Consider the following 56,632-nt stretch of genomic DNA (forward strand, 5'->3'; position numbering starts at 1 on the left):
ACAGGATTCGACCAACCAGTTGTTTCTGTTCGATTAACGTTGGGACACTAGTGACTGGGAATATAAAGTTATTTAGTTTTGCGGACTATATCTACAATCACTTAAATGAATAATCCAGCGGCATTTGGATGGTAAGAAAATTCGTTCTTGCATTTGACTCCACCCATATTGTTTGTCGTCAAGCTGTAACAATACTTTAGAGCATTTCAAATGTGGAACTAACAGTATCGTAAAGGAGATGGTGGAACAGACGAACCGCTCGATGGCATGAGAGCATCAGGGAGCGGGGGGTGGAACGCCACCAGGAGGAGGAGGCGGGGGCATGGAAGCACCGGCAGAAGGCGACGATAGAGAGCCGCTCGGCGGAGGTGGCGAAACATAATTGCTTTTCCTGACAGGCTGCCGCGAATAATCCAAGCGCCCCGATACTGGGACATGATGGCCTTTCGCATACATACACTGCTGATATCCAAAGTCGTAACGCTGCTGAAGGTTGAACCCCGAGCTTTCACCAGTGCCCATTCCTGCCATAGAACCAATGAGCAACCCAGAGCCAGCACCCACACCTACGCTATTATGACCACCAAACAATGCGCCCGCGGTGGCACCGATTGCAGTTCCGATCACCGCGCTTCGTACACCACTATCAGTCGCCGCTGCATTCGCCGTGCCGCCGCCTATCTGAGCGCTGGCATATTGCCTGCAATCGGCATCATCTAAGCGGAACTGATCAAAGTTCTTCCCCGTGCCCGGCAGTACAAGTACACCTGGGCCTGTCGGTACCGACGTACAAGCGCCGAGTACCAAAACTGCCGCCAGCACGGATGAGAGCCGCAATGTAAGCGTCATGAGGCAGGCGAATTATCTGATGCAGGCTGGTCATCTGAACTAGGTGCGGGTTGAGGTGCGACCCGCAGCCATCCTCCTGGGCATTGCTTGACATATGGATAATAGGCCTTGGCATCAACGCAGTAATACCACCAAGACCCCTGAGCATCTTGCGAAGAATCATTCGGTGCTTCCTGTGTTTCGACCTGTGGTTCGTCGCTTCGCTCTATGTAAGTCACCGGCGCGGGTTGCACCAGCGGGTAAGGGTAATAAACGGGCGCAGGAGGATAATAAGCAGGCGGATAAAAATAGGGCGCTCCATAGTACCGGGTCCCGTAGTATGAGTACGGATAATATCCATAGCGAAAACCAATCGGTGCACCCAAGTAGATGCCCACACTCGTACCTCGATTCCAGCCGCCGCCATGCCGGCTACCGCCTGCGTGCCCTCTACCGCTAAACCCAGGACCCGCGCGACCTCCGCCTGCGTATCCACCACCGCTAAACCCAGGACCCGCGCGACCTCCGCCTACCTGCCCACCACCGCTCCACCCAGTGCCCCCCGCGCGACCTCCGCCCGCCTGCCCTCCTCCGCCTACCTGCCCACCACCGCTCCACCCGCCTGCCGCAAACGTCGCCTCGCTCATCAATGCTCCAACCAACAGCATTGTGATTAAAGTTAAAGACAGGCTGATTTTTGATGTCTTCATTATCCCCATACCCCTATTATTCAGACTACGTAACAATCTAATTTGCAGAATTGCTATCTCAATACGCTTAAGAAGCAATTCCACTCTGGTCATAAAAAAATTTGACTAGCAATTGGAGACAAAAATCATTGTCCAGTTCCATGCCACTTCGCAATATCTCTAAAAGTTTTGAATATATTAGTAAAAACGCATATCTTCAAATGACCGTTGACAAGTGCGCAGATTTAATATTGCAAACCATTCTCAAAACAAGCCTAAGCCTCGCCCAACATGAAATGAGTCTTGAAGGGGCTACTACATGTCAAACCGTCTCATGACGCCTATTCTCAACAGGTCTCGATCGTTTTCAGACGTAAAGGTGGCGACTCGATTAAAGTTGACAAACCCCTTCCATTTTTTTCCAACGAATCGTTCGACTTGAAGCGAAATTAGGCCATGCAATTGAAGATCGCCCGATCCTCGTTTATTAGTCGCTACATAAGGCCCAACACCAGCGCTGACAGCCCAATTCTCATCCAGGGGTTGTACAAACCATCCTTGGGCAGCCACGCCGTGTCGATGCACCCGAACTTCGTCGTCACCTTCCATAATTCCTGAAATCGAAGCCCCCCATTGGTTACCGAAGTATTTTTTTGCTTCGGCCGAAAACCCTGGGGCTCCCTTTGATTCTCCATGATTGGTTTGGGCAATACCTGCGGTCACTCCAAGCCAAATCGGATTCACATAAGACTCTGACTGGATGCGTGCGGGAACATTGTCAAAATACTTCCCGACTCCAACAAGCAAGGCAATCGAGGAGTGTGTTTCTGGCATGGAGACATGGTTTAGTGCAAATCGCATATGCAACCCTGGAGAATATCTTTCAATATCAACCAAGGCCGCAATTGAAAGCAGAGCTCCCAATTTTGCATCGTTGATTTCAACTCCCTTGATGGTGGTTGTATTCATACTAAAGTAAGGACCGAGCCCAAATTCTAAATTTAGCTTTTGGTTCAAAGGCTTTCTGTAAACAATCTGACCAGCAAAGCCATCTCGGTGATTATTGTCAGGGTGTCCTTCATTGAAATGAATAAAGTCGACGCGAAATTTTTCATCAAGGAAAGCGGGGACACTTATTTCTTTGCCGAACCTGAATTCAAAGGTCCTCCCTTCCATGGATCTGTCGCCAACTACGCCTTCGCCATACGCGAATCCATTTCCTAAAATTGCCGACGCATAAGCATTATTATTTTCAATAAGATTCGAGTAGGATGCATCTTTCGGGAAATACAATTTTTCCTCTCTATTTTCATGGCCTTGACCGCAAGCCATGAAGGGAAAAATCAGCAAAATAAATAGGGGAACATATCGCATTTTTTAAGTGGCCAAATTCTGATTTCAGGGAATATTATTTGCACGTACATTCGTACTTAACAAACAATAATTGTATTTTTTAGTGAATCATGGCTAATTTGTAAATGTACCATGTCTTTTTGCACCTCACCACTTTTACTAAGATTTTAACTATTAACGAAATTAACAGAGATTTCTGTTGTTGCAGTTATATAAATGTCTTTGTGTACGCTAGCGTACTGACTGCATCTAATTATGCGACTAAGGTTTAAACGAATAAGGTGACCTTGGTTTTGATTCGCTGCATTGCAACCCGGACACTCGTTTTCTGCACGCGATTAGATATGTGTCAAGTCTCGATCAAAGGTTCACAAACTGCGAGGAGTCAGAATGCATTCCCAATCAGTAAAATGCCTACGCTAATTTTAGATGCCATTCACCGAGTCCATTATTCATAAATCTACACAGAGAATCAGGAGATAACATCATGAGGTATATAACTTTGAGTTACTTTGGGCAGTTTTTGGGAATACTTGTTACGACACTCTCGATCTTCGGTGTTAGCTACGCTGCCGAACCGGCAAAAACGAGCTCGAGCTATGCTCCCGTTGTGATTAAAGAGAGCTTTCCTGACCTGCTGGCTCGGATGAAAGCTGAGAAGCCTGAGGTGATGAATCGGCAGATGGATTTGCTGAATAAGCGCTACGACCTGAGCGACCGCTCCCCTAACCGCATCACAATGTCCCGTGGTAAGTTAGTTCAGGAAGGAGTACGGGTCAAGCTGCCGAAGGGGATGCGCTGGGAGAGCCTCGCGGCAATGAGTCCCGAAGAAATTCGTGAAAAAGATCTATTTCCGGCGGGTTTTTTCCCGCTTCCTCATCCAAATCACCCAGAAGGTGGCATGGTGTTTCCCAAGCCTCTAATCGACGAAATCAAGAAGCAAGAGGGACGCGATCTCACACGTTTCGATTTAGATTTTGATCTGCCGGATCGTTTTTTACCCGAGTTCCCTGCACCCATATACTTGACTACACGGCCGGACCTCGGTGATGTCTCGCAGGGCAAGCTAGTCACCATGGACAATTATTACGAATTGTTCAACGGAATATTAAATCCCAAGCAAATTGAAGGTTTAAGGTTGTTGCTGACTGCCTTTCCACAGCAACAGTTTAACCAGACGGAAGACCGGCGCTCCGTGCGTCCGAGCCGTGGGGTTGCCTGCTTCGATTGCCATGCCAACGGGCATACCATTGCTCCGACCCACTTGGCGGGGGACGTCCGTCCTCAGGAATTCCGCCATCGTATTGATACACCATCCTTGCGTGGCGTGAACATCCAGCGGTTATTTGGCTCGCAGCGGGCACTCAAATCTGTGGAAGACTTCACCGAGTTCGAGCAGCGCGCGGCTTATTTCGACGGTGATCCGGTAACCGCGACAAAAAAAGGCGTTAACATTCTCGAACGTGGCAGTCAGGTCCATTTTATGGCGGAATTTCAGGAGCTTCTGGATTTCCCGCCTGCTCCGAAGCTGGGAGTTAACGGCAAACTGAATCCAAATAAAGCCACTGAGTCTGAAATCCGAGGACAGGCACTATTCTTCGGCAAAGCTAATTGTGCCAGTTGCCATTCAGGGTCCTACTATACTGACAATCTCATGCATAACTTGAAAGTAGAACGTTTCTACAAGCCACGCATGATAAACGGACGCATGGCCAGTGCCGATGGCCCAATTAAAACCTTTCCGTTGCGCGGCATTAAAGACTCACCGCCATATTTACATGATGGAAGGCTGCTCACATTGGAAGATACTGTAGAGTTTTTCAATCTGGTGCTGGAGACCAATTTATCGGCTTCCGAAAAATCAGATTTGGTCGCATTTCTGCGGGCGCTTTAAGAATAGGTGATTAAGACACAACAGAATGCCGCTCGCTTAACTTGATTGATGTGCTGCTTTGACATGTGTGACGTCAAGTGAGCAGTAGTTCAAAAGGTGCGTGAGTGCGGTTGACTTGGTGCCAGACACTGTCAACCTTACCCAAGCACCTTCCTTTTGGATAATATTTATGAAATATAAAGACTATTACAGCATTCTTGGCCTCGAACGAACTGCCACTACAGAGAACATTAAGAAGGCTTACCGCAAACTCGCGCGCAAGTACCATCCAGACGTTTCCAAGGAAACTAATGCTGAGGAAAAATTCAAAGAAGTTTCCGAGGCTTATGAGACACTCAAGAACTCGGAAAAGCGTGCCGCTTACGATCAGCTGGGTAGTCATCAATCGGGGCAGGACTTTCGGCCGCCCCCGGATTGGGGGAAACAGTATGGTGGCACGCCCTTCTCATTTGACGATATCAATTTATCTGATCTCATTGCAGGGCTCACAGGGGGCAGACACAATACAAAACAGCGAGGCAGCAATATTCCGGTGCCAGGGCAGGATTATGAGGTTACGGCCCACATTACCTTAGAAGATGTCTATCAGGGCACGATAGTGAACCTGAATATTAACGTTCCCGAGTACGATGAAAATGGCCATCTGCATCGCGTGTCGCGAGCATTCAAAACACGGATTCCCAAAGGTGTTGGGGATGGGCAAAGGCTTCGTCTGCCGGACAAGGGCGGTAAAGGTTTCAACGGCGGGCGCAATGGAGATTTGTATCTCAATATCGCGCTGCACACGCATTCGCTATTCCGCGCCAGTGGTCATGATCTTTACCTGGATTTGCCAGTGACACCGTGGGAAGCAGTACTTGGCGCCGCCGTGGAAGTTCCGACACTGGGCGGACCAGTCCGCCTCAAAGTGCCGCCGGGTACCCATGCCGGTCAAAAACTGCGACTCCCCAAGCGGGGATTGCCCAAGCCTCACGATGGCGAAGGCGATCTTTTCGCGATCGTACAGATCGTAGTGCCTACCGTGCTAAGCGAGCGAGAACGGGCGATTTTCAAGGAGATGGCGGATATCTCAACGTTCAATCCGCGCGGACATTTTGAGCAGGAGACAAGCCATGAAAATTGAACTCACCGAAGTGCTCTGGATGGATCAATACCAAGAGTTGTCGCTAACAGATCTCGCCAGGCTGTCGGGTTTGTCAGAAGCGGAGCTTAGCGAACTAGTAGACTGCGGTGCCATTGTGCCGACCAATACGGATTCGGCAGAATGGATTTTTGATGTAGGCTGTCTTGCTGTGGCCAAAACCGCATGCCGCTTACGCAATGATTTCGAGCTTGATACGCAGGGACTGGCTGTGGCTCTGACTCTCCTCGCTCGGATTCACAATCTCGAAGCGCAGTTACACGATCTTCGCGCGCAGCTGCCAGGGCGGATTTTTTAGCATATTTGAAGCCTGTGAAAATGACACAGCAATCTTCCGTCAGCCAAGCTCAGGAAAGATTGCTGACAATCAATGACGGCTCGTTTATATAGAATTTGCGCATGAATGCAGCTCAAGGTCGCGTGATCTTGAAACACTTGGGTTGCGGAGCGAACATGGCCATTTTTTACCCCGGCAAAAGCATAACTCGATGTTCAATCATCTTATTAACTCTGAATCCGGTGAACGGGCTTTTCCGGAAAGCCCGTTGCAAATATAAACCGTTATAGACTGTAGTACATGTCGAATTCAACCGGATGCGTTGTCATGCGATAACGGGTCACTTCTTCCATTTTCAACTCAATGTAAGCATCAATGAAGTCATTAGAGAATACACCACCGCGGGTCAGAAACTCTCGATCTTTATCCAGCGCTTCCAGAGCTTGTTCAAGGCTGGAACACACGGTTGGGATTTTTGCATCCTCTTCTGGTGGCAAGTCATACAAATTTTTGTCCGCAGGATCGCCTGGGTGAACTTTATTTTGTATGCCATCCAAGCCAGCCATCATCATGGCGGTGAAAGCCAGATAAGAATTGGCGGTTGGGTCCGGGAAACGCACTTCAATACGGCGTGCCTTATCACTCTGCACGAAGGGGATGCGGATCGAGGCAGAGCGGTTTCGCGCCGAGTAAGCCAGCTTTACAGGGGCTTCGAACCCGGGAACCAAACGCTTGTAGGAGTTAGTGCCGGGGTTGGTGATGGCATTAAGCGCACGGGCATGCTTGATAATACCGCCAATATAATACAGGGCTAATTCGGACAGTCCGGCATACCCATTGCCTGCAAACAGATTTTTGCCGTCCTTCCAGATGGATTGATGGACATGCATGCCTGAGCCGTTATCACCGACAATCGGCTTGGGCATGAAGGTCGCAGTCTTGCCATATTGATGTGCGACGTTGTGCACCACATATTTAAGCTTCTGGGTTTGATCGGCACGATTCACCAAGCTGTCAAAGCGGGTGCCAATTTCACATTGGCCGGCGGTCGCCACTTCGTGGTGATGCACTTCGACAGGAACGCCGATTTCTTCCAATATTAAGCACATTGCAGAGCGCATGTCTTGTAGCGAATCGACAGGGGGTACAGGAAAGTAACCGCCCTTAACAGTGGGCCGATGGCCAGTATTGCCACTATCAAATTTTTCTGCTGAGGACCAGGCTGCTTCTTCGGAATTAACCTTGCAGAAGCAGCCAGACATATCTACTTGCCAGTTTACTGAATCAAAAATGAAAAACTCAGGTTCAGGGCCAAAGTAGCAGATATCGCCTAATCCGGTGGATTTCAAATAGGCTTCAGCACGCTTGGCGATAGAGCGTGGATCGCGGTCATAACCTTTGCCGTCGGATGGCTCCACAACGTCACAGGTCATCACCAATGTGGTTTCGTCCATAAAAGGATCGAGAAAAGCGGATGCAGGATCGGCTATCAGCAGCATGTCGGATGCTTGTATGCCTTTCCATCCAGCGATGGAAGAACCGTCAAAGGCGTGGCCGGATTCGAACCAGTCGTCACTATCTGACACCACATGTGCCGGAATCGAAACGTGCTGTTCTTTGCCACGGGTATCAGTGAAGCGTAGGTCAACGAATTTAACTTCGTTGTCTTTAAGTAACTTAAGAACATCAGCAACCGACTTCGACATAATAATTCTCTCCATAAACGTTAACGACTAAACTAAAAAATAAACTGGGAATTAAACAAACTTAAACTTGGGAATCAAGCACGAAGTGTTCCACCCCATATTCCACCTCTAAAATGAGCATTTTGCCATATCCATAAGGATAAATGGATTTAAATATGCGCTCTTTTTCGGGGCGCATGTTATATGCCTGCACCATTTCTGTGCATGACCATTGTTGTAGGTGCAAGAAACTGAGGTAAGCATATCATCGTAATAATCTCGCTGAACTTGCATTATAGAGTCTCGATCTTGGGTGTTTGTAGGGTACGAGCGGATAGGATTTTTTGCTGCATTGGGATAGTATGCAATCGTCCTCCGCGAGCAGTGCTTGCGGGTTATATATTGAACAATAGCGGAAAAATATCATGGGGAAAATCACAGAAATTTTGAACGCCGCGCAAAAACGCGCCAAAGAAATGAATTTACCCTATGAGGGTGCCCTCCTGCCGAATGAGGCTTACGAAATACTGCAAGCTGCGCCCGGCGCCAAGCTGGTTGATGTGCGCACACATGCCGAGCTGGACTGGGTGGGGCATATCCCCGATGCAGTGGAAATTGAATGGGCTGCATATCCCGGCATGAAACTCAATCCGCATTTCATAGCAGAGCTTGAGCAGCAGGTGGACAAGGAGGCATTGGTATTATTCATATGCCGCAGCGGTGCCCGATCTCATAATGCCGCCATAGCTGCGACTGAAGCCGGCTATGCCGAATCCTACAACGTGCTGGAAGGCTTTGAAGGTGACAAAGACGCCAGCAAGCACCGCAATGTGCTCGGTGGCTGGCGCGCACGTGAATTACCGTGGGAACAGAGCTAAGCCATAAAGGGCTATCGGTAGCTAATTGCTTTGAAAATTTACCATTCAACAACACCGCTGTATGCGGTAACTAGCACTATCAGGCCGAATACAATGCGATACCAAGCAAACCCCACAAAAGTATGATTAGAAATAAATTTAAGTAAGGCCGCTACTGCCAGATAGGCGCTGATGAACGCGGCAATAAAGCCTACTGCGAATACTGGCAGATCTGTGACTGACAGCAGATGCCAGTTCTTGTAAAGGTCGAGGACGGTTGCCCCGAACATGGTAGGAATAGCAAGAAAGAAAGAAAACTCGGTCGCAACCCGTCTATCAAGTCCAAAAATCATCCCGCCCATGATGGTTGCGCCGGAGCGGGAAACGCCAGGAAACATGGCTACCGACTGGGCAAATCCCACCTTGATTGCATCCTGCCAGCGCATATCTTCAATACTTTTGATGTGTGGGTGAAACGCTCGTTTTTCCACCCACAGAATCACCAACCCTCCCCCTATTAGCGCCATCGCCACCGTGTAAGGATTAAACAGATAGGTCTTGATCCAGTGGTGGAATATTAGCCCAAGCACGACTGCTGGCAGAAATGCCACCAACACGTTACTAGCAAAGCGCCAGGCAACAGGTTCGCGCACCACTAAACCACGCGTTACTGCCAATAGCTTGGCTCGGAATTCCCATACCACTGCCAAAATCGCACCCAGCTGAATTACGATCATGAATACTTTGCCCCTCTCATCATTAAAGTTGAGTAAGTCGCCAGCAATGATCAGGTGACCAGTACTTGAAATGGGCAGGAATTCGGTCAGGCCTTCAATAATGCCGAGAATGAAGGCCAGGATAAGCGGGGTGACATCCATAATAATTTAGGTGCGTATCATGTAGGTGCTGGCCACTCTGGCATGGTTTCCAATTCAGGATGGGTTAGTTTTAGCACCGCCATAGAGCCTCCTGGCATACTTGAGCCAGCAGGTACCAAAGCGCAAAACTCGACATTCAGTGTCCACGAGCCCCCGTCTTTAGCTATTACCTGCGCCTTCAGCACGCGTTCATCTGGCACGCCTTCAAGAGCCTGTCTTAGTTCACCGATTGTTTTCATAATTTTCCTCTTTATTGTAATAATTTAATTTAACGGTGAAAGAACGTACTACTGCACCCTTCTTTGTTGACGTTATGCATCAAACTTTTTTTTTGTAAACAGATTCACTTTTTCGCCAAACTGCTGCGCAAAATTTCGCATTGATTTCGCCGCTTCCGTTTCTCCGGTAGCACGTTCAAAAGTATCAGCCATTGATAAAAAGGTCTGGTGATAAAACTGACACATTTCATCAACCATCATGTCTTTGGTCCAGAAATCAATCCGCATTGTATTGTTTTCCTTAGCATCCCAAACTGAAATCATTACTCCTTTGCTCGTATTCTCTTTTGCATCAGAAGCGCTCCAGTCTATTTTTTCTGCCACCATGTTGTCGTCGAGAGTGACCGTAAATTTAATTTCAGATTTCGTCATTTTTAATTAATTCCTTAAAGAAAAGTTGGTTGAAAGGCTTTAAGCCATTGACTCCCCGGTACCATATGTTCCCATCAGGGCGATTTTGATGCGGTATTCTTGTCCTCTTGAAATCTGCACCAGCCCGCTATGCACAGTACAGACCGTTGAAATTGCGAGCATGGGTATAGCAGAAAAAAGTTTATAAGCTTAACTTAAAAAAAATGAAATAAAGAAAAATATTATGCATAAGAGAATTCAGGCGCAATATGTAACTGTCCCCGAAGCAATACTGCTGGGTTATTGTTGTGTTAGGGGTGGGATGGTAACTTTGATTGGTTTAATTATTTTTTAGAGCAACAAATTTATTTTCCATAACCAGATTCATTTTTTCACCCAGCGTTTGGGCAAAATTTCTCATCGCTTGCGAGGCTTCCACATCTCCGGTAGCGCGTTCAAAATTATCTGCCATGAATAAAAGACTTTGATGATAAAACTTTTTCATCTCCTCTTTCATCATGTTTTTGGTCCATAAATCAATACGCAGCGTATTCTTCTCCTTGGCATCCCACAGAGCAATCATTACTGCATTAGCTGTAGCTTGTTCCTGGATATCAGATGCGCTCCAGTCGATTTTTTCAGGCACCTTTTGGTCGTCGAGAGTTATGGTGAATTTAATTTCAGATTTTTTCATTTGGCATTGATTTTAAAGATGTCTTCGAAAGTCAGTGGGAAATTTTCAGATAATTAAAATATAGTCTGATTTGCAATGGTTCGCTGATTATGTATATAGGGCACCTCTATAAATCGCGACGAAGTTAGTTTTTCTGTGGATCCGTCTTGTGGATAACGCCGCGTACCCTTCTCGCCAATCTGGCTGGACCTTTGAGTTGTTCCCGGAACAGCCAGCCGTTTTGACGTCGGGTACCCGGTCTTCCAGTTGCAGCCTCAGAAAACGCATGAAGGAGAGCCGGTCGCAGACCTGGTATTCAACCCCTCCGTCGGCCAGATTATACAGGTGCTGAAGAACCAGCATTCTGAACATGAGCAATACATTGATGGGCTTTGCTCCAGCTTATCTCATCCTATCCTACTCATGCACCCGTGCCAGATAATTATGCTAAATAATCACCCCCAACCTGTGCTCGAACCCGGGACCTGCGGACTTACAGTCCATTATGTTTTCCTATTCTGACCGGGGCTTAGAGGGCAATTTTCTGTCCGTAAAAGCTGTTTTACATATCCCATTCAGCCCAAACTTTGCAATAGAGGCTTGTTTTTGCGGACTGGATTATTAGCTTCTTTGCCTCCCAAAATATTTCCCACCCTGAATATGCGAAAGCTATTCTCGCAGTAGCGATTAATCCCACACATAAGTAGTTATGGACATCAACCATCCCATTAAGGGCGCCTCTAAAAATTCAAGTTTCTAAGCAAGACAAGGCACGAGTAAAAAATTTGAGCGCGGCATATAGTTGATATGTGAGCGATAATTTTTTTCGAGTAACGCCGTATTGTGACGAAACGGGGTAAGCAGGCAAGTCGCAAAGCGGCTGCTCGCAAAATTGGATTTTTAGAGGTGCCCTTAAAAGGGATGACAACATAATGCGGACGTATGGTTGAACCTCTGGTTTCAAAGTTAAAGCTCGACGATATTCTGTCGATATTTTTTACACTACTCGACATTCTCCGATCATTTTAATTTAACATGTACCATACTATCATATAGTTAACAATAGTTGGCATGTTAATTGCTGCCTACTATAGGTTCGTGTTGTTAAATCTTACTTTATTGAGCAGACAATATTTCTAATAATATCCTCGCAGTAGGATTAACCCACAAACATGAGTAGTTATAGAAAATCAGCGCGGACTGTGACGGGAGGAAGTCGGAATCAATCTGGGGGAAATCGGCAGCAGGGAATACAAGAAAGTATTTTTATAAATTATCTTTTAGATAACTACATTATTATCAAACTTTTACATTGAAATTCTTCATCTTTATGCAGAATTCAGGCTAGCAAAACACCAAAAATAGGGAAGCATGGCCAAATTCTGATTCATTCAACAACGTTATTTTCAGGGGGAATTACTATGCAAGCCAAGAAGCAACAAAAATGTGGGGGGGAAGACCATAACTTGTTGCAAGATGCTGCTCAGCAAGGCAAATCTGTTGACGAATCACGCAGGCGTTTAACCAAGTCCGGTTTAGCCGTGTCTGGCGTACTGCTCACCATTGCCAGTCGGCCATCATTGGGTGGTGATATATGCAAAACACCGTCTGGTTTCTTATCAGGCAATCTAAGCTTCCATGGCACACCCCAAAGTTGCTCCGGACGGACACCCGGCTATTGGGGCACCCACTACGATTGGCCGTCGCCATACCTGGTCGGTTCAAGAACCGATTCTCGACACAAACAAAATAGTAATAGCTGGTCCGGTGGCACGATGTTTAATAATTCGACCCTTGGTTTTGATTGTAGTGGTAATGGGGCAAGGTACATAACTTACAGCATGATGCAAGTGATCCTGCTAGGAGGATCGTATGACCCGTATCAACTCGGCGCACACTGTGTTGCAGCATTACTCAACGCTAGGAGTGGATGGACGCCAGTCTTGACTGAGGCGCAGGTCAGAAACATATTCAACGAATATGCTTCAAATGGATATTTCGAACCGACAGCAGGTATTCATTGGACTCCTGAAGAAATTGTTACTTATCTGAAACAAACGATGCCATTGTAACTGTTGTTCTCACGCCCTCAATACGTCAACTCACGCCATAATTCCATAATGGATCTAAATTTCAGTTGGAGATTGATATCAAGGAAGTAGGCGGGCTATCCCGCGTGCGAACAGGTCAGACAATTGTGGCGAATATGTTACTTTGCATTTTAGTGCGGTATTCTTAATGCCTGGTAATCTCACCTGTGCCTTCATTGTTAATAACTTGGTTAATTTTATTCATTGCCACAATGTTTCCATCTATAAAAAAGATAGCTATGAAAATAAATTTGCTGCTCTTGGTGCGCATCGTCATGACAGCATGTTCAGTAGTGAAAAAGCCGCTTGTTATAGGCGTGTTATACCAACAGCCAACTGACCCCGGCTTTTAAGGCCAGCAGCATTAAACTTGTCGCGGTAATGATTAACGTACAGTAACTTCCAACGAGAATGCATTGGAGTCACACTTACGATCCTCGGCCTCCGCACCGTTATATATCCTGCTCCAGACCTTGCTGCCGCCAAAGATTGGTATTCGAAGGTGCTCGGTCAAGAATTTTATTTCGAAGAACCGTTCTATGTCGGGTTTTCCGTTGGTGGCTTCGAGCTCGGGCTGTTGCCAAGCGCGCAACCCGGAACAGTCGGACCGCAACCGTTTTTGGGTGTGGCGAACATCGAATCTGCTTATGCGCGATTGCTAGAGTTGGGGGCATCTATGCTGGAGCCTGTTGCCGAAGTCGGTGAGGGTATCAAGGTGGCTGCGGTAAAAGACCCCTTCGGCAATCGCTTGGGAATCATCGAAAATCCTCACTTTAATACGAGCGTCGTTCGGTGACGCAGCTAATTCTTCCCGATCGGGCACGTTAGCATCCATCACCACTTACTTTCTTTCTAAGTGGACCATCATGGCAAGACAGATTTATGTAAACCTCTCAGTCAAAAATCTTGAGCGATCGAAGGTTTTTTTCTCCGACCTTGGCTTTACTTTTGACCCTGATTATTCGAATGACGTAGCCGTATGCATGATCATCAGCGAGAACATCTACGTTATTTTGCTCACCGAACCGTTCTTCGCGACGTTTACGGCAAAGCCAATCTGCGACGCAAAAAGCAGCACTGAAGTGCTGGTTTGTTTATCATGCGACAGCCGTACCGAAGTCGACAAACTTGTCGAAAAAGCGCTGATAGCGGGCGGAACAACTCCACGTAAACCTCAAGACCATGGCTTCATGTACGGACACGGGTTCGAAGATATTGACGGGCACATTTGGGAACTCATTTATATGGAGACCAGTCCGAAGACTTAGGCGTAAGCCTGAAAATATTAGCCGACCTCAACAATAACTTCTAACTATTTTCACGCAAGTCTAAAATCCGAAATAAAACATATCTAATTCAATTGTCTTTAATTAACGTCAAGTGTTTGTTAAGTATATTCAATGCATTATAAATATAATAGTAAATTTAAACTGCAAAGAGTGACATTATCACTGCTATATTTTTAGTTTCAAATTAAATTTTTATTTAAATAACTGTTTTAATTGTATATTTAAAATGTGGCGTGTATTTTGCTTATACAAACAGCACGAGCATTAAGTTAGTTTTTAAATTAATCGAAAAAAAGAAATTTGTAGGACAAGCTAGTTTTGAGTAGGCAATTGAAAATGAGGAGCGTTATTGCTATAAATAGGAATCGTTTTTCACCGCAATGCATATTTCCCAATCCAGGTATGGAAAGTTTGATTTATTTAAAATAAGGAGATTTACCATGGCTAAAAATAACTTCAACAATACTGATCGCGGGTTTACTCATGCGGATAAATACAGGCAGAGTATAAGGCTTGTCCCAGCCAGGGAAGGTCTATATGAAACCATGAAGGCTGGTATTGAAAAAAGAATGCCATCCGGATTCATTTGCGAAGGGGCTAAAAAATCGAGTGAAATAGATCGCCCTGCTAATGAGCCAAATCAAGGAGGAAAATCCAATCATAAACATTCATCTTTAGTTGCTGTCGGAATGGCAATAGTTGGAGCGGTTGCCATAGCAATAAATCCAAAATGGTTACCCGGTACTGGAGCTTTGATTTCCAAATCCAAGTAGTCAGACGCGTTCAGAAGTAAACTTTTCCCACATGGGTATATTCATCACGCTTCTAAAAACTTCCGTGCCGATCACTGTGCCGATGTAATGATCCAGGGTAATTACCAAGGAATTTCCTGGCCGTCATAACTAAAGAATTTTCCTGAATCGGCCATTGAAAGGTTGCTGATCACTTGTCGCATGCCTGAAACGCTTTGTTCGGTAGAGATCAAAGCGTTCGGCCCACCCATATCAGTTTTGACCCAACCTGGATGAATGACGATCGAAGTGATTCCGGCAGACTGCAGATCAATTGCAAGGCTCTTTACGACCATATTTACTGCTGTTTTGCTTGAACGATAAAGGTAATTCCCGCCTCCGCTATTGTCCGCAATGCTACCCATTTTGCTAGTTATGGCCACAAAAGTCTTTTTCTCGCTACGAGCAAGTTGGGTGGCAAATATCTCTGCCATTTTGAGTGGCGCCATGGTATTGATACGGAATACCTGCATCCATTCTGCATAATCGGTATGACCGAAACCATTTACATCCGATTTCGGATAGATACCCGCATTGTTAATGAGCAGGTCGATAGATTCATTGGACAGTTCCTGGGCCAAGCGCTCAATCTGCGCATGGTCGGAGACATCGAGGGCCAGAATTTTTATAAGCTCGGGATATTGGGCAGCCAGTTTATTGAGCTCATCTGATTTCCCTGGATTCCGACTACAAGCCAAAACACTCCAACCATCCGCGGCATATTGCCGAGAAAACTCCAGTCCGAGCCCACGGTTAGCGCCAGTAATCAATGTGGTTTTCATTATTTCCCTCAATATTTGTTTAAGAGTTCAGCATGTTTGATATCAACTCTTGCTTACAGCAAGCTGCATCTCTTTGATGTTATATCTGCTTTTATAACAAGGAAATAAATTCTGTCATAAAATGGCATCTTACTTTTCTATATGAATAAGTGATTTCGAATGAACCATCCGCAATGCCGTTGGTACAAGTACAGAAGTTGCCGTAATTGAGGCATGCAAGAAATAACTTCGGTAAATTGATTGGTTCGCTTGGAAGGGGAATGATAAGTTTGTTGTGGGGTTACCGGGTGGCCTGAATAAACTACTTGATTCCATCGTCTCCAGGTTTCTCAGATATTTTGTTCACCTCACTCCTAATCACCTCTCCCTCAATTACATCGCCCTCGATCACAACATCGTTTGGGGAATACTCACGCATTTGTCTTCTCAGGTCACGGGTTTTCCACCACAGATAGCCCCATGCCATCGCACCGACAGTCAAAATGACTACAAATAACAGCGCAGAAAACATCAAGGCCAAACCAATCAGAACGACGGTTACGACAATCTTGGCAACCTTGCTCAACAGACTTGGTGACTTTGTAGTGATATATATTGGATTTCCCATCTATTTTTCGTGAATGTATGTGAAAGTAATTTGCGGCAGATATATGCCTATCCGCTGCAGTGAATGATAACAAGTGTACCTGCCCTTGTAGAGCACTTGCACTATTTCAAATCTGCTTCCCAAGCATTGCCATAGATTTTTCCGTTGCGTGACAAGATAAACATTTGGTACATACTGATAAACCACATGATTGTTGATGCAACGCTGTAACCAAAACCGCCAATAAGCGTAAGCCATGCAAAATTTGGATTCCATCTCGTAAGCCACCACGAGAAAACGTCTACGATCAAAAAACCGAAGGGAATGGCAATGGCTGAAATCTTCAACCATTTCGGCACGCCTACCGCAAAGCTGAAAATAAATCCCATAAAAAAGAAAATGAAGCTGATTCCGAATAAATGGATGTGCGACGATCTAGTCAGTGTTTGAATGCTTGCGCCTTCGTCGATCTTGGCTACCTTTTGGACCTCCTCGTACTTGCTAAAATCAGCAATGCCAGGAACAGAACCATGGCACTGCACGCAATATTGTTTAAAGGTATCCTTGAAGTGCGGCTCCCATTCTGTCTCGGGCACTCCGTTGCGAACCCATTTTATAATATCAAGGCGTGCTTCTGGCGTACCCATCTCTTTCATAGATCCATTGAGCTTGCTTTCCAGCGTGCTCCCGCTACGATTTCCATAATAGCTGTACACGATGTCATCCAAGGAAAGCCCCGGCTTGCCATCTGCCATGCCGTGTGTCTGCATGATCTGCAGGCCAGCCATACATAAGCCCAGCCCAATCGCGAGCAGGTATCCGGAAAAAAGCACTTTGACGGGTGTCGGCAGATTAGGCAGATTTAACCAAGCAAAATCTGGGGGTATTGGCTTCATTTTATTACCTCTTTTCTTTCATTTTTAAAACGGAAAAGAAAAATATATGCCAAACTTTTATTGGTCAACTTGCTATTACTCTGCAATCCCTAATCCTTTCTTTAATCTGTTGATAACACAATGTATATGCTTGCCGCCAGTCCCTTGAGCTCCGAGGTGTAAGCCTGCTTTCGTATCTTTCCACTGGGTCATCTGGAAATTCAATCATGATGTGATTTTCCAAAATTCGCATAACCCATCGATGCACAGTTCCGCAAAATCATAAAACTAGCTGGAATCAACCGCCCGCACCACACATGACCAAGCCTTCCGATACCCAATTTTTAAGGGTCATCGCATTTACCTCAGTGATGTCAGCGGTAAACCGATGGTTGGAGTCGTTATACATCCATCGATTATTATATAAACGATAGATAGGTATGGTGTCTACCGGGCAGGTATTATTGACTGGCAATTTTACGTAAAACGCGATTCCCTCATATGTCCAGCCGGGATCATTCTTTACCTGGCTGCACTCGCCCGGGTCTGCGGTATAAAAATGTGAGTTTGGCCCCTTTCCCGGTGTTCCATAAAACCTGCACACTGGCACCGCCCCTTCAGAAGCCTGCCTCCATGCTAGAAAATATCCCTTGGTATCGCGCCAGCCAGCCCCTGCCCCACCTGACAGCACTGAGAATGATTCAGACCTTGATCCAGTGCGAAAATAGTGATTGAGGTCAACATTGTAGTATTCATAAACGAGAGAAAAAGGCTTAAAAGCATTCACTACTTGTAACGTTGAATAGGCATCCAGCACGCCCCACCCGCAAAGTGGGTAGCTTGTTGTGCATTTCGAATCGGATGGAAAAGCGCGGCTGCCATAGATCATGCTAAGTATTAGCAATTCTGGGGCAATTTGGGAATCCAGCGCCAAGGCAAGAGAGGCCACACCAGAAACATGGGGTGCTGCCATGCTGGTTCCTTGTTCGTAATCTACTGCCCCTGATTCAGGAACTGTTTTACCAGAATTCACTGTTGATAAAATCCCTGCCCAGATGCCATAAGATGCTATATCTCCCCCCGGCGCAGATATGTCCACTTTATATTCAGAGCTATAGTTGCTATAGCTCGCTCGATACCCATAAGGTCCGACCGCGCCCACCGTTGTTACTCCAGCGCACGACGCCGGCACATAATTGGCTGCGTCACTGTCACTATTGCCAGCGGCAACAATAATCAATGCCCCCTTGGCCTTGATTTGATTGATTGCTTCTGGATATACGGTACCGCTACATCCGCCCGGGCTGAATCCCCCAAGGCTCATGTTGATTATCTGCGCCGGGTGAGGGTTAGTCGGCACGCCTGGAACCGCAATTCCCGCTGCCCACAACATGCCATCGATAATGTCAGACCTATCTCCGCCACATTTTCCTAGAACACGGACGGGAAGAATTCGGGTCATCCAATTAATCCCGGCGATACCGGCGGAATTGTTTCCGGTAGAGGCAATAATCCCGGTAACGTGCGTGCCGTGCCACGAACTACTTTCTGCTGTCGATCCGGGCCCACATTCTCCAGCCTGAGTCCAATCTCCTGGGTCAAGTGCGTTGTTATCCCGACCATCTCCATCATTGGAGCTTAGGGGGTCTGAAATGAAGTCGTATCCGGGAAGAAGCCTGGGGGCAAACTCAGAGTTGGGCCTTACCCCAGTGTCGACCACCGCTACTACAGTGTCCAATAATCCTACTGTGATATCCCATGCTCGACCGAGATCAGCAGATCCTGGAAATGCCGCACTACTTTTAAGATTCCATTGGTCAGGTGCATAGGTATCATTAGGGATCATGGAATGATGTACGCGAGTATCAGCTTCCACGCTCTCAACGTTAACGGATTGCCTGACGCGGTTCACAATGATTTCTGCTTCTGCCCAGGTCAGGGGCTTCGAAAAACGGAAAACAAACCGGTCTAACGACATGGCGCGGTTAAACTCCAAAGGGATTCCAGATAATCGACATATTTCTTCAATTAACTCTTGAGGTGGCGGTAAATTATTACGTGAAAGAAGTTTTGCTTCCATGGAACGGAAGCTCACAATAAGACCGGTAACCTGCACATTATTGAGAACGCTATTGTCAATATTCTTGGCATCATTCGACAATGCTTTTTCAAGCTGAGGAGCAGGTGAGGCTGCCTTCATTCTTTCTGTCAGGGAATTTTCAATTCCAGACTGGTTCAGTATCTTATCGACCCCTCTAATTTCTACATCTACCAAATCAGCAGCTGATAAATTTCCGACAAATGCAACTGCAACTAGTAAACCCAAAATACACATGGTGATTTGGAGGAAGTTAATCTTCATGTTTTGTCCTTCTCATATTTTTTGAGCCATCCATACCAGGACAAAAGCTCCTGTTTTAGCGGTCTTGCTGGAATGAAATAATAAAACAATCGGTGATTTCTCAATGGTGCCCTTCCGTTGTTGTTATTCGAGTTAATGCCACGCAGGATCATGCGCGATGAATAAACATAAGACAAGTATGCGTAACAGAAAAGAAGCAGATTAGCTGTCTCATGTGCTTACTGGTGGTGCGTTCCAGTAAAACCATTACCGTTCGCTGTAAGCTTGTCGAACCGCTAGTTCCGCGCCAATACCGGCCTTCGACAAGTTCAGTCCGAACGGATTATTTGTACTTGTTTTAACGGAACGATCTACTAGTTGGGAGATTATGAAATTAATAAACGAAATTGGTACGAAATTGGGTAGAGTAGAGAACAGTCTCTCGCCTGCCCTCCCTCATCAAACCGTGCATGCAGTTTTCCCGCACACGGCTTTCCGATGTTCTTCATATCAAGGCATGCGCCGATTTCCAGCCCGCTGTTGTCGGAACTTTGTATAACCCATAGTGCGTATATAGCTGTTGACTCGGGAAACGGCCGATGCCGATTCCACGATCCTTGACCTTGTGCCGTTTCATCAGGTGCGTGCGCAAGCGTTCTTCCGCATGCGTCTTCACCTTGTCCAGTACCTTGCTGGAATTCTTGTAATGAAAGTAGTTCGTCCACCCGCGAAGGGTGGCGTTCATGCTTCCAGCAATATGTTCCAGTGGTATCGGTGTACGTTCACGACTGGTCATTTGCGTTATACGCTCCTTGATTTTTGCAAGCGATTTAGCAGCCGGGCATATATGCGTGTAGCGTTTGCCCGACCTCCGACTCTTGCTCATCCTTATTTCAAAACCCAGGAAGATAAAGCTTTCCTGCCGTGCATCAACGATGTGGGTCTTGCTCTCGTTAAGCGTGAGATCAAGCCGATCCAGCACATGTCGTACCGCTGCCAGTGGCGCATCTGTTTTGCCTCTGCACAGCACCACGAAGTCATCCGCATAGCGGACGATGTGTGCTTGCAGTTTTCTGCGCAGTTGATGCTTGTCCCAGATCCGGTCAAGCAGGTGCAGGTAGCAGTTTGCTAGCAGCGGGGAAATGACGCCGCCTTGCGGCGTCCCTTTGCTGTTGGCCTTACCGCCGACCACATTTTTCCTGGTGCCGTCCTTGTCCTCTCCAATGACCGGCGCTTTGAGCCATAGCTTGATTACGTGCAGTATCGCACTGTCAACTACGCGCTCGGCTTCGATGGCCAGCAGTTTGGTGTGGGGAATGCTGTCGAAATATTTCGACAGGTCGGCATCGATGACGTTGGTGTAGCCTTGATGAAGGGCGTTCGCTATGTCATCTACCGCTTGATGGGCGGATTTCTTTGGCCTGAATCCATAGGAAGTCGGGTTGAAATCCGCTTCAAATATCGGTTTGATGATGAGCTTAACCGCCATCCGGGCTACGCGGTCGCGGATCGTCGGTATCCCGAGCGGTCGCTGACTGCCGTCCGCTTTTGGAATCATGACGCGCCGCAGTAGTGAAAAACACCCAGTCAGGCATTATTGATTTGCTGGCTTGGGTTGCCAACCAAAACGTTTCCCCAGAAGAATTACATATCGTCATGGAAGCCACCGGTATCTATCACGAACAAGCTGCCATGGCGCTCGCGGATGCTGGCGTGATGGATGGTATCCATCATCAATCCGGCGCAGGTTAAAGATTTTGGCCGTGGGCTAGCCGTGCGCACCAAGACCGATAGCGTGGACAGCGTTGTGCTGGCCCGATATGGCGCATTACTCAAACCCAAAGCTTGGGTGCCGCCCCGTCAGGAAGCACGGGTACTGCAAGCGATATTAGTATGCCGTGAAGCCATTGCCCAAGATTTACAACGCGAGCGCAATCGCCAGGAGAAAGCCGTTGCCACAGACACGCCAGCGCTGATTCATAAATCACTTGAAGATAGCATTGGGTTCTGGTCAAGCAGTTAGCCCAGCTGCAAAAGGATATTGACGAACACATCGACAAGCATTCGAATCTTCAGAAAGATAGGGCATTGCTCCAGAGTATTCCAGCAATTGGCCCGCAGGTGGGGAGCAATATACTCTCTGTGAACAACCATGATTTCGGTTCGGCGGAACAGTTGGCGGCTTATCTGGGACTCGTTCCGGTGGAACTGCAATCGGGTAGTTCTGTGCTGGGACGCACGAGAATGTCCAAGGCCGGCCCCGTCAGAATACGTGCCGTATTATATATGGCTGCTGTCGTGGGGACACGTTGCAACCCACACGTCAAAGCTGTCTATGAACGCCTGCTTGCCCGAGTCAAGTCCAAGATGTCCTCCCTCGGTGCCGCAATGCGCAAGCTGGTGCATTTATGCTTTGGCGTACTCAAAACTCAACAGCCGTATCAACACGATTATCTGAAAAATGCTTGACTTTAAAGACGGTATCTACCGCGCTATTGAAGCATATAATGCGATGTAGTAGACTTCTTATCTGAACCGAAATATCGAGTGGGTCACAGTGGCCCGGGAAACCGGCCCCGAATACGATGCAGAAGAAAGGTGGGCAATCATGAGCAAGCGCTTCCAAAATTGGGCTGAGACGTGGATCGAGGATAACATCCTTCATGGCGGTAATCCCGACATCGAGAACTACGATGCGCGGGCAAGACGGCTGATGGATGAAATGTACGCCGCGGCGGCTGCGGCCAACTTCTCAGACTTAGAGACCGCGGAGGAGCGGAAGCACCTTGCACCCCTGGTTTTGGCGAAGGTCTCGGACGACACCGAATTTGACTACGATACATTTACGCTCAAGTATCTACTGGCAAGTGAGTTTGAAGACGGCGACTGAGCCCCGCCTGTCCGACTTACTCACACTGGCTCATCAACACATTCAGGATGGTCCATGGAAAACTTGGAATCAAGTGGGGTCTTGACTCCATTTTTTCACTCATTCCTGTACCTATAGTCTTTACCATCCTATTCTCTCATTTGAACACTTCCAAACTAATTTCACGCGAGACATAACCTACCGTGCTTGACTACTTGACTAACCCCGTTCGTTTCGTGATGTTGGGCTTCATTTCATTCAGCCCAAACTACCGCGCTAGCTAGTATTGAATTTCATCCACCTGGAACATATAAGATCGAAAATAGGATACCACGGCTTGAAACGCAGTTCCGCTTGTGCGCAGGGTTATGCGACCTACTCATTGAGCCCCTCTGGCTTGCTCTTACGGTGTCGGCAATTGAGAAATTGGAAGCTCGATTTGTGGATTCTTGCGGTCCTCGTACTCTGTACTGTGCCAATGCACATGCAATTCGACTTCGAGCCACTCTGTAACTTGAAGACAACATTCGTAGGACTCAAGGAAATATTGGATGTCTGCGGGCAAGGCCATGCCGGACTTGACGCGTGTATGTGACCCCGCCTTTCGCATATAAACATCATTGGCAATACCGCTGTTGTGAACGAAGATGTCTCGCGTGGCTTTGATTTCCATGTAGCGATGAAATGCCGGGCACTCAAGAAGATTCACCGACAATAGTTGCTGCATTGATTCGGAGAATTCAGCGGGAGACTTGTACGCAAGCTCGTTCAAGAATGCATCAGTAGCTCGAATGTGAACCTCCTCAAGAGAAGTTGATTCAAGCACGGTTTGAAGTGGAACACTGCGCTTGCCACCAAGTTTCTGTGGGTAGCGCATTACTACAGCGCGAACAACATCGCTTAGCATGGTTTCAATGAGCGTTACTAATTGCACCAATGCATTGATACTGAGTTGGTGAAAGGCTAAAAACTGGTACTTTGAAAGCAGTTGTTCTTTACGGTATATCCGAGTGCTTGAGATGGCTGTCTTGTTTGGGTTGTAGCCGACCGGGAATGTAACTTCGATTTCCTCGTTCTCCATGTCTTGCATGCTCCGAGCCGCGATATCGAACGCACCATAGGTAAGTTGAGCAAGTTCGCCCTGATCGTACATCGCGTGTTTCGCCGCCAGCAGAATTTGATTTAGCTGGTTACCAAGGTTAAGGGTAGTCATAAATTAAAAGAGCTCTCTATCTGACCAGTTAAGGCAAATGCGCGATTGATGTAAAGCTCAGGGGATCATAGCGTTGCGATCAAATATATCGAACCATGTGCCTCTGCTACTGACGGCAAGCGACCAGTATTTTCAGCAGATGTTTCAAATGCGACACATAACTATGCCTTGCTATAAATATTCGTCCCCTGCTTCACGAATTCCACCGCTTTTTGTTCCATTCCTTTTTGCAGAGCAGTTTGTTCGTCTACGCCTTGACTGGCGGCATAGTCTCGTACTTCCTGCGAAATTTTCATCGAACAAAAATGAGGCCCGCACATGGAGCAGAAGTGCGCGACCTTGGCGGAATCCTTGGGTAGCGTTTCGTCATGAAATTCGCGTGCCTTGTCGGGGTCAAGGCCAAGATTGAACTGATCTTCCCAGCGGAATTCAAAGCGTGCCTTGGACAGCGCGTTATCGCGAATCTGTGCGCCGGGATGGCCCTTGGCGAGATCGGCGGCATGCGCTGCGAGCTTATAGGTGATGACGCCTTCTTTGACATCAGCTTTATTCGGCAAGCCGAGGTGTTCCTTGGGTGTCACGTAGCACAGCATTGCAGTGCCGTACCAGCCGATCATTGCTGCTCCGATACCGGAGGTAATGTGGTCGTAGCCCGGCGCAATGTCGGTAGTGAGCGGCCCCAGTGTGTAGAACGGCGCTTCATGGCATTGTTCCAGTTGCAGCTCCATGTTCTCTTTGATCAGGTGCATGGGCACATGACCGGGGCCTTCAATCATCACTTGTACATCATGTTTCCACGCAATTTGGGTTAGTTCACCGAGCGTTTTCAATTCGCCCAGTTGCGCTTCGTCATTGGCATCAAAGATCGAGCCGGGACGCAGGCCATCGCCGAGACTGAAGCTGACGTCATAAGCCTTCATGATCTCGCAGATGTCTTCGAAATGTTCATACAGGAACGATTCTTTATGATGGGCCAAACACCATTTTGCCATGATTGAACCGCCGCGCGATACGATGCCAGTCATGCGGTTGGCCGTTAATGGAACGTAGCGCAACAACACTCCGGCATGAATCGTAAAGTAATCGACGCCCTGTTCGGCTTGCTCAATCAGCGTGTCGCGGTAGATCTCCCAAGTAAGATCTTCGGCTTTGCCGTTGACTTTCTCCAGTGCCTGGTAAATTGGCACCGTGCCGATCGGCACCGGTGAATTGCGAATGATCCATTCACGCGTCTCGTGGATATGCTTGCCGGTGGAGAGATCCATCACGTTGTCGGCACCCCAGCGAATCGCCCAAGTCAGCTTTTCAACTTCTTCGCCGATGCTGGAAGTGACGGCCGAGTTGCCGATATTGGCGTTTATTTTTACCAGGAAATTGCGGCCGATAATCATCGGCTCGACTTCGGGATGATTAATATTGGCGGGGATAATGGCGCGACCACGGGCAATTTCATCGCGTACGAACTCGGGCGTAATTTCGGCCGGAATGCTGGCACCGAAAGACTGGCCGGGATGCTGGCGGCCCATTAAATGGGCCAATTTATTTCCCAGCGGGCCGGAGGCCTTTAATTCTTCGAGATACTCTTTGCGACGCATATTTTCGCGGATTGCGACAAATTCCATCTCCGGCGTGATGATGCCCAAGCGAGCGTAGTGCATTTGTGTAACGTTAGCGCCCACTTTCGCGCGGCGAGGTTTGCGGCGCAGGTTGAAACGTAATTCGGCCAGCTCGGGATCATTCAGACGTGCGGTGCCATATTGCGACGTCGGGCCGGATAATTCATCGGTGTCGCTACGCTCAACAATCCACGGCGTGCGTGGTGTCGGCAGACCGGAACGGATGTCTATATTGGCGGCCGGGTCGGTGTAGGGGCCGGAGCAGTCATACACATATATCGGCGGATTTTTTTCCGCAGTCATACTTGCTGGCGTGTCAGATTGCGAAATTTCGCGCATCGGCACTTGAATGTCGGGGCGTGACCCCGCAACATAAATTTTGCGCGAATTCGGTAAAGGCTGCACTGCCGCTTCGTCAACGTGGGCAGCTTGGCTTAAAAACTTTGGATGGGCATTCATGGTGGGTTGCTCCAAAAAAGCAAGGAGCATCATAGTAACAACTGACGCTTCCCTACGACGGCATTATCCGTACAGGTTCAAAGGGTATCTCTCACCTCGTCGCATTGATGACGAGGACCCCTACGCAAGCAAACAAATTACTGTAAATGAGATGGGAAAGCAAGCATGTACTATTTCCGATACCGAAAGGGTCGTAAGTGGGGATGTCGTTAACAGTTCATGCAACAAGCTGGGCGATCAACGCCACGTCGGCGACACCGGTCATCGGCAGGCCATGAGTAGACTGGTATTTTTTAATGAGTTGCTGTGAGGTTTGACCGAATATTCCATCCGCATTAATGTCCACGCCGCGATCCGACAGTCCAAGCTGGAGAAGGCGTACATCCAGCCCGCGTTGCAGAGGCGATTGCAGAGCCAATGAACGCGTCCCAGGCTGCGGGCCATCGTAACAGCCGCGCGGAGTGGCTGAAAGCGTTACGCTAGAAATTTCTTGACCGCGTACAACCAGCGGTAGCTCTAGCCCCCAGTAACCCTGATCAATCAGGCGCTGGAAGGTATCCATGCGATAGACGGTGGCGCGTAAGTCGGCACGAGTATTTTCAGCCAGCCAAGCGCGGCGGATGGCTATGTAAGCGGCAATCCATTTCTGCTCGCTGGCGCTGGTGATATCGCCGACCTGTTGTGTGGTGCGGTTGCGCATTAATTTCCATGAGCCGTGTACGAAACTGTCGTATACCACCGCCACCCCAAGCGGACTAGTGATCTTTAGGAGCTCCGCAGAATGAGCGGCAGGCTGCCAATAGGTCTCGTCGAAAAAGGTATCCTGCGTATCGCGCATAACGTTGTCGTCAGCACTGGTACGTAGCAGGTTATGCAGTTTGAATTCCTTATCCAGCTTAAGGTCGCGTGCCGCAAAACGCGGCAGATATGATGCTAAACGGGTGCCGAAGCGGGCACCCGAGTTCGCACAATAGCGCTGCATTAACTCATTTAGGTTACCTGAGCCCAGTGTGGTCTGCGACCGGCCGAAGGTGAGATGTCCTGTGTCACCAGCAATCAATGTCACTTGGCCGTAATCACCCAGTACCTCGCCGGTCTCGAAGATATTTACGAGGGCCTCGGCGGTTTTCTTTTGGGTTGCTGTCAACATAACCGTAACTCCGCAATTTTTGAGTTGAGTCCTACTATCGCTACCGGTACTGAATACATCACCTAAACTTACACATCAAATGCCACATCCCCTTCATCCACCATGTCTCCCACATTGATATTCTTGAAGTCAAACAGCTTGCTGTCCATCAGGTGTGAGGGTTTAACGTTCTGCATGGCGGTGAAAATGGACTGGCTGCGACCGGGGTACTGACGCTCCCACGCAGTCAACATTTCCTTGATGTTCTGGCGTTGCAGGTTTTCCTGTGCGCCGCACAAATTGCACGGGATGATGGGGTATTTCATGGTGCGGGCAAAACTGGCAATGTCTTTCTCGGCGCAATAAGCCAGGGGACGAATCACCACGTGGTCGCCCTTGTCCGTAACCAGCTTTGGTGGCATAGCCTTGAGTTTGCCGCCGAAAAATATATTCAGAAACAGTGTCTCTATCATGTCGTCGCGGTGATGGCCCAATGCGATCTTGTTCGCACCCAACTCTCCGGCCACGCGATAGATGATGCCGCGACGTAAACGCGAGCAGAGTGAGCAGGTGGTTTTGCCTTCTGGAATTTTTTCCTTGACTATGGAATAGGTGTCCTGAGTTTCAATGCGATACTCGATGCCAATGGATTTGAAATAGTCCGGCAGTATATGCTCCGGAAAACCCGGCTGCTTCTGATCCAGATTCATCGCGATAAGGCGAAAATTAATCGGCGCGCGTTTTTGCAGCGTACGCAAAATCTCCAGCAGAGTATAAGAATCCTTGCCACCAGACATGCACACCATTATGGTGTCGCCTTCCTCGATCATGTTGAAGTCGCCGATAGCGCGGCCAACATGCTGTTCCAGTCGTCCGCGCAGGCGGTTAAAGTTACTGGAGTGATGCTCAAAATGGATGGGTTGTGTAATGGCGTTCATATTGTTCGTTCAAAGGTTAATACTGCGTCCGCCATCCACCGCAATAATTTGTCCGGTGATGTAGGGCGCATCGTTTAATAAAAATTTCACGGTACGGGCAATGTCGTCGGGCTCACCTTCACGCTTGAGCAAGGTGTGTGCGATGATCTGCCTCCGCCGCGCCTCATCGCTCCATTCTGCACTTTCAGGCCACACAATGACACCGGGGGCAATAGCATTGACGCGCACCTGTGGGGCCATTTCCTGCGCCAGCGCGCGCGTGAGCGCCGACAGCCCGCCCTTTGCTATGCTATACAAGAGATGGCCGTGCATTGGCCGTTCGGCATGAATGTCGACAATGTTGACAATGGCGCCGTGGTTGTGGCGCAACTCCTTTTCTGCCGCTTGTGCGAGCAGCAGCGGGGCTTTCAGGTTGGTGCCGATGAGGTCGTTCCAGTTTTGATCGTTAACATCGCCCAGTGACGTTGCGAAAAAACTGGAGGCATTGTTAACCAGCGCGTCCAGCCGACCAAAGTGACTGATGGTTTCCTCTACCAGCCGGAACAGAGCTTGCGGGTCCAGCAGGTCGGCCTGTATGTGCAGCACAGAGCCGGGACGCTCGGCTTGCAACTCGGATTGCAGAGCCAATGCATCCTGCGCAGAAGAACGGTAGTGCAGCGCGATGTCCGCCCCCGCTGCGTGCAGCTTGCGGCAGATCGCTGCACCCACGCGTTTTGCGCCACCCGTCACTAATACCACTTTACCTTGCATGGTGCTCTCCACTAAACTTACGGCTTGTAATTTAACACATCCCCATCGCTCAATCATGCCCTCACTGCCCTTGCCATCCCCCGAAGCTCAGGCGCACAGCGATCAACTGCGTGATCTGATTCATCAGGACATCGTGCGGCAAGGAGGGTGGATCCCATTTTCGCGTTTCATGGAGTTGGCGTTATATGCGCCGGGAATGGGCTATTACAGTGCCGGGGCACGCAAGTTCGGCGCAGCCGGGGATTTTGTCACCGCGCCGGAAATTTCTTCGTTATTTGGTCGAACATTGGCGCGACAATTAGTTGAAATTATGGCGCAAAGCACCCCGCATATTCTCGAACTCGGCGCGGGTAGCGGCAAGCTGGCTGTTGATATATTGAGCGAGCTGGAACGGCAGAATAGTCTGCCCGAGCGTTATGACATCCTGGAAGTCAGCGCCGACTTGCGCGAGCGGCAGCAAGCGTTGCTGCAAGCGCGCTTGCCCCATTTAATGGACCGCGTGTATTGGCTGGATGCGCCGCCAGACAGCATTTCTGGAGTGCTTGTCGCCAACGAAGTGCTAGATGCGCTGCCAGTGCATCTAGTGCGTTGGACTGATGCGAATATTGTTGAACGCGGCGTGGCGAGCGAGGGAGAGAACTTTGTATGGCAGGAACGTCTGCCGGCAAGCTCAATGTTGCTGGAGATTGCCCAACAGATCAAGGTGCCTGATGACACTCTCAGTGACGTGTCGCTTGCCGTACGTGGCTTGGTCAGCAGCCTGAGCGAGCGCTTGCATCAAGGTGTGCTGCTATTCATTGACTATGGTTTTGGCGCGCGCGAGTATTACCATCCGCAGCGCACACAAGGCACTCTCATGTGCCACTACCGTCATCATGCACATGATGATCCGTTTTTCCTGCCCGGCTTGCAGGACATTACCGCGCATGTAGATTTCACCGCCGTAGCGGAAGCAGCCATTGATGCAGGATTGCACCTGTATGGTTATACAACGCAAGCCTATTTCCTGATTAACGGCGGAATTACTGACTTACTGGCAGAGACCGATTCTGAAAATATTCGCGACTACCTTCCACTTTCTGCACAACTGCAAAAGCTGACTAGCCCTGCTGAGATGGGTGAGTTGTTTAAAATAATTGCTCTGGGCAAGGGAGTGAATTTGCCTTTATGTGGATTTGTGTCAGGGGATAAGTCACGGTTATTATAAAAATATTTTTATTAGATCGACACGTCAGCTGGATGTCGGGCTACCAGCCAACGGGAGAAGGATCCGTCTTAAATTTTCGGAGCCCTCATGTTTTATCAAACACTCTGACTTTGGATCTATACTGCATCTAAATAATTCTTGTAAGGCACAATGATGAAGCCACATTACCTGTTAATTTTTTTGTGTGCTGGTTATATCAGCTGGGCACAGGCGGAAATATATAAAAAAGTCGATGCTGATGGGCATGTGACTTATTCCAGTACACCTACAAAAGGCTCCAAAAAAATTGATCTGGGACCACTGACTATCGTGCCGTCTCCTGCGCGTGCACACAATAACGTTACACCTTCCGCTTCTCTTAAGGTAGATTCGGCTACACAGAAAAACCGCGATAACTTGCGTCGCAAGATACTTGAAGAAGAATTATCAACAGAACAGAAGCTGGTCGAAGAAGCTCGCCAGAACCTGATAAATGGAAAAGGACAACCGGAAATTCTCAAGGACAAAGACGGTAATAACTATCGAAATGCGGCCAAATATGAAGAAAATATAAAAGCCTTGCAGGGGCAGGTAACACTACACGAGAAGAATGTCGAAGCGCTTAGGACTGAACTGCTCAAACTCAAGTAATTATCGTGTACTTTTTGGATAAATTTGCTGAAAAATTCATATTCTGGCTCTGATTGCAAGACCGAGAATTTTTTGGAGTGCTGGTTCAGCATAACGGACATCTTACTTCTTGGTCGCTGACTTTTTCGGAGCGGCAGGCTTTTTCGGAGTAACTGACTTTTTTGGAGCAGCTGGTTTTTTTGGAGCAGCGGATTTTTTCGGAGTAGCAGGCTTTTTCTTGGCTGCGGCTTTCTTCAGAGACGGCCCTTTTGCAACACGTTCTGCCAGCAACGCCAAACCTTCTTGCAATGTTATTTCTTCCGGGGATACGTCTTTAGGCAGAGTGGCGTTAACCTTCCCATGTCTTACGTATGGTCCATAGCGGCCATTGCAGACCTCCACCGGCTTTTGATCATCCGGATGAACGCCCAGTTCCCGTAACACAGTATTGGAAGTTCTTGCCTCCGCTAATAGTTCTACTGCGCGTTCCAATTGTATGGTGAAAACACTGTCGCCCTTAGGAATGGATTTAAATTTCCCATCATGCCCGACATAAGGGCCGAAGCGTCCAATGTTGACGATAATTTTTTTGCCGCTTTCGGGGTGGAGTCCCAATTCCTTGGGAAGTTGCAGCAACTTTGTGGCAGCGGCAAGGTCTGCATCGTCTGGAGGTAATTCCTTCGGCCAGGAAATGCGCTTCGGTTTTGTTTTGGCACCTGCCTCTACTTCACCGAGTTGTATGTAATAGCCATAAGGGCCGCGCAACAATAACACCGGCAGACCACTGACTGGATCGCTTCCCAGTTCCTTGCGCGCTTCCCCGGTATCAGCTTCAGCTGTGAGGTTGCGTGTGTAGTCGCACTCCGGGTAGGCTGTGCAGCCAATAAAGTTACCGCGTTTGCCCAAACGGGTAGCTAAAGGCTTGCCGCACTTGGGGCAGGCTTCGTCGATTAGTTCTTGTGTTACATCTTTACGCTCGATGTTCTTTTTATCTTGTATAAGCGCAGCGAAGGGATGCCAGAAATCGTTCAATACCGGAATCCAGTCGCGCTTTCCATCGGAAATCTCATCCAGCTCATCCTCCATTTGCGCAGTAAATCCGTAATCGACATAGCGCGTAAAATGTTCGGTGAGGAAACGGATAACAACACGTCCGACATCGGTCGGCTTGAATCGTTTTTTGTCCAGCATTGCATATTCACGAGCCTGTAGCGTGGAAATGATACTGGCATAAGTTGATGGACGCCCGATGCCATGCTCTTCTAAAGTTTTTACTAAACTAGCTTCGGAAAATCGCGGTGGCGGCTGGGTAAAATGCTGCTCACCATACAGCTTGTCAAGAGGAATGGTCTCCCCCTCTTCCAGAGGCGGCAATTTTTTGTTTTCTTCTTCTTCGCTGTCATCCGTGCTTTCTTGATAGACGGCGATAAAGCCAGGAAATATGAGAGTTTGGCCGCTGGCACGAAACAGGGTGTCGTCCCCGCCGAGGCGGATATCAAGGCTGACTGTATCGAAACGCGCGGGGGCCATTTGACATGCGAGAGTACGCTTCCAGATCATTTCATAGAGCCGCGCTTGATCAATAGTGAGAAATTCCCGCATGCTCTCCGGGGTGCGAGTAATCGAGGTCGGCCGTATTGCTTCGTGAGCCTCCTGCGCATTCTTGGCTTTGCTTTTGTAGATCGGTGCAGTTTTAGGCAAATAGTCCGGTGCAAATTGTGCAGCGATATAACTACGTATTTCCTGCAGGGCTTCCTGTGCCAGCGTGACGGAATCGGTACGCATATAACTGATCAGTCCTACAGTTTGACCGCCGATGTCGATACCTTCATAAAGCTGTTGGGCGATACGCATAGTGCGGTCAGTGGACATGCCTAGTTTTCGCGCTGCCTCCTGCTGCAGCGTGGAAGTAGTAAACGGAGCAGCAGCATGGCGCTGCTTGGCTTTCTTCTCCACACGCACCACACGCGGCGGTAACTTGGCCGCACTGATGTTGTCAAAAATTTTCTGATATTCCGTCTCGCTGGCTATACCCAGTTGCTCAAGTTTTTTCCCTTGATATTGAAACAGTTTGGCGGTAAATGGTTGACTATTCTTCTGGCTGTCGAGATGCACAGTCCAATATTCCTGCGAGCGAAATGCCTCGATTTCTAATTCTCGTTCTACGATCAGTCTCAGCGCCGGGCTTTGCACGCGTCCGGCAGAAAGACCGGGGCGAATTTTGCGCCATAGCAGCGGCGAAAGGTTGAAACCCACCAGGTAATCCAGCGCACGCCGCGCCTGTTGCGCATTGACCAAGGGAATGGAAATTTCACGCGGATGGGCCACCGCTTCGCGCACCGCAGACTGGGTGATTTCGTAGAATACTACGCGTTGCATGGATTTATTTTTCAAATTACGCTTGCTTTTGAGCAGCTCAGCAACATGCCAGGCAATAGCTTCCCCTTCACGATCCGGGTCAGGCGCCAGATAGATGTGGTCTGCCTGAGCGGCGGCTTTGGCGATGGCGTCTACATGTTTGCTGTTTCGCGCAATAATTTCATATTGCATGGCGAAATCATGTTCAGTATCGATCGCTCCCGATTTGGGTATTAGGTCGCGCACATGTCCATAGGTCGCCAGTATCTCAAAATCTTTACCCAGATATTTTTTCAGGGTGACGGCTTTGGCCGGGGATTCAACGATTAGTAGATTGCTCGCCATGGTAGTATTTTTTTAAATTTTAATGTTTAATGTAAGCGACTGGAATCGGCCGGAGTAAGCAGATCTTCGACTATTAAAGGGTCCAAGTCTTGACGTTGATTCCACAACACCATGAGAACGATGAGCTTGATTTTTTCCAGTGGCAAATTTTCACGGTTCAAAGCGACTGCGCGGTCGAGGATCATTTCCCGCTCCACGGGTGTAATTATCTTATTTTGTTCCCAAAATGTCAGGAAACAACGTACTTCAAAGCTAATGCGCTTGATTTCCAAGTCGGCATAAAAGCGTCCACTGCTATCATTAATGGTGGACGGATAGTTTGCTTTGTTTAACTGCTCCAGGCCAGACAACCAAGTCAGCGCCAGATGAATGTCCTCATCTTCGAATCCGGCGGCGGATAACTTGCGGGATAGCTTGTCGGAATTGGGATAGCGGCCAGCATGAAAATAACTTTCAAATAAAAACATTAAAATGTCAAACATAATGCCCCGATAAAAAATGATTGTAGGTAATTATTAAACTAGGCGTAATTAGACCAAGAGTAAGGGATTATGAATAGTTATAGTTTTTTATTTTCCTGGGGAAGATGTTGTTCCACCAGACCTGAACAATTACAATTTTAATTTATACGTTGGTAAAGCCCGCCTGGTAAAGTTGCGATGTTACCATCCAGCTCCAGTTGCAACAGGATGGCGGATAGCGCCCCAATCGTCAAGCCACTGCGCTGGCTCAAGCTGTCCATATCTACCGGATCGAAACCTAAATGCATTAATAAAGGGTGTTCTTCAAGCACGGAAGATTGCAGGGTCTTGCTGGCGGAGAAACGTCCCAGCTCCTCTAGAATGTCTTGCGCGCACTCTACCAGTTTAGCGCCCTGCTTGATCAAATGATGACATCCTTTTGTCTGTGGGGCGTGGATGGAACCGGGAATGGCGAAAACGTCACGCCCTTGTTCCAATGCCATACGGGCGGTAATCAGTGAGCCGCTTTGCAGAGAGGCTTCGACCACCAGACACCCTAAGCTAAGGCCGCTGATGATGCGATTGCGGCGCGGAAAATTTGCCGCTAGTGGCGGAGTTCCTAATGAAAACTCGGAAACCAATGCGCCTTCCTGTGCCAATCGGTGCGCCAGTTGGCGGTTGGCGGCAGGGTAAACTTTGTCCAGCCCAGTGCCAACTATGCCTATGCTGGAACCATACTCGCGCAACCCTCCGCGATGTGCTGCGGCATCTATGCCATGCGCCATGCCACTGACAATGCACAGCCCAGCAGCGCTCGCTGCCTGCGCAAAAGCCTCCGCATTGCTTAACCCTTGTGGGGTGGCATTACGGCTGCCAACGACGGCGAGCGCCGGGTGGTTAAGCAATTCGAGCCGTCCTTTTACATACAGCAGTAGTGGTGGATCGGAAATGTTAAGCAGAACCTGCGGATAGTCAGGGTCTGCCAGTGTGACAATATGGTTGTGCGGTTCAGCCAACCAACTGGCAATGGGCGCTAGCGTTTCTTCGTTCCAGCCTTGTGTGATGGTTGCAGCAATGACTGGCTGGACTACTTGCTGAAGAGTATGCGCTGGTGTGGCGAAGACTTGGGTGGGAGTACCGAAAGCTTGTAGCAGACGGCGCAAACCTTCATTGCCTAAACCCGGTATCTGGTTCAGGGCAAGCCATGACGCAAGCTCAGCGTCCATAGGTTGGGGAGTCAGGGCGTCAGCGCGCTATCCAACAATTGCACTGGCAGTCGGGTTCGCATCACCAGAGCGTAGGCTACTTTGTCAAAAGTGCGGAATACAAATAACAGACCGTAGCGCACATCCGGCAGAGTGAGGGTTTCCCCTTTTTCCTTTACCACATCTCCCTTGCGATATAGCGCCAATACATGACCATTTTCAAGGCCATCACGAAGCCCCTTGTTGAGGGTTACGATGGAATGTTGACCCGCTTGAGAAACGCCAGCATAAATAGAGATCACGCGTGCTGCAATCTGGCTGTCCGGGACGCGGGGTACATAGCTTCCGGCAAACTCACCGGAAGCTTGGATAAGTCGATCCCCTTTGTTAATTTCCTTAAGCGCCTTGATGATCTTAAGCGTGCTGATATCGGCGAATTTTTCGACCTCTGCATCACCCAAGTAAACTGCCTCATACCCCAATACTTCCTTGCTATCCGGGTCAAGCAGTGTTTTGCCCGGCTGGTAAATTTGCCACAGCAACCCCTGGTCTTTGGATAGGCCTTTAGCGTATGCAATATCTCCGGTGGCCAGAAGGACGCGTTTCTCTTGGGTGCCAACTATAGTTGGTGCGTTAGATAGCCCATTTTTCTCAATTATGAGCGGTCTGCTGAGGAAAGGTTCGATGGCACTAGCTGAAATACTGGGGATTGCGTTGTGTTCACTGCTTTGCACGTGTACCCGTGGAGAAAGTTTCACACTGTCAGATTTGCCTGCTTCGGCTGTTTCTTCGATCTTTTTAATCTTACCTACGTGCAGCGTACCGCTTGCACGATCCAAATGGACCACGTCACCGGGATAAATCCAGTGCGGATCTTTAATGGTATCTTTATTCAAACCCCAAATTTGTGGCCATTTCCATGGATCCTCGAAAAACTTGGCGGAGATGTCCCACAGCGTATCCCCTTTCACCACAATGTGACTATCCGGTGCATTGTGGTGAATTTTAACCGTATCAGCGAAGGCGAAGGTGGGCAATAAACAGCAAATCAGCGATATAATGATCTTTTGCATGGAAACTCCATTTTGCGTGGAAACCCAGTTTTTTTAGAAGCCAGGCTGAGAACAACAAGTATTGCACAATGTTCGTGCAATACGTTTTAAATTCTGCCCCTAGTTATTTAAATTAGCAAGCATTTATGGCAATTCTACAAATTTTGCAATATCCGGATGAGCGGTTACATACCGTAGCAGTACCAGTGCATGCGGTAACTGCTGCCACCCGCAAGCTTGTCTCTGATATGGCCGAAACAATGTACTCTGCGCCGGGAGTGGGTCTGGCCGCGACTCAGGTGAATGTACATCAACAGATCATTGTGATAGACATTTCTGAGACCCAGGATCAGTTGTTGGTGTTCGTTAATCCGGAAATTATTGCCAGTAGTGGTGAAAGCATGTGCGAGGAGGGCTGTTTGTCGGTTCCCGGGGTATATGAAAAAATACGCCGCGCCGAACATGTCACCGTGCGCGCACTAAATACGCAAGGTGAATCTTTCACGCTTGAAGCGGACGGGTTGCTGGCGATCTGTATTCAACATGAGATGGATCATCTTAAGGGCAAGGTGTTTGTTGAATATCTTTCGCCGCTCAAACAGTCCCGTCTCCGAGCCAAGCTTAAGAAGCATCGCCGTGAAACAATGTAGGCACCTCAAAAATGTGCTTTTCTCAAGCTACTGCGTTGTAGCTTGTTTACCACTGCGTTGGCTCTTGCCTTGAATGAAAGCCATCATTAATTTCCATCATTAAATTTAAAGGTATCCTGATAATCAACTCTTCCCTAAAGATCATTTTTGCCGGCACTCCAGACTTCGCCGCCACCGCACTAGAGGCGTTGCTGGCGCAACAATTTTCTGTAGTCGCGGTGTTGACCCAGCCCGACAGGCCTGCTGGCCGCGGCATGCGACTCACAGCCAGCCCAGTCAAGCAACTTGCCTTGACGCATAGCCTGCCCCTACTACAGCCCGCTTCATTAAAATCTGTCGATGTGCAACAAGAGCTTGCCAATTATGCGGCGGATGTAATGGTGGTTGCGGCTTATGGGCTGATACTGCCATCAGCGTTACTGCAGCTGCCACACTACGGCTGTCTGAATATTCACGCTTCACTATTACCGCGCTGGCGCGGTGCGGCACCTATTCAGCGCGCTATTCTGGCGGGCGACGACAAAACCGGTGTCACCATTATGCAAATGGATGCTGGGCTCGATACTGGCGACATGTTGCTTAAAAAATCCTGTTCGATCACTGCGCATGACACCACGCAAACATTGCATGCCAAATTGGCGAAGCTGGGCGCTGAAGCTATCGTCGAGGCACTGCACCTGCTGGAACAAGGACAATTAAAGTCTATGCCACAGAATGCGGCCGAAGCAACTTATGCTGCCAAACTCAGCAAGACAGAAGCGCTAATTGACTGGTCAGAAAATGCCACACAAATTTTGCGTGCGGTGCACGCCTACAACCCTTTTCCTATTGCATATACGATTCTTAATGGGGTACCTGTCAAAATCTGGCAGGCCAGCGTGCGCGACGGGACTGAAGGTGAAGCGGGGACTGTGCTGGCTATAGAAAAAAACGGCATTATTGTGGCATGCGGCCAAGGAGCATTATGCCTTGAGGTATTGCAGCGCCAGAATGCCAAGGCATTGCCTGCATTGCAGTTTATGCAGGGATTTGCAGTGCATCCCGGCGACCGTTGCACTTCATTCCTCTGACATGCATATAGCACAACGGGGTGCCAGCCAAGTTGTCTGCCAAGTGCTGGCCGGACGCAACCTGAGCCAGACATTGAGTGCGGCTTTGCAGACTACGCCTGGCCAAATTAGGCCCGAATTAACACCACAACAACGTGGTGCGCTACAGGATTTGAGTTATGGTACGCTGCGTTTTTACGGTCAGTTAGTGCGCGTGCTGGATCAATTGTTGCACAAACCGGTGCAGGATATGCAACTACGTTGCCTGTTATTAGTGGCTTTGTATCAACTGCTGCATACCAAAGCAGCGCCCCATGCGGTGGTAGATCATGCCGTGCGCGCTGTGCGAAAGTGCAATGCAGCAGCTGGAGGACTGGCAAATGCGGTGCTGCGCAATTTTTTGCGCAACCGCGAGGCATTACTTGCAGTCGCGGCCACCAGCGAGGAAGGCCGCTTTGCTTATCCGCAATGGTGGATAGCTGCAGTCCAGGCGCAATATGGAAGGCATTCGGAGGCAATCTTGCTAGCGGGTAACCAGCATCCACCCATGACACTGCGTGTGAATCGTCGATGCATCAGTACCGCAGATTATCTGGCACTGCTTGCGCAGCATGATATTCAGGCCAGTCTGATCGAGCCAGATGCTGTGCTGTTGAGACACCCTCTCCCGGTAAATAAGTTACCAGGATTTTTCGACGGTCTGGTTTCAGTGCAGGATGCGGGTGCGCAATACGCAGCACGCTTGTTGGACGTGCGAGATGGAATGCGTGTACTTGATGCGTGCGCTGCACCGGGCGGAAAGAGTACTCACCTACTTGAGCTGGCGCAACTTGATCTGCTCGCTTTAGACAAAAATGCGCAACGTTTGGAACTAGTACGTGAAAACCTGCAACGTCTACAATTGCATGCACAGTTGCAAAACGGCGATGCGGCGCAACCCGATAGCTGGTGGGATGGCAAACCATTCCATCGAATTTTGGCCGATGTACCCTGCTCCGCCTCCGGCGTGGTCCGGCGCCATCCCGATATAAAGTGGCTGCGTCGTCCGGGCGATATCAATGGGTTCGCGCAACAGCAGTTGCATATTCTTTGCGCGTTGTGGCGGTTGCTGGAAAGAGATGGAAAGCTGCTATATGCAACCTGTTCCATTTTTGCGCGAGAAAACCAGCAGGTTATCAATGAATTTTTAAATCAGCATGATGATGGCAAACAATTGCCGCTGTCCATGCCCAATTTAAATGAAGGTCAAATATTCCCCGATGACCAGCGCGATGGTTTCTTTTATGCATTACTGCAAAAGCATGCATAACCTGGCGCGATTGCTGGCTGTGTTGCTGGCATTATGGCTGAGCATTTCGGCCGTCTGTGCCGAGGGTATTACAGTGCGTAAAACGGAGGCGCGGTTTTCTGACGGCAGTTACCAACTTTCGGCTGATTTCGACATTAGCTTAAACTTTGTTGTAGATCAAGCACTGACGCGCGGGGTGCCTCTGTATTTCATTACCGAATTCACCCTTATTCGTCCGCGTTGGTACTGGCTGGACGAAGTTATTGCGAAAAATGAACAAACTGCCAAACTATCTTACAACAAACTGACACGCCAGTACCGCATCACGCGTGGCTCTCTGTTCCAAAATTTCTCTAGCCTGGGCGATGCATTGCGTATTATCAGTCATCAGTCTGCTGCACCTATTGATACTATGCTGCTCCAGAATAACAATAGTTATATTGCAGCGCTGTTACCCCAAAAGGGGGACTACATTGCTGCCACGCGAATGCGTCTGGATGTAACGCAATTACCGAAACCGTTGCAAGTCAATGCCTTGGCCACCCAAGATTGGAGCTTTGATACCAATTGGTATCGATGGATAGTGCGCCCCGCAGTATCTGCCGCAGACCGCGAAAGTGAGTAGGCAGTGAAGTATTTGATTTTCATCAGCGCACTGCTCGGCAGCTTCCTGCTTTATCTGCTGTCAAGCGCAAGCGCTAATACTGAGCTGTTTTCGCGCAACTACTATGTACTGCTGACTTTGGCCGGGGTCCTGGCATTGTACCTAACCGTGCTGGTTGGCTATCAATTATGGCAGTTACGCGGCAAGCTTAAGGCACAAGTATTTGGTGCAAAACTCACCCTGCGTCTGACGCTATTTTTCATTTTGATTGCGATCCTGCCCGGTTTGCTGGTGTATGCTGTTTCGGTACAGTTTCTTGATAAGAGCATCGAGTCGTGGTTCGATCTTCGGGTAGAAAAAGCGTTGGAGGGCGGTTTGAACCTGGGCCGAAATGCTCTGGAAACTGGTCTTAAGGAATTGAGCAAGAAAGGTCAGTCCACCGCCCTGTTGCTTGCAAAACAATCACCAGGTCAATACACCAAAACTTTGGCCCAGCTAATAAACAAAGGTACTGCTCAGGATGTTGCATTGTTTAACAAAAGCGGAAAGCTACTTGCGTTTGCCAGTAGTAACCGCAAGCCGCCTCCAGATGCGCCGGATGCCGAAATGCTGCGTGAGGCAGGCCAGCAGGGGCTACATAGCATTATTGATACACTGCCTGATAACAGCCTGATATTGCGTGCGCTGGTGCTGGTTAAGCCACAGCGATTGTCGGCCGGGGCGCGTATCCTGCAGTTGACACAACCAGTGCCCAAACAGCTTGCCGCTGACGCAGAAATGGTACGGGCGGTTTATCGCGATTACCAGGAACTGTCACTGTCTCGTTTGGGATTGAAGCGCTTGTATGGCATCACGCTGACGCTATCGCTGTTGATTGTATTGTTGAGCGCGGTGTCAGCTGCTTTTTTTATCAGTGATCGCCTAAGCGCACCGCTCGCAGCGCTGGCCGAAGGAACGCGGGCGGTTGCGCAAGGCGATTTTTCGCGTCAGCATCCAATTAAAAGTAGTGATGAGCTGGGTGCCCTGACCGGGCTATTCAACCAGATGACATTACAACTGGCCGATGCAAAAACCACGAGCGAGCAGCAACAGCGCCAAGCGGAAGATGCTAAAGCTTACCTGGAAAGCATGCTGGCACACCTATCATCTGGCGTTTTGGTAGTGGATGAACAATTCAGGCTGCGTTCTGTCAACAGTAGTGCGGCGCAGATACTTGGGGCATCGCTCCTGGATATGCAGGATGTGCCCTTAGCGGAAATCGCCGTGCGGCATCCCCTGTTACGTCCCTTTTCCGATGCGGTCATGCAGGCCTTTAATGAAGTGACAAGCGGCGAATGGCAGCGTCAGATTGAGCGGCTCAGCAAGAATGGTGATCAGATATTATTAATGCGCGGCACCCGGCTATCCACAGCGACGAACAGTAGCTACGTAGTGGTGTTCGACGATATTACCCATTTGCTGCAAGCGGAACGTCAGGCTGCGTGGGGCGAAGTGGCACGTCGTTTGGCGCACGAAATTAAAAATCCACTTACACCTATTCAGCTGTCTGCGGAGCGCCTTCAGCACAAGTTAAGCGCCAAGCTGGATGGTAGCGACGCACAGCTATTACAGCGAGCCACGCAGACTATCGTGAGTCAAGTGGCGGCAATGAAAAACATGGTAACGGAATTCGCAGATTATGCCCGGGCGCCTGCTCCCAAATTGGTGGTGCTGGACATGCACCAGCTACTACGCGAAGTGCTCGGGTTGTATGAAGCTAACAGCAGTCCGATTACCTTGCGCTTGAATGCGATGAAAACTTTGGTGAAGGGGGATGCGACGCGCTTGCGTCAAGTGATTCATAATTTGTTGCAGAATTCGTATGACGCTTTACAAAACGTGACTCAACGGGAAATTATCCTGAGCACGGCAGAGGAAGGCGGTGCATTAAAATTGTGTGTGCAAGACAATGGCAGTGGTTTTCCTGAACATTTGCTGGCGCGCGCTTTCGAACCTTACAGGACGACTAAGCCCAAGGGTACTGGACTAGGTTTGGCAATCGTGAAAAAAATTGTGGAAGAACACGGTGGCAGTATTGTTATTGAAAATGTAGCAACTGGTGGAACGCGAGTAAGTGTTACCTTGCCCTTATTAATAGAGGTCGTGTAAAAATGGCAACTAAAGAAATCCTAGTAGTAGATGATGAAATCGGAATACGCGAGTTGCTCTCGGAAATCTTGTTTGACGAAGGTTATCACGTGCATCTGGCTGAAAATGCTATTCAGGCCCGGGATTTTCGCAACCGGCAGGTGCCGGATTTGGTGTTGCTGGACATTTGGATGCCGAATACCGATGGCGTCAGTCTGCTCAAAGAGTGGGTAGGACAGAACTTGTTGACTATGCCAGTGATCATGATGTCAGGGCACGGCACCATAGAAACAGCACTTGAGGCGACGCGCATCGGTGCAGTGGATTTCCTTGAAAAACCCATTGCGTTACAGAAATTGCTTGATGCTGTTGCCAAGGCAATCAGGCTGGGTGCAACACCAAATATTCGGCAGGAAACTACATCGTCAGATTTAACTGACAGGGGAAACGTGGCGACCATTTGGGAGACTGCGGCGCAATTCCCGTTGCCGCTCGACTTGCCATTACGCGAAGCGCGTGATCATTTTGACAGCCTTTACTTTAATTATCATATGCATAAAGAGAATGGCAATATGACCCGTGTGGCGAAGAACGTTGGTTTGGAACGCACCCATTTATATCGCAAATTAAAACAGCTCGACGTTAAGTTCGCCAAGAAGGGTTTGGACGAAAATTAACAATTGCAAACGGAAATATCAGGTTGGTTTAGGGTGAAAAACATAAAATGAATATAGCTTAAGATATGCAAGCCGTATTTTCTCTAATGTTTAGTTCTCGAATTAATTGTTGCGCCTTTCGGACACTGCGCAAATGCGCTGCATGACGGTGGGACCCGGCTCTTGAAACTCACCTTGTTGATAGGCAATTACTGTCAGGTGCGGGAAAAAAACCTCCAATAGCTCATTAGAGCGCAGCAAAAAATCCGGGTTTTTTGGTCGCCCAAAGCGCTCATTGCCATCCATGAAGGTTTCGTAAATCAGCACTCCACCAGCATTCAGCGACTCGATCAGTAGCGGCAATAGCGGCCGATGCAGATATCGGCTGACAACTATGCCATCAAAGCGATGGCCAGAATATGGCCAAATATCATTCTCCAAGTCTGCGACCATGGTTGATACATTAGATAGCTGTTGTAGCCCGGCAAGAGCTGCCGCATCACGATCCACGGCATTTACTCGCCAGTTGTTGGCCACAAGCCAGCGCGTATGGCGTCCGCTGCCACAAGCTAAATCGAGTACCTGACCGCCGCTACGAATCAATTGAGCATAGTGGCAAATCCATGGCGATGGAATACCCTCGCGTTGTAATGGAGCAGTGTTTCCGTTATGTTCTGTCATCTCAAAAATGGTGTTAGCTCTGTGAAGCACTTCAACTGCATGGTTAAGGTTAACTTTGCGTCGGTAAATTCGTAGTTACTGTAGGGTAAGGTCACCATTTTGCTGGTGACAGCTTGCTTAGCAAGACCGCACGATATTTTCCTTTCAAGATATCATAATATGAAAGGTGCCAAGTGTTTCTAAAAATGTCAATTCCTGCAATAATCCAAGGCGAGAAACAATATTTGTTAAATTGAGGCAGCATAACCATGACGCAAGATGAGTTAAAGCTCGCGGTGGCACAAGCCGCAATAGCGTATGTCCCGGCGAATTGCATCGTAGGAGTGGGCACCGGCTCGACGGCCAATTTCTTTATAGACGAGCTGGGAAAGATCAAGAAAAAAATATGCGGTGCGGTGGCCAGCTCCGAGGCTTCAGCGCAGCGCTTAAAAGAGCATGGCATCCAGGTGGTCTCGCTGAATGATGTGGGTAGCTTATCTGTTTATGTAGATGGGGCAGACGAGATTACGCGTCATTTGCATATGATCAAGGGCGGTGGCGGCGCATTGACGCGCGAAAAAATAGTAGCCGCCGCGAGCAAAAAATTTATTTGTTTATGCGATTCAAGCAAGCTAGTGGATGTTCTTGGGCGCTTCCCATTGCCGCTGGAGGTGATCCCCATGGCTAGCAGCTATGTGGCACGCCAGATGGTGCTGCTGGGTGGTCAGCCCAAATTGCGTGAGGGTTTTGTTACTGACAATGGCAACCTCATTCTTGATGTATCTGGCCTAAAAATATTGAATCCGGTGGAGCTGGAAACTACGTTGAATAATATTACGGGTGTGGTCACCAATGGCCTGTTTGCGCGTCGTGGGGCAGACGTACTGTTGCTGGGAACTGCAAGCGGGGTGCAGACCTTAACTGCATAGTATGTAATAAAATTGTCACAGTACGCGAGTAGTATCACCAACCTTTATCCATAAAAGGATTTGAATCATGGTCTCCACAGAACATACCTCTAAGCAATTTGATGCCGAGCTGGAAGCGGTGCGTGCGCGAGTATTACAAATGGGTGGACTGGTGGAGAGTCAAATTCGGCTCGCTATTGAGGCGCTGGTTAATGGCGATGTGCCCCTGATGAACCGCATTATTAATGATGATCATCGCGTTAACGCGATGGAGGTAGAAATCGACGAGAGCTGTAACCAGATTATTGCTCGCCGCCAACCTGCCGCAGGTGACTTGCGTATGGTGATGACGGTAATCAAGACTATTACTGATCTCGAACGTATCGGCGACGAGGCGGAAAAAATAGCGCGCATGGGCAAACTGCTGTCGCAGAGGAACAGTCTCATTCTGCCACGTTATACGGAAATCAAGCATGCCGCCGAAATGGCTCTGGACATGCTACGCAAATCGCTGGATGCCTTTGCTCGCCTTGATCTTGCCTATGCGGCCCAAGTGGTGCGTCAGGATGAGTTGGTTGATGAGGAATTCCGCACCATCATGCGCTACCTCATCACCTTCATGATGGAAGACCCGCGCACCATCTCCACTGCACTGGAAATTCTGTTCGTCGCCAAGGCCATTGAGCGCATCGGTGATCATGCCAAGAACATGTCCGAATATGTGGTTTATATGGTCAAGGGCAAGGACGTGCGCCATGTCACCGTGGAAGAAATTGAGCGCGAAGTTTTAGAGTAATTGCCAGGGCGCGCTTACGCACCATCATCATTGGTGCATTAGCCGCCGGTAATGTTTCAGTCAAAGACGTTCGCGCGGAATTGCACCTTCGCCAATCTTAATGAGCTGAAATATTCTGCGGACTTAGGCTGGTCAAGTCATCTGCAAGTGATCCAGCCCCGCCATTATGTCGAGATTCTTGGAACTTTGACTTTCCAGCTTAAAACGCAGACGCAGATCGTTGACCGAATCGGCATTCTTTAGCGCTTCTTCATAGCTGATCAGATTGGCTTCGTGCAGATCGAACAGCGCTTGATCGAAGGTCTGCATCCCAAGCTCGCGCGATTTGGACATCACTCCCTTGATTGCAAGCACCTCACCCTTGAAGATCAAGTCAGAGATGAGCGGTGAGTTAAGCATGATTTCCATGGCCACTGAGCGGCCTGTCCCATCCACCCGCGGGATTAGGCGCTGAGAAACAAGTGCCTTGATATTGAGAGACAAATCCATCAGCAATTGCTCGCGGCGCTCTTCCGGGAAGAAGTTGATGATGCGATCCAGCGCCTGATTCGCACTGTTGGCGTGCAGGGTAGCCATGCACAGGTGGCCGGTCTCGGCGAATGTCACAGCATATTCCATGGTTTCGCGGTCGCGTATCTCACCGATGAAAATGACATCCGGTGCCTGGCGCAACGTGTTTTTCAATGCGATTTGCCAAGAATCGGTGTCTACTCCAACCTCGCGGTGAGTGATGAGGCAGTTGATGTGCTCATGCACAAACTCAACCGGCTCTTCGATGGTGATGATGTGGCCGTACGTATTCTGGTTACGGTGGCCAAGCATGGCTGCCAATGTTGTGGATTTGCCGCTGCCAGTGCCACCAACCAAAATGACCAGTCCGCGTTTGGTCATTGCCACATCCTTTAGTATCTCTGGCATCCCCATTTGCGTAAGATCGGGAATCTTGGTGGTTATGGTGCGCAACACCATGCCTATACGTTGCTGCTGCATAAACACATTAACGCGGAAGCGGCCAATGCCGGCCGGACTGATAGCGAAGTTACATTCGTGTGAAGCTTCGAATTCGGCGGCCTGACGATCGTTCATGATGCTGTTCGCTAATTCCATGGTGTGTTGCGGTGTAAGCACCTGTTGTGAAACGGGGGTCATCTTGCCGTCCACCTTGAATGCTGGCGGGAATCCTACAGTGATAAACAGGTCAGATGCCTTCTGGGCAATCATCCCCCGCAACAGATTATGCATTAGCTCGGTAGCCTGATCTCTTTCCATGATGAACTCCTGATAACCCCTTGATTAACCGACAAACGTATCCTTGTTAGCTGCCTTGGTGCGCGCTTCTGCAGATGATACGACATTACGCTTGACCAGATCTTGCAGGCATTGGTCTAGCGTCTGCATTCCAAGAGCACCGCCGGTCTGGATGGAGGAATACATCTGTGGCACCTTGGCTTCGCGAATCAGATTGCGGATGGCTGGAGTGCAAATCATAATTTCATGGGCTGCCACACGACCGGTACCATCTTTTGTTTTAAGTAAGGTTTGTGAAATAACTGCACGTAGTGATTCTGACAGCATGGCGCGCACCATTTCCTTTTCGTCAGCAGGGAAGACGTCAATGATGCGGTCGATGGTCTTGGCCGCAGAACTGGTATGTAGTGTTCCGAACACCAAATGACCGGTTTCAGCCGCAGACATGGCCAAGCGTATGGTTTCCAAGTCGCGCATTTCACCTACCAGGATAATGTCTGGGTCTTCGCGCAATGCGCTACGTAAAGCGTTTTGAAATGAAAGAGTATGCGCGCCCACTTCGCGCTGGTTGACCAAACACTTTTTACTTTCGTGAACAAATTCAATCGGGTCCTCCACGGTCAGAATGTGCCCCATTTCATGTTCGTTGCGATGATTAACCATCGCTGCCAAAGTGGTGGACTTACCCGACCCGGTTGGGCCCGTCACTAAAACCATACCGCGCGGATAATCGGCAATAGACTCAAAAATTTTGGGAGCCTTGAGGTCTGCCAGGGACAATATTTTGGATGGAATGGTCCGCATCACCGCACCCGCACCGCGCTGGTGGACAAAGGCGTTTACGCGGAAACGTGCGAGTCCCGGGATCTCAAAAGAAAAATCGATTTCCTTATTTTCTTCATAGATTTTGCGTTGCCCGTCATTCATGATGTCATACACCATGGCGTGCACTTCCGTGTGTAGCATCGCCGGCAAGTTGATCTTGCGTATGTCGCCATGCACACGAATCATCGGTGGCAACCCAGCAGATAAGTGCAAATCGGAAGCCTTGTTTTTGACACCAAAAGCAAGCAGTTCGGTAATGTCCATATATAATCCTAGTAAATTCGCAGAACTGAACTATCGCATGAAAATAAGTTAGGGGCGCGACTACGCGACTAATGGCGTCTCTACCGCACCTTCACATTGGTGCCTTTCAGAAAATATACCGTGCAATCATCACAAATTAATGAAGTATTCGGTTTGACGAGCAGTTAATTATGACCGCGATCACTTCCAACTTGCAAGCTGTCAATTATGCTATTTCACAGGTTGTTTGCATGGCTCATCGCCGCAAGGAAAGTATTGAGCTGCTGGCGGTGAGCAAGGGGTTTTCTGCTGTTGCAGTGCGCGAAGCATACCAAGCCGGGCAACGCGCTTTCGGTGAAAGTTACATCCAGGAAGCCTTGGATAAAATTGAGCTTCTACGTGACTTGCCGCTACAGTGGCATTTCATCGGGCCGGTACAGAGTAATAAAACGCGGGCCATAGCAACGCATTTTGCATGGGTACACAGCGTTGACAGGCTGAAAATCGCTGAGCGCCTGTCAGCACAGCGGCCAGCAAGTTTACCGCCACTGAATGTATGTATACAGGTTAATGTGAGCGGAGAAGACAGCAAGAGCGGCGTAGCCCCTGGCGGATTGGTGGAGCTGGCACAGGCTGTGGCGTGTTTGCCACAACTTAAGTTGCGTGGGCTGATGGCTATTCCTGCGCCTGCTGAAGGATTGGAAGCTCAACGCATACCGTTCGCCAAACTGCGCGAGCTTATGCAGCAAATCAACACGCAAGGGTTGGCACTGGATACTTTATCGATGGGAATGTCGCATGATTTCAGTGCGGCAATACTGGAAGGGGCGACTATCGTGCGCGTCGGGACGGCAATCTTTGGCGAAAGAAACTACGGGGGGAATCAATGAAAGTTTGTTTTATCGGGGGCGGCAACATGGCGACCGCACTCATTGGCGGCTTGCTTAAACAGAACTTTGTTGCTGCGCAGATAAGCGTAGTGGAAATCAATGTCAGCCACCATGCCAAGTTACACAATGAATTTGGGGTGCAAGCGGTAGCTGAACTGGAAGTGGGGGTGGCAGGCAGTGATGTGATTGTATTAGCGGTCAAGCCGCAGCAGTTGCACGAAGTCGCAATAAGTCTGGCGCCATTGTTGACTGGGCAATTGCTTATCTCGATAGCGGCCGGTATTCGCGCCGCTGATCTGGCGCACTGGCTGGGTTCGCAAAAAATTGTCCGCGTCATGCCCAATACGCCCGCCTTAATTCAGAGTGGAATTTCTGGCTTGTATGCTCTTCCTGCAGTAAGCAAGACTCAGTGCGACACAGCGCAAACCATACTCGGTGCGGTGGGCAGCACTATATGGCTAAAAGACGAAGTAATGATGGATGCGGTTACTGCGGTGTCTGGCAGTGGCCCCGCCTATGTGTTTTATTTTATCGAGGCGCTACAACAGGCGGCCAGCGAACTTGGCTTCGATGCAGAAACGGCACGCTATTTGGCAATCAACACTTTCAGCGGTGCAGTTAAACTTGCCGATGCCAGTAGCGATGATGTGAGCGTGCTGCGCGCGCGCGTTACTTCCAAAAATGGCACTACCGAGTGCGCTCTGCTCAGCATGGAAGCCAATGCGGTCAAGCAACATATTGTTACGGCGGTGCAGGCTGCTGCCAAGCGCGCCAGGGAAATGGGAGACGAACTTGAGAGTGCGCCATGCTGAGTGAAGCACTACAATTTTTGTTTGACACTTTGCTGCAGCCGTTCGCTGTCATATTGCTACTGCGCTTCCACTTGCAATGGCTGCGCGCGCCGATGCGCAATCCACTGGGTGCATTCATCATGACGCTTACCAATTTTCTGGTACTGCGAGCGCGCCGGTTTATTCCTTCTGCCTGGGGTTTCGATATCGCCACCTTGCTGCTGGCTTTCGTGGTGGAAGCGATTTATCTCGCCGCCACGCTCTGGTTACAGGGTTTACCTATTGACTTCCCCGTACTCGGATTGCTTATGTGGACAGCGGTCAAGCTGCTCAAGCTCAGCCTATACTTGCTCATGGCGGCGCTGTTTATTCAGGCACTATTATCGTGGTTTAATCCACATTCACCGATGGCAGGTTTGATGGCCGCGGTGACGCAGCCTTTTCTTCGGCCCCTGCAACGGCGTATCCCACCCTTCGGTAATATAGATTTCACCTTGCTACTATTGCTTATCGTGTGCCAACTCATTCTCATCGTGCCGCTGCGTTGGTTGGAAAGCTTGGTCTTGAGTCTGTTTTGAACGTGTGGTATCGCCGCGAAGGAGATGTCATTACGCTGGTGTTACATGTTCAACCGGGTGCCAAACGTACTGAGGTGATGGGCTTGCATGGCGATGCACTGAAGATTCGCCTAGCCGCTCCACCCATTGAGGGACGTGCCAATGAAGCGCTACTGCGCTTCATTGCTGGCAGCTTTAATGTTCCACTACGCAACGTCGAGCTAAAACAAGGGGCGCTGTCACGCCATAAAGTAGTGCTGGTAAATAGCAGTACATTGGAACCGGAGAGCTTATTTAATTCTGAAAATTTGTTCAAAACGAAATAATAAATGTGTCGCGCTTGCTTTCAATATAAGCATTGGTGTCTAGGAAACCAGTGTCGTATCGCTTTATATCCCGAGTGAAACCAGGTCAGGCAAGTTTTTATTCGGATCAAATAAGAAGCATGTAGTACATACTGCCGCATTTTTATGTGCTTTGAATGTCGCCAGGTCAAATCGCAATTACATGGCCATCGACTACAGTTTTGTTAGAATTCAAAAGAAGCGGTGTGTTCAATCAAGGTCGAATAAACTCCGAAATCTTTATAAACCGTCAGAGCTGCTTTCAAATCAGCAATGATTTCCGGTTTTTTTTCCTGTAACTCTTCTGGCAAATTCATTATAACCAGTTTCCAGTTTGCCCAACCTCTGGAACCCAGTACTTTCCCATTGCTAATCCGAAGCCGGACAAATATCAATGTTCCTTTCCAGTAAAAGGTAAAGTCGTGTTGATTCCTGAATTCGTCTTCGCCTGAAACGATCCATCGAAGGTAGATGTCATTCTCACGATCGATAGTCCAATCTGGTCGCACATTCGCTTTGCCATAACACTGGTTAATTTCCTCTAATCCGTATTTCTTAATGTCCTCCTCCGGGACGTATTCATTCACAAATGCCATGGTTTTGTTCTCCTGTTCGTGTTGTGGTGTAGGTTGAATTGTTCTTGATGCATATTAATTTTTATACTGCGCCCCTTCAACTTTGCTGCAACCGCCCCCGTACAATCATGCACCTAATAATATCATTCAACGGTATGGATATGCGTTTCCACATGGTCAATTGCAATATGTGAATTTTAAATTTTCGCACAGATATGAAGCTACGCTGAAGAGTAGCTTTTGTAAGTAAATTTAAGTGGCAAGCTGCGTTAATATCTGAGCCTTTTAAACGATCAAATAATAACGGTGTACAAATGGAGAATACCTGCGAGCAATACGAGATATGCTGTCAATCATGGAATCCAACGGGTTAAGTAGCGAGTAGTATTGCTGCATAAACTCTGCCATTGAGAGGTGGCCAAGTCTTCCTAAGTGCATTGTATGTTATAGCAGACCTTGATGTACTCGCGGATTTCCCGTTTTGCCTACATCATATGCCAAGCTTATTGTGTAGCGTCTAACCAGGGTATCGGCTGGCACTTGTCACAGGAATTAAATCTGACCGTATCTATCGTGATTTCATCGCGAAACAGGCCGTACATTTTTTTGAAGTCGCATTTCATCTTTCGGCCTCCGGTTCAAGTTCTTATTCGACGAAACGTAGGACTCTACGGAGGCCAGCTTACCCTGACAATGCCTTACACCAACTCCCGCATGGCAAAGCCGATCAGCAGGGTGAGCGACGTTAAGCCTATGCCGAAGCCGATCATGCGGCGGCGATTGAGCTGCGTCCAAAGTACGACACCGGTTAATGACAGCAGGATAATGCTTCCAGCCAACGTATCTGCGAGAAGAATCCAAGGTATAGCAACGCCGTTACCTTTGTGCAGGTTGGTCAATGTACCGAATACATTTTGGTCACTACGCTTGACTGAGACGAAGTTGTTACCGGCCCAATATTCCGCCTGCAGGTTGGCTTGAGGCGAGCTAAATGTAACCGACCAATGCGCAGGTTGCTTCAGGGTCTTATCACCCCATGCCACAGGCTTGGCCGGTTCACTACGTTCCCGTGAGGCAGGGCGATCGACCATCAATTCCCGTTGCAGCCAGCTTGCCATTTCTTTCACGTTGGCCGGTGCGGGAGTAGGTAAAGGAATTTGCAGCATGGTTTCTTGAACTTGCGCAGCCGGTATTTTCAGCACAGTGCGGTGATTCAGCAAGATTCCTGTCATCCCAAAGAGCAAGCCTATGGCCGCACCCCAGAGTCCGATCCAGCCATGTGTTTTGCGCAGCCATTTCAAAAAAACGGCGTGCCGTAAACGAATGTCGCGATCTTTGGAATCAATTAGATCGCTATTAACTCCATTCACTGGGCTGGCATTGTGAGATTTATTGAGTTGAACAATTGTAGTCATAGGGTCACTCCAGAAAAATTTTTATGGTGCACCCCACATCCGCACCAGATTGTGATAGCAACCGGTTAGATGTGTCCGCGCAGTTTCATCCGCATTGGCGGTATTCAGCCGTTGAATTGCGGTATCGAGATCGAACAGTAACGTGCGCTGGCCGTCATCCGCAATCAAACTTTGAACCCAGAAAAAACAGGCGGTACGAACGCCGCGTGTTATCGGCGTCACCCGATGCAAGCTGGTAGCCGGATAGATCAGTAGATCGCCTGCCGCGAATTTCGCGGTGTGCATACCGTAAGTATCTTCGATCTGCAATTCACCCCCATCATATTCGTCGGGTGCAGAGAGAAATAATGTGGCAGAGACATCAGTGCGGATTTTTTCACCTGTGCCAGGTATCAGCCGCATACCACCATCGACATGACTGCCAAAATACATGCCGCTTTCATATCGATTAAACATCGGAGGATAAACCCGATTCGGCAGGGTGGCGCTGATAAAGAGCGGATGGCGTTCGAGTTCGGCCAGAATCAAATCGCCTAACTCGTACGCAATGGGTGTGTTTTCCGCGATCTGCAAATTACGCTTGACCGGCGCTCCCTGATGGCCTGCCGTCGCGCGACCATCGACCCATGCCTCCCCTGCTGCATCAAGTTTTTCTCGCACAAAGCATACCTGTTCAGCGCTCAATACCTTGGGGATTTGTACTAACATGGATATCTGATCCTGATATGTTTAAAAGCGATAGACCACGGTTATAAGTGCAGTACGTCCGCTCCCGGGTACCGAGCGCCCGCCATTAGATGGAATCAGTGAGCCGATATAGTCCTTGTTGGTCAGATTAAGAAGATTCAACCGGATATCATACTTAGGCAGATGATAGGCAACCGTGCCATCCCAGCGAGTGTAGCCAGCGGCGGAAACAGTATTGGTGTTGTTGGCAAAGCGTTCGGACATATAGGTGGCCCCGCCACCGGTTTCCCATTGCGGGGTCAATTTGTAGGTCGTCCATAACGTGGCCATGTCGTTTGGTGTATTAGCCAGATCTTTTCCTTGCGTTCCTTCCAACGCTGACGCTCTGACAATCGTGGGGTTAAGATGCGTATAGCCGCCCATGAGTTGCCAGTTGCGCGTGATACGACCCGCTGCGCCAAATTCAAAACCGGTGACGCGCACGTCCCCGTTAGAGATGTAGATCCCGGGCGACACTTGCGAGCGCGAATTGGTCTTTTCAATATCGAACAAGGCCGAGGTCAATGATAGATTACCGTCTAACACATCCCATTTGGTACCTATTTCGTAGGAGCGACTTTTTTCTGGTTCTAAAGTTTGCGTACCTGCGGTTGCCGTCAGTGTTTCCAATGAGGGGTTAAAGGAGGTGCCATACGATGCATAGTATGATTGCACATTATCCGGCTGGTAAATCACGCCGCCCCTTACGCTGGTGAAACTGACGGTTTGATCGGCTCTAAGAAGCGGCGGTGTCGCGGTGCTGATGGTGTTGGTCAGGCCCGCCTTGAAGCGATCCCAGCGCACGCCGCCGACGAGCTTCCATTGCTTGTTCAATTCGATCGTGTCGTTGATATATGCGCCAACTGAAGTCGCTTCTGAATCTGCGTTATTTCCGATCGTTTTTACGGAATTGGCCGGGGTAGAAAGGTAGGCTGGATTGACCAGCGATACGACTGGCAAGTTGCTACGGGCAGTAGCCTGAGAGTCGAAGATCTCACGGCTGAGTGCTACGCCGGCGATCATCGTATGCTTGAGGGTGCCGGTATCGAATTTTGCGATCAGATCGGTCTGATTGTTGATCATTTGATTTTTGAACACGCGATCATGGCTGGCGAGCCTGACAGACAGTGCACTCAAGGGCAGCGTGGTTCGGTTTCCAGCGGCTTGAGTGGTGAACGGGGTAAATACGCCGCCGGCAAGGGTGCCCACAGCGTTAAGACCAGTTGCTTGGGCGTCAGTGTTGTAATAGCTATATTGCAGCTGATTACGCAGTGTCATGTTCGAATTCAACTTGTGTTCGATGAGACCACTTAAAATCGCTGTTTTTTGCAAGACACTATCGTCTGTCAAGCCGTAATAAGTGTCGCGATGAACATTGGCCGGACGGCCATTGATGGGGGGAATTCCATAATCCACCATGTCGTTGTTGTGAGAGATGATTGCTGACAACGTGACTTCAGTCGGCGTGCCGATTCCAAAACGCAGTGACGGTGCAATCCCAAAGTCTTTATTGGTAATGACGTCGCGTGTCGTTTGCGCTTTTTGACCCATCATGGTAACGCGGAACGCGGAAGTATCCGACAATTTACGGTTAAAGTCCCCTGTTGAGCGTACCCCACCATTGGTGTCGATGGTCCCGGTAATTTGATTTGAATCGCCTAATAGCGGACGTTTGCTGACCTGATTGATGACGCCCCCGGTGGAACCACGCCCAAACAGCATGGACGATGGACCTTTTAATACTTCGACCGACTCAAGATAGTAGGTGTCGCGATAATACTGACCACTGTCACGCATCCCATTAAGATACATGTCGGTCCGTGCTGTGAAGCCGCGCAGGTTGATGTTGTTACCGATCTGCCCGCCTTCGGCGCCGCCTACAGTAATGCCGGGTACGTTGCGTAAAGCCTCCGCCAACGAGGCGATGCTCTGAGAATCCATCAGGGCGCGATTGACTACCGTGACTGTCTGCGGAACATCGCGTAAGGGTGTCGGCGTTCTAAAGCCGGCAAAAGTACCCGCTGCAAAATCGTCATTCACCTTTTGACTGCTAACTTTAATTTCCGGCAGCTCGGTGGCATCGATTGAGTTATCGTTTTTGCTATCGTTTGTGGTCGTTTGTGCAAAGGCTGGGCTGTAGAGTTGTTGTAATGCCAGCGCTACCAATAATGCAGGACGTGTTTTTTTGAATTTCATGAGCTCCCCTGTTCTTTAAATAAAAAAAGGTGGCTGGCTGGTGAAAAAACACGTGGCTGGCTTCCATATTAAGTGAAAATTCGGTTAATTAATGCCAATTATCGTCCTGAATAGCAACATTAAAATATCCGCATGATTCGGTTCCGGTGCGATGGATGGTTGGACTTACTTTGAAAAACTAAGCGTGACAGTATGGTTCTCGCTGGAGTAGGCTTTACCCTCGAATGCTCCGGGATGGTTTTCTTTGTGCTTAGCTTCTGCGACATAGAGGCCTGGTTCTGGCAGTGAATAATTCGTTTCGCCATTTTCGTCTGTGTGTAGGGGTTTTTCCCATCCGTTGGGCGCAACAAGAACAATCTCAGCCTTGGCCAGTGGCTTGCCCATGAAGCTTAAGCGCAACTTGTTTGCGTTTTGCTGTATATCCAACGGCAAGCTGCCCCCTTTGCCTTGCCGCGCATACAAGAAACCCCTTTGCACAGGAGCGGGCTTATCTCCTTGTGAAGTACGTATGGGTTGCTTGAGTGCCTGCACCAGTACCGTAGCTCCACCGGAGATTGCATAGTAATTGCTGCTGCGATTTGCAGTGACGGACTTTTCTGCACCGGCCGCGTCAACAATGGTGATCATCGGTGTAACGATATTGTCGAGTTTGCCTGGCGAGGTTTCCCGCAGGTTTTCACCATATTCGCCGAAATAAAGTTTGCTCGCAGTGGCGTCACCCTCTAACCATAGCATGTGCGCGGCGGCACTGAGGCTAAGCATGCTGCTCATGGCAGCGGCGAGAATAGTTAGTGTGGATTTCATTAATGCATTCCTTTTTCGAGTTTAATGTGCAGATTGAGTTGAATTACTTCTGACGTACTCGGCAGGGCAGATCGTCGCTTCGCCGGATTCTTTTCAATTTTTAGTTTTATTTTTCTATTTCATAGAGCCTCCGGTTATCGTTTGTATAGGAGCATTAACATTAGCTGTTGCACTTCGAACTTAAATCCGCCTAGTTTTTTAACGGTCGGCAACGCTTTGGAGGATGTCGCTTCCGATTGTTGTGGTGCTGAGTTCTGTGCGAAGACAGGGCTGCAGAGTTGTTGTAATGCCAGCACCACTAGTAACGCGTCGGGTCTTTTTGAAAGTCATGAGTGCTCCCCATTAATTGAATATAAGCGGGCGGCTGGCTTGATTGTCGCAAACCACACCACTTGGCCGGCCCCAGATTATTTGAAAAATCACGAGTGATTTAATGTCGCTTGTTTATCAACGGTGCACTAACTGTTCTTTAGTCATGCAATGTTTGGATTAACAGCCATCACATGAATTGTTGTCATTCACTTACTTATTCTGTACTGCCTTTATGCGGTCAAAATCAACTTGTTGCTATGTGTTAATTGAAGCCGATAAATGCGGCCAGCATGTTCAATTTCTATTTCGCGCTTTAGTTGAAACAAATCCTGACTTTTAATGCGAACAAATGAATTTGTATCAGAGTTGGAAACCGACGCAAATACAATGTCAGCAGTTTCTGTCTTGCGTTGAATTGGCATAGCTATCAAAATCCGCTTAATATAAATAATAACAATTCTCATTATTATTACCTTCTTTTAGAGGGATTGCAAGTTCTTTTGTATTAACTGAATGGTCACCATTTATAACAATTCGGCATGAATGGTAAACCTGGATGGAAGGTGTGAACGAAGCTGAGCTGAGGTAGAATTCGGCATGGACAGTTTCTGTCTATGTTTCAAGTCGTCCTCGCTACCAGTTTATAAATGTTCCAAGTTTCTCAAGTTTAATCACAAATAATTTGCATAGGCTGGTGACAAAATCGCGTTTAATCCGATGGCGGTCAAAGGTATGCGGTATGATTTTTTGGTATTTGTAAGGAAATAATTATGACCGCTTTTCAAGTTCTTAAGCAGCGCCTTCCGCAGGAACCTCATGTTTGGCTGGTTACTGGCGCGGCTGGATTTATTGGGAGCAACTTGGTGGAGACACTCCTCAGGCTCGACCAGCACGTTATTGGCTTGGATAATTTTGCTACTGGTTATAGAGAGAACCTGGAGGAGGTACAGCATTGCGTTACGCCGCAGCAATGGGCTCGGTTTCGAGTCATTGAGGGTGATATTCGCGATCTAAGTGTTTGTCGAGAGGCGGTGTCAGGTGTAGATTATGTACTGCATCAGGCGGCGCTTGGTTCGGTGCCTCGCTCGCTTGAGAATCC

59 protein-coding genes, 2 pseudogenes and 1 riboswitch (1 of these 62 cut by a window edge) are annotated in these 56,632 nt (G+C 48.8%); of the genes and pseudogenes, 29 read left to right on the forward strand and 32 right to left on the reverse strand.

Going from position 1 to position 56,632, the window contains the following annotated elements:
* Positions 1–276 precede the first annotated feature (276 nt).
* From MJ768_RS08140 to MJ768_RS08150, 3 genes are all read right to left on the reverse strand, one after another.
* On the reverse strand, positions 277–849 hold the full coding sequence (locus tag MJ768_RS08140) for a hypothetical protein (RefSeq protein ID WP_239290147.1): 573 nt from the start codon (positions 847–849) through the stop codon (positions 277–279).
* A complete protein-coding gene (locus MJ768_RS08145) occupies positions 846–1,538 on the reverse strand; it encodes a hypothetical protein (RefSeq protein ID WP_239290149.1) in 693 nt (230 codons plus the stop codon). Before MJ768_RS08145 ends, MJ768_RS08140 begins: the two co-directional genes overlap by 4 nt.
* Positions 1,539–1,832: 294 nt before the next feature.
* Positions 1,833–2,891, reverse strand: a complete 1,059-nt coding sequence (locus MJ768_RS08150; protein ID WP_239290159.1) for a hypothetical protein — start codon at positions 2,889–2,891, stop codon at positions 1,833–1,835.
* Positions 2,892–3,357: 466 nt separating this feature from the next.
* On the opposite strand from MJ768_RS08150, the gene MJ768_RS08155 reads away from it, so the two are divergent.
* The 3 genes from MJ768_RS08155 to MJ768_RS08165 all read left to right on the forward strand — a co-directional run bounded on the left by MJ768_RS08155 (position 3,358) and on the right by MJ768_RS08165 (position 6,203).
* Positions 3,358–4,764: a cytochrome B6 gene (locus MJ768_RS08155; RefSeq protein ID WP_239290161.1), complete on the forward strand. Its 1,407-nt coding sequence runs from the start codon at positions 3,358–3,360 to the stop codon at positions 4,762–4,764.
* Positions 4,765–4,933: 169 nt separating this feature from the next.
* Entirely contained in the window at positions 4,934–5,887 is a 954-nt protein-coding gene (locus tag MJ768_RS08160) for a DnaJ C-terminal domain-containing protein (RefSeq protein WP_239290171.1), read from the forward strand.
* A complete protein-coding gene (locus tag MJ768_RS08165) occupies positions 5,877–6,203 on the forward strand; it encodes a chaperone modulator CbpM (protein WP_239290173.1) in 327 nt (108 codons plus the stop codon). Before MJ768_RS08160 ends, MJ768_RS08165 begins: the two co-directional genes overlap by 11 nt.
* Before the next feature lie 263 nt (positions 6,204–6,466).
* Here MJ768_RS08165 and glnA read toward each other — a convergent pair whose 3' ends face one another.
* The gene (gene glnA / locus MJ768_RS08170) at positions 6,467–7,888 is read right to left on the reverse strand and encodes a type I glutamate--ammonia ligase (RefSeq protein WP_239290175.1); all 1,422 of its coding nucleotides are present in this window, start codon (positions 7,886–7,888) and stop codon (positions 6,467–6,469) included.
* A 404-nt stretch (positions 7,889–8,292) separates the two neighbouring features.
* On the opposite strand from glnA, the gene MJ768_RS08175 reads away from it, so the two are divergent.
* Positions 8,293–8,745: a rhodanese-like domain-containing protein gene (locus tag MJ768_RS08175; protein WP_239290177.1), complete on the forward strand. Its 453-nt coding sequence runs from the start codon at positions 8,293–8,295 to the stop codon at positions 8,743–8,745.
* A gap of 38 nt (positions 8,746–8,783) precedes the next feature.
* Here MJ768_RS08175 and MJ768_RS08180 read toward each other — a convergent pair whose 3' ends face one another.
* The 5 genes and pseudogenes from MJ768_RS08180 to MJ768_RS08200 form a co-directional block, all read right to left on the reverse strand.
* Entirely contained in the window at positions 8,784–9,602 is an 819-nt protein-coding gene (locus MJ768_RS08180; protein ID WP_239290179.1) for an undecaprenyl-diphosphate phosphatase, read from the reverse strand.
* 17 nt (positions 9,603–9,619) lie between these two features.
* Positions 9,620–9,841 carry a hypothetical protein gene (locus MJ768_RS08185; RefSeq protein WP_239290181.1) on the reverse strand — a complete coding sequence of 74 codons (222 nt, stop codon included), beginning with the start codon at positions 9,839–9,841 and terminating at the stop codon, positions 9,620–9,622.
* Between the two features lie 72 nt (positions 9,842–9,913).
* Positions 9,914–10,252 (reverse strand): gliding motility protein GldC, encoded by a 339-nt coding sequence (gene gldC / locus MJ768_RS08190; RefSeq protein ID WP_239290183.1) that lies wholly within the window; start codon positions 10,250–10,252, stop codon positions 9,914–9,916.
* A 319-nt stretch (positions 10,253–10,571) separates the two neighbouring features.
* A complete protein-coding gene (gldC, locus tag MJ768_RS08195) occupies positions 10,572–10,925 on the reverse strand; it encodes a gliding motility protein GldC (protein ID WP_239290185.1) in 354 nt (117 codons plus the stop codon).
* A 193-nt stretch (positions 10,926–11,118) separates the two neighbouring features.
* A pseudogene (locus MJ768_RS08200) lies at positions 11,119–11,306 on the reverse strand (transposase); the annotation flags it as partial.
* Positions 11,307–12,325: 1,019 nt separating this feature from the next.
* Here MJ768_RS08200 and MJ768_RS08205 point away from each other — a divergent pair.
* From MJ768_RS08205 to MJ768_RS08225, 5 genes are all read left to right on the forward strand, one after another.
* On the forward strand, positions 12,326–12,976 hold the full coding sequence (locus MJ768_RS08205; protein WP_239290187.1) for a hypothetical protein: 651 nt from the start codon (positions 12,326–12,328) through the stop codon (positions 12,974–12,976).
* A gap of 166 nt (positions 12,977–13,142) precedes the next feature.
* On the forward strand, positions 13,143–13,334 hold the full coding sequence (locus MJ768_RS08210; RefSeq protein ID WP_239290189.1) for a hypothetical protein: 192 nt from the start codon (positions 13,143–13,145) through the stop codon (positions 13,332–13,334).
* A gap of 114 nt (positions 13,335–13,448) precedes the next feature.
* Positions 13,449–13,790, forward strand: coding sequence for a VOC family protein (locus MJ768_RS08215; protein WP_256449844.1), 342 nt, complete (start codon positions 13,449–13,451; stop codon positions 13,788–13,790).
* Between the two features lie 70 nt (positions 13,791–13,860).
* Positions 13,861–14,262 (forward strand): VOC family protein, encoded by a 402-nt coding sequence (locus MJ768_RS08220; RefSeq protein ID WP_239290193.1) that lies wholly within the window; start codon positions 13,861–13,863, stop codon positions 14,260–14,262.
* A 461-nt stretch (positions 14,263–14,723) separates the two neighbouring features.
* Positions 14,724–15,056 (forward strand): hypothetical protein, encoded by a 333-nt coding sequence (locus MJ768_RS08225; RefSeq protein WP_239290195.1) that lies wholly within the window; start codon positions 14,724–14,726, stop codon positions 15,054–15,056.
* A 101-nt stretch (positions 15,057–15,157) separates the two neighbouring features.
* Here MJ768_RS08225 and MJ768_RS08230 read toward each other — a convergent pair whose 3' ends face one another.
* The 5 genes from MJ768_RS08230 to ltrA all read right to left on the reverse strand — a co-directional run bounded on the left by MJ768_RS08230 (position 15,158) and on the right by ltrA (position 21,216).
* Positions 15,158–15,856 carry an SDR family oxidoreductase gene (locus MJ768_RS08230; RefSeq protein ID WP_239290197.1) on the reverse strand — a complete coding sequence of 233 codons (699 nt, stop codon included), beginning with the start codon at positions 15,854–15,856 and terminating at the stop codon, positions 15,158–15,160.
* A gap of 301 nt (positions 15,857–16,157) precedes the next feature.
* A complete protein-coding gene (locus MJ768_RS08235; protein WP_239290206.1) occupies positions 16,158–16,463 on the reverse strand; it encodes a hypothetical protein in 306 nt (101 codons plus the stop codon).
* A gap of 101 nt (positions 16,464–16,564) precedes the next feature.
* Positions 16,565–17,338, reverse strand: coding sequence for an elongation factor-1 alpha (locus MJ768_RS08240; protein WP_445082980.1), 774 nt, complete (start codon positions 17,336–17,338; stop codon positions 16,565–16,567).
* Between the two features lie 277 nt (positions 17,339–17,615).
* A complete protein-coding gene (locus MJ768_RS08245; protein WP_239290217.1) occupies positions 17,616–19,679 on the reverse strand; it encodes a S8 family serine peptidase in 2,064 nt (687 codons plus the stop codon).
* A 484-nt stretch (positions 19,680–20,163) separates the two neighbouring features.
* On the reverse strand, positions 20,164–21,216 hold the full coding sequence (gene ltrA, locus MJ768_RS08250) for a group II intron reverse transcriptase/maturase (RefSeq protein WP_239290219.1): 1,053 nt from the start codon (positions 21,214–21,216) through the stop codon (positions 20,164–20,166).
* Positions 21,217–21,230: 14 nt separating this feature from the next.
* On the opposite strand from ltrA, the gene MJ768_RS08255 reads away from it, so the two are divergent.
* From MJ768_RS08255 to MJ768_RS08270, 4 genes are all read left to right on the forward strand, one after another.
* Complete coding sequence (locus MJ768_RS08255) at positions 21,231–21,410, forward strand: hypothetical protein (protein ID WP_239290221.1); 180 nt, start codon at positions 21,231–21,233, stop codon at positions 21,408–21,410.
* Positions 21,379–21,681: an IS110 family transposase gene (locus MJ768_RS08260; RefSeq protein WP_239290231.1), complete on the forward strand. Its 303-nt coding sequence runs from the start codon at positions 21,379–21,381 to the stop codon at positions 21,679–21,681. Before MJ768_RS08255 ends, MJ768_RS08260 begins: the two co-directional genes overlap by 32 nt.
* Before the next feature lie 65 nt (positions 21,682–21,746).
* Positions 21,747–22,127 carry an IS110 family transposase gene (locus MJ768_RS08265; RefSeq protein WP_256449843.1) on the forward strand — a complete coding sequence of 127 codons (381 nt, stop codon included), beginning with the start codon at positions 21,747–21,749 and terminating at the stop codon, positions 22,125–22,127.
* A 139-nt stretch (positions 22,128–22,266) separates the two neighbouring features.
* Positions 22,267–22,548 carry a DUF768 domain-containing protein gene (locus MJ768_RS08270; protein ID WP_239290241.1) on the forward strand — a complete coding sequence of 94 codons (282 nt, stop codon included), beginning with the start codon at positions 22,267–22,269 and terminating at the stop codon, positions 22,546–22,548.
* Positions 22,549–22,930: 382 nt separating this feature from the next.
* Here the strand turns inward: MJ768_RS08270 and MJ768_RS08275 are convergent, their stop codons facing one another.
* The 5 genes from MJ768_RS08275 to MJ768_RS08295 all read right to left on the reverse strand — a co-directional run bounded on the left by MJ768_RS08275 (position 22,931) and on the right by MJ768_RS08295 (position 28,632).
* Positions 22,931–23,740, reverse strand: a complete 810-nt coding sequence (locus MJ768_RS08275; protein ID WP_239290243.1) for a hypothetical protein — start codon at positions 23,738–23,740, stop codon at positions 22,931–22,933.
* Positions 23,741–23,901: 161 nt separating this feature from the next.
* A complete protein-coding gene (gene thiC, locus MJ768_RS08280; protein ID WP_239290245.1) occupies positions 23,902–25,815 on the reverse strand; it encodes a phosphomethylpyrimidine synthase ThiC in 1,914 nt (637 codons plus the stop codon).
* 31 nt (positions 25,816–25,846) lie between these two features.
* A riboswitch (TPP riboswitch) is annotated at positions 25,847–25,947 on the reverse strand.
* An 85-nt stretch (positions 25,948–26,032) separates the two neighbouring features.
* The gene (locus MJ768_RS08285) at positions 26,033–26,965 is read right to left on the reverse strand and encodes a chitosanase (protein ID WP_239290247.1); all 933 of its coding nucleotides are present in this window, start codon (positions 26,963–26,965) and stop codon (positions 26,033–26,035) included.
* Between the two features lie 68 nt (positions 26,966–27,033).
* A complete protein-coding gene (gene ttcA / locus MJ768_RS08290) occupies positions 27,034–27,882 on the reverse strand; it encodes a tRNA 2-thiocytidine(32) synthetase TtcA (RefSeq protein WP_239290249.1) in 849 nt (282 codons plus the stop codon).
* Between the two features lie 9 nt (positions 27,883–27,891).
* Entirely contained in the window at positions 27,892–28,632 is a 741-nt protein-coding gene (locus MJ768_RS08295; RefSeq protein ID WP_239290251.1) for a pteridine reductase, read from the reverse strand.
* A 55-nt stretch (positions 28,633–28,687) separates the two neighbouring features.
* On the opposite strand from MJ768_RS08295, the gene MJ768_RS08300 reads away from it, so the two are divergent.
* Both MJ768_RS08300 and MJ768_RS08305 read left to right on the forward strand, forming a co-directional pair.
* Positions 28,688–29,839, forward strand: coding sequence for a class I SAM-dependent methyltransferase (locus tag MJ768_RS08300; RefSeq protein ID WP_239290253.1), 1,152 nt, complete (start codon positions 28,688–28,690; stop codon positions 29,837–29,839).
* A gap of 150 nt (positions 29,840–29,989) precedes the next feature.
* Positions 29,990–30,469, forward strand: coding sequence for a DUF4124 domain-containing protein (locus tag MJ768_RS08305; protein ID WP_239290255.1), 480 nt, complete (start codon positions 29,990–29,992; stop codon positions 30,467–30,469).
* Between the two features lie 102 nt (positions 30,470–30,571).
* Here MJ768_RS08305 and topA read toward each other — a convergent pair whose 3' ends face one another.
* From topA to MJ768_RS08325, 4 genes are all read right to left on the reverse strand, one after another.
* Positions 30,572–33,151: a type I DNA topoisomerase gene (gene topA / locus MJ768_RS08310; RefSeq protein ID WP_239290257.1), complete on the reverse strand. Its 2,580-nt coding sequence runs from the start codon at positions 33,149–33,151 to the stop codon at positions 30,572–30,574.
* Positions 33,152–33,177: 26 nt separating this feature from the next.
* A complete protein-coding gene (locus tag MJ768_RS08315) occupies positions 33,178–33,633 on the reverse strand; it encodes a DUF494 family protein (protein ID WP_239290259.1) in 456 nt (151 codons plus the stop codon).
* Between the two features lie 137 nt (positions 33,634–33,770).
* The gene (dprA, locus tag MJ768_RS08320; protein ID WP_239290272.1) at positions 33,771–34,838 is read right to left on the reverse strand and encodes a DNA-processing protein DprA; all 1,068 of its coding nucleotides are present in this window, start codon (positions 34,836–34,838) and stop codon (positions 33,771–33,773) included.
* A gap of 11 nt (positions 34,839–34,849) precedes the next feature.
* Complete coding sequence (locus MJ768_RS08325) at positions 34,850–35,890, reverse strand: LysM peptidoglycan-binding domain-containing protein (RefSeq protein WP_239290282.1); 1,041 nt, start codon at positions 35,888–35,890, stop codon at positions 34,850–34,852.
* A 125-nt stretch (positions 35,891–36,015) separates the two neighbouring features.
* Between MJ768_RS08325 and def the strand changes: the two genes are divergently transcribed.
* From def to MJ768_RS15400, 7 genes and pseudogenes are all read left to right on the forward strand, one after another.
* Positions 36,016–36,519, forward strand: a complete 504-nt coding sequence (def, locus tag MJ768_RS08330; protein WP_239290284.1) for a peptide deformylase — start codon at positions 36,016–36,018, stop codon at positions 36,517–36,519.
* Positions 36,520–36,641: 122 nt separating this feature from the next.
* Positions 36,642–37,589: a methionyl-tRNA formyltransferase gene (fmt, locus tag MJ768_RS08335; RefSeq protein WP_256449845.1), complete on the forward strand. Its 948-nt coding sequence runs from the start codon at positions 36,642–36,644 to the stop codon at positions 37,587–37,589.
* A 1-nt stretch (position 37,590) separates the two neighbouring features.
* Positions 37,591–38,877 carry a 16S rRNA (cytosine(967)-C(5))-methyltransferase RsmB gene (gene rsmB / locus MJ768_RS08340; protein WP_239290288.1) on the forward strand — a complete coding sequence of 429 codons (1,287 nt, stop codon included), beginning with the start codon at positions 37,591–37,593 and terminating at the stop codon, positions 38,875–38,877.
* Positions 38,852–39,481 (forward strand): DUF4390 domain-containing protein, encoded by a 630-nt coding sequence (locus MJ768_RS08345; RefSeq protein ID WP_239290290.1) that lies wholly within the window; start codon positions 38,852–38,854, stop codon positions 39,479–39,481. The genes rsmB and MJ768_RS08345 overlap by 26 nt, the downstream gene beginning before the upstream one ends.
* 3 nt (positions 39,482–39,484) lie before the next feature.
* On the forward strand, positions 39,485–41,608 hold the full coding sequence (locus tag MJ768_RS08350) for a sensor histidine kinase (RefSeq protein ID WP_239290292.1): 2,124 nt from the start codon (positions 39,485–39,487) through the stop codon (positions 41,606–41,608).
* 2 nt (positions 41,609–41,610) lie between these two features.
* Positions 41,611–41,980, forward strand: a pseudogene (locus tag MJ768_RS15395) (response regulator); the annotation flags it as partial.
* Between the two features lie 158 nt (positions 41,981–42,138).
* Positions 42,139–42,264 carry a helix-turn-helix domain-containing protein gene (locus MJ768_RS15400; RefSeq protein ID WP_445082981.1) on the forward strand — a complete coding sequence of 42 codons (126 nt, stop codon included), beginning with the start codon at positions 42,139–42,141 and terminating at the stop codon, positions 42,262–42,264.
* Positions 42,265–42,366: 102 nt separating this feature from the next.
* Here MJ768_RS15400 and MJ768_RS08360 read toward each other — a convergent pair whose 3' ends face one another.
* Complete coding sequence (locus MJ768_RS08360; protein WP_239290305.1) at positions 42,367–42,954, reverse strand: class I SAM-dependent methyltransferase; 588 nt, start codon at positions 42,952–42,954, stop codon at positions 42,367–42,369.
* A 218-nt stretch (positions 42,955–43,172) separates the two neighbouring features.
* On the opposite strand from MJ768_RS08360, the gene rpiA reads away from it, so the two are divergent.
* Positions 43,173–43,832 (forward strand): ribose-5-phosphate isomerase RpiA, encoded by a 660-nt coding sequence (rpiA, locus tag MJ768_RS08365; protein WP_239290307.1) that lies wholly within the window; start codon positions 43,173–43,175, stop codon positions 43,830–43,832.
* Positions 43,833–43,899: 67 nt separating this feature from the next.
* Positions 43,900–44,607 (forward strand): phosphate signaling complex protein PhoU, encoded by a 708-nt coding sequence (gene phoU, locus MJ768_RS08370; protein ID WP_239290309.1) that lies wholly within the window; start codon positions 43,900–43,902, stop codon positions 44,605–44,607.
* A 132-nt stretch (positions 44,608–44,739) separates the two neighbouring features.
* Here the strand turns inward: phoU and MJ768_RS08375 are convergent, their stop codons facing one another.
* Both MJ768_RS08375 and MJ768_RS08380 read right to left on the reverse strand, forming a co-directional pair.
* Entirely contained in the window at positions 44,740–45,876 is a 1,137-nt protein-coding gene (locus tag MJ768_RS08375) for a PilT/PilU family type 4a pilus ATPase (protein WP_239290311.1), read from the reverse strand.
* A gap of 24 nt (positions 45,877–45,900) precedes the next feature.
* The gene (locus tag MJ768_RS08380) at positions 45,901–46,944 is read right to left on the reverse strand and encodes a type IV pilus twitching motility protein PilT (RefSeq protein ID WP_239290313.1); all 1,044 of its coding nucleotides are present in this window, start codon (positions 46,942–46,944) and stop codon (positions 45,901–45,903) included.
* Positions 46,945–47,114: 170 nt separating this feature from the next.
* Between MJ768_RS08380 and MJ768_RS08385 the strand changes: the two genes are divergently transcribed.
* The 4 genes from MJ768_RS08385 to MJ768_RS08400 are packed head-to-tail and all read left to right on the forward strand — an operon-like array spanning position 47,115 to position 49,487.
* Positions 47,115–47,813 (forward strand): YggS family pyridoxal phosphate-dependent enzyme, encoded by a 699-nt coding sequence (locus MJ768_RS08385; protein ID WP_239290315.1) that lies wholly within the window; start codon positions 47,115–47,117, stop codon positions 47,811–47,813.
* On the forward strand, positions 47,810–48,625 hold the full coding sequence (gene proC, locus MJ768_RS08390) for a pyrroline-5-carboxylate reductase (RefSeq protein WP_239290327.1): 816 nt from the start codon (positions 47,810–47,812) through the stop codon (positions 48,623–48,625). Before MJ768_RS08385 ends, proC begins: the two co-directional genes overlap by 4 nt.
* Complete coding sequence (locus MJ768_RS08395; protein WP_239290329.1) at positions 48,619–49,182, forward strand: YggT family protein; 564 nt, start codon at positions 48,619–48,621, stop codon at positions 49,180–49,182. Before proC ends, MJ768_RS08395 begins: the two co-directional genes overlap by 7 nt.
* Positions 49,179–49,487 carry a DUF167 domain-containing protein gene (locus MJ768_RS08400; RefSeq protein WP_239290331.1) on the forward strand — a complete coding sequence of 103 codons (309 nt, stop codon included), beginning with the start codon at positions 49,179–49,181 and terminating at the stop codon, positions 49,485–49,487. Before MJ768_RS08395 ends, MJ768_RS08400 begins: the two co-directional genes overlap by 4 nt.
* 203 nt (positions 49,488–49,690) lie before the next feature.
* Here MJ768_RS08400 and MJ768_RS08405 read toward each other — a convergent pair whose 3' ends face one another.
* The 6 genes from MJ768_RS08405 to hemP form a co-directional block, all read right to left on the reverse strand.
* Positions 49,691–50,101, reverse strand: a complete 411-nt coding sequence (locus MJ768_RS08405) for a hypothetical protein (RefSeq protein ID WP_239290333.1) — start codon at positions 50,099–50,101, stop codon at positions 49,691–49,693.
* 677 nt (positions 50,102–50,778) lie between these two features.
* A complete protein-coding gene (locus tag MJ768_RS08410) occupies positions 50,779–51,495 on the reverse strand; it encodes a PepSY-associated TM helix domain-containing protein (RefSeq protein WP_239290335.1) in 717 nt (238 codons plus the stop codon).
* A gap of 21 nt (positions 51,496–51,516) precedes the next feature.
* Positions 51,517–52,203, reverse strand: coding sequence for a Fe2+-dependent dioxygenase (locus MJ768_RS08415; protein ID WP_239290337.1), 687 nt, complete (start codon positions 52,201–52,203; stop codon positions 51,517–51,519).
* Positions 52,204–52,224: 21 nt separating this feature from the next.
* Positions 52,225–54,417, reverse strand: coding sequence for a TonB-dependent receptor (locus tag MJ768_RS08420; RefSeq protein ID WP_239290339.1), 2,193 nt, complete (start codon positions 54,415–54,417; stop codon positions 52,225–52,227).
* A 165-nt stretch (positions 54,418–54,582) separates the two neighbouring features.
* Entirely contained in the window at positions 54,583–55,221 is a 639-nt protein-coding gene (locus tag MJ768_RS08425; RefSeq protein WP_239290341.1) for a DUF4198 domain-containing protein, read from the reverse strand.
* A gap of 542 nt (positions 55,222–55,763) precedes the next feature.
* Positions 55,764–55,997 (reverse strand): hemin uptake protein HemP, encoded by a 234-nt coding sequence (gene hemP / locus MJ768_RS08430; protein ID WP_253073277.1) that lies wholly within the window; start codon positions 55,995–55,997, stop codon positions 55,764–55,766.
* A 306-nt stretch (positions 55,998–56,303) separates the two neighbouring features.
* Between hemP and MJ768_RS08435 the strand changes: the two genes are divergently transcribed.
* A protein-coding gene (locus tag MJ768_RS08435; RefSeq protein ID WP_239290343.1) for an NAD-dependent epimerase/dehydratase family protein crosses the window boundary here: on the forward strand, positions 56,304–56,632 show its 5' end (the start). The gene runs 700 nt beyond the window's last position; only the first 329 of its 1,029 coding nucleotides appear in the window; its start codon is at positions 56,304–56,306; the stop codon falls past the right edge of the window.

The organism is Candidatus Nitrotoga sp. 1052 (genome assembly GCF_927312905.1).
Classification (GTDB): domain Bacteria; phylum Pseudomonadota; class Gammaproteobacteria; order Burkholderiales; family Gallionellaceae; genus Nitrotoga.

Coding starts and splice junctions, on each gene's coding strand:
- MJ768_RS08180 (WP_239290179.1), bottom strand. CDS start 9,602: ATGGATGTCACCCCGCTTATCCTGGCCTTCATTCTCGGCATTATTGAA.
- rpiA (WP_239290307.1), top strand. CDS start 43,173: ATGACGCAAGATGAGTTAAAGCTCGCGGTGGCACAAGCCGCAATAGCG.
- MJ768_RS08420 (WP_239290339.1), bottom strand. CDS start 54,417: ATGAAATTCAAAAAAACACGTCCTGCATTATTGGTAGCGCTGGCATTA.
- MJ768_RS08380 (WP_239290313.1), bottom strand. CDS start 46,944: ATGGACATTACCGAACTGCTTGCTTTTGGTGTCAAAAACAAGGCTTCC.
- rsmB (WP_239290288.1), top strand. CDS start 37,591: ATGCATATAGCACAACGGGGTGCCAGCCAAGTTGTCTGCCAAGTGCTG.
- def (WP_239290284.1), top strand. CDS start 36,016: ATGGCAATTCTACAAATTTTGCAATATCCGGATGAGCGGTTACATACC.
- phoU (WP_239290309.1), top strand. CDS start 43,900: ATGGTCTCCACAGAACATACCTCTAAGCAATTTGATGCCGAGCTGGAA.
- MJ768_RS15400 (WP_445082981.1), top strand. CDS start 42,139: ATGCATAAAGAGAATGGCAATATGACCCGTGTGGCGAAGAACGTTGGT.
- MJ768_RS08185 (WP_239290181.1), bottom strand. CDS start 9,841: ATGAAAACAATCGGTGAACTAAGACAGGCTCTTGAAGGCGTGCCAGAT.
- MJ768_RS08150 (WP_239290159.1), bottom strand. CDS start 2,891: ATGCGATATGTTCCCCTATTTATTTTGCTGATTTTTCCCTTCATGGCT.
- ttcA (WP_239290249.1), bottom strand. CDS start 27,882: ATGAACGCCATTACACAACCCATCCATTTTGAGCATCACTCCAGTAAC.
- MJ768_RS08245 (WP_239290217.1), bottom strand. CDS start 19,679: ATGAAGATTAACTTCCTCCAAATCACCATGTGTATTTTGGGTTTACTA.
- MJ768_RS08375 (WP_239290311.1), bottom strand. CDS start 45,876: ATGGAAAGAGATCAGGCTACCGAGCTAATGCATAATCTGTTGCGGGGG.
- hemP (WP_253073277.1), bottom strand. CDS start 55,997: ATGAGAATTGTTATTATTTATATTAAGCGGATTTTGATAGCTATGCCA.
- proC (WP_239290327.1), top strand. CDS start 47,810: ATGAAAGTTTGTTTTATCGGGGGCGGCAACATGGCGACCGCACTCATT.
- thiC (WP_239290245.1), bottom strand. CDS start 25,815: ATGAATGCCCATCCAAAGTTTTTAAGCCAAGCTGCCCACGTTGACGAA.
- MJ768_RS08260 (WP_239290231.1), top strand. CDS start 21,379: ATGGTATCCATCATCAATCCGGCGCAGGTTAAAGATTTTGGCCGTGGG.
- MJ768_RS08425 (WP_239290341.1), bottom strand. CDS start 55,221: ATGAAATCCACACTAACTATTCTCGCCGCTGCCATGAGCAGCATGCTT.
- MJ768_RS08300 (WP_239290253.1), top strand. CDS start 28,688: ATGCCCTCACTGCCCTTGCCATCCCCCGAAGCTCAGGCGCACAGCGAT.
- MJ768_RS08295 (WP_239290251.1), bottom strand. CDS start 28,632: ATGCAAGGTAAAGTGGTATTAGTGACGGGTGGCGCAAAACGCGTGGGT.
- ltrA (WP_239290219.1), bottom strand. CDS start 21,216: ATGATTCCAAAAGCGGACGGCAGTCAGCGACCGCTCGGGATACCGACG.
- MJ768_RS08145 (WP_239290149.1), bottom strand. CDS start 1,538: ATGAAGACATCAAAAATCAGCCTGTCTTTAACTTTAATCACAATGCTG.
- MJ768_RS08405 (WP_239290333.1), bottom strand. CDS start 50,101: ATGGCATTTGTGAATGAATACGTCCCGGAGGAGGACATTAAGAAATAC.
- topA (WP_239290257.1), bottom strand. CDS start 33,151: ATGGCGAGCAATCTACTAATCGTTGAATCCCCGGCCAAAGCCGTCACC.
- MJ768_RS08175 (WP_239290177.1), top strand. CDS start 8,293: ATGGGGAAAATCACAGAAATTTTGAACGCCGCGCAAAAACGCGCCAAA.
- MJ768_RS08415 (WP_239290337.1), bottom strand. CDS start 52,203: ATGTTAGTACAAATCCCCAAGGTATTGAGCGCTGAACAGGTATGCTTT.
- MJ768_RS08205 (WP_239290187.1), top strand. CDS start 12,326: ATGCAAGCCAAGAAGCAACAAAAATGTGGGGGGGAAGACCATAACTTG.
- MJ768_RS08225 (WP_239290195.1), top strand. CDS start 14,724: ATGGCTAAAAATAACTTCAACAATACTGATCGCGGGTTTACTCATGCG.
- MJ768_RS08305 (WP_239290255.1), top strand. CDS start 29,990: ATGATGAAGCCACATTACCTGTTAATTTTTTTGTGTGCTGGTTATATC.
- MJ768_RS08345 (WP_239290290.1), top strand. CDS start 38,852: ATGCATTACTGCAAAAGCATGCATAACCTGGCGCGATTGCTGGCTGTG.
- MJ768_RS08140 (WP_239290147.1), bottom strand. CDS start 849: ATGACGCTTACATTGCGGCTCTCATCCGTGCTGGCGGCAGTTTTGGTA.
- MJ768_RS08210 (WP_239290189.1), top strand. CDS start 13,143: ATGCCTGGTAATCTCACCTGTGCCTTCATTGTTAATAACTTGGTTAAT.
- MJ768_RS08160 (WP_239290171.1), top strand. CDS start 4,934: ATGAAATATAAAGACTATTACAGCATTCTTGGCCTCGAACGAACTGCC.
- MJ768_RS08395 (WP_239290329.1), top strand. CDS start 48,619: ATGCTGAGTGAAGCACTACAATTTTTGTTTGACACTTTGCTGCAGCCG.
- MJ768_RS08275 (WP_239290243.1), bottom strand. CDS start 23,740: ATGACTACCCTTAACCTTGGTAACCAGCTAAATCAAATTCTGCTGGCG.
- MJ768_RS08315 (WP_239290259.1), bottom strand. CDS start 33,633: ATGTTTGACATTTTAATGTTTTTATTTGAAAGTTATTTTCATGCTGGC.
- MJ768_RS08220 (WP_239290193.1), top strand. CDS start 13,861: ATGGCAAGACAGATTTATGTAAACCTCTCAGTCAAAAATCTTGAGCGA.
- MJ768_RS08230 (WP_239290197.1), bottom strand. CDS start 15,856: ATGAAAACCACATTGATTACTGGCGCTAACCGTGGGCTCGGACTGGAG.
- MJ768_RS08325 (WP_239290282.1), bottom strand. CDS start 35,890: ATGCAAAAGATCATTATATCGCTGATTTGCTGTTTATTGCCCACCTTC.
- MJ768_RS08285 (WP_239290247.1), bottom strand. CDS start 26,965: ATGTTGACAGCAACCCAAAAGAAAACCGCCGAGGCCCTCGTAAATATC.
- glnA (WP_239290175.1), bottom strand. CDS start 7,888: ATGTCGAAGTCGGTTGCTGATGTTCTTAAGTTACTTAAAGACAACGAA.
- MJ768_RS08165 (WP_239290173.1), top strand. CDS start 5,877: ATGAAAATTGAACTCACCGAAGTGCTCTGGATGGATCAATACCAAGAG.
- dprA (WP_239290272.1), bottom strand. CDS start 34,838: ATGGACGCTGAGCTTGCGTCATGGCTTGCCCTGAACCAGATACCGGGT.
- MJ768_RS08385 (WP_239290315.1), top strand. CDS start 47,115: ATGACCGCGATCACTTCCAACTTGCAAGCTGTCAATTATGCTATTTCA.
- MJ768_RS08270 (WP_239290241.1), top strand. CDS start 22,267: ATGAGCAAGCGCTTCCAAAATTGGGCTGAGACGTGGATCGAGGATAAC.
- MJ768_RS08155 (WP_239290161.1), top strand. CDS start 3,358: ATGAGGTATATAACTTTGAGTTACTTTGGGCAGTTTTTGGGAATACTT.
- gldC (WP_239290185.1), bottom strand. CDS start 10,925: ATGAAAAAATCTGAAATTAAATTCACCATAACTCTCGACGACCAAAAG.
- gldC (WP_239290183.1), bottom strand. CDS start 10,252: ATGACGAAATCTGAAATTAAATTTACGGTCACTCTCGACGACAACATG.
- MJ768_RS08240 (WP_445082980.1), bottom strand. CDS start 17,338: ATGAAGCCAATACCCCCAGATTTTGCTTGGTTAAATCTGCCTAATCTG.
- MJ768_RS08235 (WP_239290206.1), bottom strand. CDS start 16,463: ATGGGAAATCCAATATATATCACTACAAAGTCACCAAGTCTGTTGAGC.
- MJ768_RS08410 (WP_239290335.1), bottom strand. CDS start 51,495: ATGACTACAATTGTTCAACTCAATAAATCTCACAATGCCAGCCCAGTG.